The sequence below is a fragment of the Vulcaniibacterium thermophilum genome (assembly GCF_007923255.1).
Taxonomy (GTDB): Bacteria; Pseudomonadota; Gammaproteobacteria; order Xanthomonadales; family Xanthomonadaceae; genus Lysobacter_F; species Lysobacter_F thermophilum.
Genome location: NZ_VOHJ01000022.1, coordinates 1 through 50629, shown reverse-complemented (window position 1 = coordinate 50629; position 50629 = coordinate 1). Strand labels below are relative to the sequence as shown.

The 50629-nt window shown below is 71.2% G+C and carries 51 protein-coding genes; 36 read left to right on the top strand and 15 right to left on the bottom strand.

Annotated features, from left to right (window positions below):
* Both FQY64_RS10040 and FQY64_RS10035 read left to right on the top strand, forming a co-directional pair.
* Nucleotides 1-437: murein hydrolase activator EnvC family protein (locus FQY64_RS10040; protein ID WP_146474130.1), on the top strand; the 437-nt coding region annotated here is incomplete at its 5' end.
* A gap of 95 nt (nucleotides 438-532) precedes the next feature.
* Nucleotides 533-1828, top strand: a complete 1296-nt coding sequence (locus FQY64_RS10035; RefSeq protein WP_146474129.1) for a S41 family peptidase — start codon at nucleotides 533-535, stop codon at nucleotides 1826-1828.
* 16 nt (nucleotides 1829-1844) lie between these two features.
* On the opposite strand, the gene FQY64_RS10030 is transcribed toward FQY64_RS10035, so the two are convergent.
* Both FQY64_RS10030 and FQY64_RS10025 read right to left on the bottom strand, forming a co-directional pair.
* Nucleotides 1845-2162, bottom strand: coding sequence for a DUF1820 family protein (locus tag FQY64_RS10030; RefSeq protein ID WP_146474128.1), 318 nt, complete (start codon nucleotides 2160-2162; stop codon nucleotides 1845-1847).
* Nucleotides 2163-2269: 107 nt separating this feature from the next.
* On the bottom strand, nucleotides 2270-2962 hold the full coding sequence (locus FQY64_RS10025; RefSeq protein ID WP_146474133.1) for a rhomboid family intramembrane serine protease: 693 nt from the start codon (nucleotides 2960-2962) through the stop codon (nucleotides 2270-2272).
* A gap of 197 nt (nucleotides 2963-3159) precedes the next feature.
* Here FQY64_RS10025 and FQY64_RS10020 point away from each other — a divergent pair, with 197 nt between their 5' ends.
* A complete protein-coding gene (locus FQY64_RS10020) occupies nucleotides 3160-4554 on the top strand; it encodes an OmpP1/FadL family transporter (RefSeq protein ID WP_186760922.1) in 1395 nt (464 codons plus the stop codon).
* 407 nt (nucleotides 4555-4961) lie between these two features.
* On the opposite strand, the gene putA is transcribed toward FQY64_RS10020, so the two are convergent.
* Nucleotides 4962-8117 (bottom strand): bifunctional proline dehydrogenase/L-glutamate gamma-semialdehyde dehydrogenase PutA, encoded by a 3156-nt coding sequence (gene putA / locus FQY64_RS10015; RefSeq protein ID WP_229814943.1) that lies wholly within the window; start codon nucleotides 8115-8117, stop codon nucleotides 4962-4964.
* A 469-nt stretch (nucleotides 8118-8586) separates the two neighbouring features.
* Here putA and coxB point away from each other — a divergent pair, with 469 nt between their 5' ends.
* Genes coxB through FQY64_RS09995 form a run of 5 tightly spaced genes read left to right on the top strand, consistent with a single transcriptional unit; the run spans nucleotide 8587 to nucleotide 12794 of the window.
* Nucleotides 8587-9477 carry a cytochrome c oxidase subunit II gene (coxB, locus tag FQY64_RS10010; RefSeq protein ID WP_229814942.1) on the top strand — a complete coding sequence of 297 codons (891 nt, stop codon included), beginning with the start codon at nucleotides 8587-8589 and terminating at the stop codon, nucleotides 9475-9477.
* A gap of 28 nt (nucleotides 9478-9505) precedes the next feature.
* Nucleotides 9506-11131: a cytochrome c oxidase subunit I gene (ctaD, locus tag FQY64_RS10005; protein ID WP_146474124.1), complete on the top strand. Its 1626-nt coding sequence runs from the start codon at nucleotides 9506-9508 to the stop codon at nucleotides 11129-11131.
* A gap of 31 nt (nucleotides 11132-11162) precedes the next feature.
* Nucleotides 11163-11300, top strand: coding sequence for a hypothetical protein (locus FQY64_RS14765; RefSeq protein ID WP_186760921.1), 138 nt, complete (start codon nucleotides 11163-11165; stop codon nucleotides 11298-11300).
* Complete coding sequence (locus FQY64_RS10000; RefSeq protein ID WP_146474123.1) at nucleotides 11297-11887, top strand: cytochrome c oxidase assembly protein; 591 nt, start codon at nucleotides 11297-11299, stop codon at nucleotides 11885-11887. The genes FQY64_RS14765 and FQY64_RS10000 overlap by 4 nt, the downstream gene beginning before the upstream one ends.
* 28 nt (nucleotides 11888-11915) lie before the next feature.
* A complete protein-coding gene (locus tag FQY64_RS09995) occupies nucleotides 11916-12794 on the top strand; it encodes a cytochrome c oxidase subunit 3 (protein WP_146474122.1) in 879 nt (292 codons plus the stop codon).
* A 131-nt stretch (nucleotides 12795-12925) separates the two neighbouring features.
* On the opposite strand, the gene FQY64_RS09990 is transcribed toward FQY64_RS09995, so the two are convergent.
* A complete protein-coding gene (locus FQY64_RS09990) occupies nucleotides 12926-13156 on the bottom strand; it encodes a twin transmembrane helix small protein (protein WP_146474121.1) in 231 nt (76 codons plus the stop codon).
* Nucleotides 13157-13225: 69 nt separating this feature from the next.
* Here FQY64_RS09990 and FQY64_RS09985 point away from each other — a divergent pair, with 69 nt between their 5' ends.
* The 4 genes from FQY64_RS09985 to cyoE are packed head-to-tail and all read left to right on the top strand — an operon-like array spanning nucleotide 13226 to nucleotide 16596.
* Entirely contained in the window at nucleotides 13226-13945 is a 720-nt protein-coding gene (locus tag FQY64_RS09985) for an SURF1 family protein (protein ID WP_229814941.1), read from the top strand.
* A complete protein-coding gene (locus tag FQY64_RS09980; RefSeq protein WP_146474119.1) occupies nucleotides 13942-14508 on the top strand; it encodes an FAD-dependent oxidoreductase in 567 nt (188 codons plus the stop codon). Before FQY64_RS09985 ends, FQY64_RS09980 begins: the two co-directional genes overlap by 4 nt.
* 13 nt (nucleotides 14509-14521) lie before the next feature.
* Complete coding sequence (locus FQY64_RS09975; protein ID WP_146474118.1) at nucleotides 14522-15667, top strand: COX15/CtaA family protein; 1146 nt, start codon at nucleotides 14522-14524, stop codon at nucleotides 15665-15667.
* Nucleotides 15667-16596 carry a heme o synthase gene (gene cyoE / locus FQY64_RS09970; RefSeq protein WP_146474117.1) on the top strand — a complete coding sequence of 310 codons (930 nt, stop codon included), beginning with the start codon at nucleotides 15667-15669 and terminating at the stop codon, nucleotides 16594-16596. Before FQY64_RS09975 ends, cyoE begins: the two co-directional genes overlap by 1 nt.
* Before the next feature lie 69 nt (nucleotides 16597-16665).
* Here the strand turns inward: cyoE and FQY64_RS09965 are convergent, their stop codons facing one another.
* The gene (locus FQY64_RS09965) at nucleotides 16666-17730 is read right to left on the bottom strand and encodes a bifunctional transcriptional activator/DNA repair enzyme AdaA (RefSeq protein ID WP_146474116.1); all 1065 of its coding nucleotides are present in this window, start codon (nucleotides 17728-17730) and stop codon (nucleotides 16666-16668) included.
* Nucleotides 17731-17860: 130 nt separating this feature from the next.
* Between FQY64_RS09965 and FQY64_RS09960 the strand changes: the two genes are divergently transcribed.
* Nucleotides 17861-18673 (top strand): TraB/GumN family protein, encoded by an 813-nt coding sequence (locus tag FQY64_RS09960; protein WP_146474115.1) that lies wholly within the window; start codon nucleotides 17861-17863, stop codon nucleotides 18671-18673.
* Nucleotides 18674-18694: 21 nt separating this feature from the next.
* On the opposite strand, the gene FQY64_RS09955 is transcribed toward FQY64_RS09960, so the two are convergent.
* On the bottom strand, nucleotides 18695-19999 hold the full coding sequence (locus FQY64_RS09955) for a right-handed parallel beta-helix repeat-containing protein (protein WP_146474114.1): 1305 nt from the start codon (nucleotides 19997-19999) through the stop codon (nucleotides 18695-18697).
* Nucleotides 20000-20140: 141 nt separating this feature from the next.
* On the opposite strand from FQY64_RS09955, the gene FQY64_RS09950 reads away from it, so the two are divergent.
* From FQY64_RS09950 to FQY64_RS09930, 5 genes are all read left to right on the top strand, one after another.
* Nucleotides 20141-21421 carry a Xaa-Pro dipeptidase gene (locus FQY64_RS09950; protein WP_146474113.1) on the top strand — a complete coding sequence of 427 codons (1281 nt, stop codon included), beginning with the start codon at nucleotides 20141-20143 and terminating at the stop codon, nucleotides 21419-21421.
* A 283-nt stretch (nucleotides 21422-21704) separates the two neighbouring features.
* Entirely contained in the window at nucleotides 21705-22097 is a 393-nt protein-coding gene (locus FQY64_RS09945) for an ArsR/SmtB family transcription factor (protein ID WP_146474112.1), read from the top strand.
* A 28-nt stretch (nucleotides 22098-22125) separates the two neighbouring features.
* Entirely contained in the window at nucleotides 22126-22458 is a 333-nt protein-coding gene (locus FQY64_RS09940) for a VOC family protein (RefSeq protein ID WP_222431778.1), read from the top strand.
* Nucleotides 22455-23018: an SRPBCC family protein gene (locus tag FQY64_RS09935; protein WP_146474111.1), complete on the top strand. Its 564-nt coding sequence runs from the start codon at nucleotides 22455-22457 to the stop codon at nucleotides 23016-23018. Before FQY64_RS09940 ends, FQY64_RS09935 begins: the two co-directional genes overlap by 4 nt.
* Nucleotides 23015-23401, top strand: a complete 387-nt coding sequence (locus tag FQY64_RS09930; RefSeq protein ID WP_146474110.1) for a VOC family protein — start codon at nucleotides 23015-23017, stop codon at nucleotides 23399-23401. The genes FQY64_RS09935 and FQY64_RS09930 overlap by 4 nt, the downstream gene beginning before the upstream one ends.
* Nucleotides 23402-23455: 54 nt before the next feature.
* On the opposite strand, the gene FQY64_RS09925 is transcribed toward FQY64_RS09930, so the two are convergent.
* The 5 genes from FQY64_RS09925 to rpsU all read right to left on the bottom strand — a co-directional run bounded on the left by FQY64_RS09925 (nucleotide 23456) and on the right by rpsU (nucleotide 29035).
* Complete coding sequence (locus FQY64_RS09925; protein WP_146474109.1) at nucleotides 23456-25450, bottom strand: S9 family peptidase; 1995 nt, start codon at nucleotides 25448-25450, stop codon at nucleotides 23456-23458.
* 74 nt (nucleotides 25451-25524) lie between these two features.
* Entirely contained in the window at nucleotides 25525-27261 is a 1737-nt protein-coding gene (gene dnaG / locus FQY64_RS09920; protein WP_146474108.1) for a DNA primase, read from the bottom strand.
* Between the two features lie 391 nt (nucleotides 27262-27652).
* Complete coding sequence (locus FQY64_RS09915; protein ID WP_146474107.1) at nucleotides 27653-28141, bottom strand: GNAT family N-acetyltransferase; 489 nt, start codon at nucleotides 28139-28141, stop codon at nucleotides 27653-27655.
* A 5-nt stretch (nucleotides 28142-28146) separates the two neighbouring features.
* Nucleotides 28147-28593, bottom strand: coding sequence for a GatB/YqeY domain-containing protein (locus tag FQY64_RS09910; RefSeq protein WP_146474106.1), 447 nt, complete (start codon nucleotides 28591-28593; stop codon nucleotides 28147-28149).
* A gap of 226 nt (nucleotides 28594-28819) precedes the next feature.
* Entirely contained in the window at nucleotides 28820-29035 is a 216-nt protein-coding gene (gene rpsU / locus FQY64_RS09905; protein ID WP_146474105.1) for a 30S ribosomal protein S21, read from the bottom strand.
* Between the two features lie 90 nt (nucleotides 29036-29125).
* Here rpsU and tsaD point away from each other — a divergent pair, with 90 nt between their 5' ends.
* From tsaD to FQY64_RS09870, 5 genes are all read left to right on the top strand, one after another.
* A complete protein-coding gene (gene tsaD, locus FQY64_RS09900) occupies nucleotides 29126-30154 on the top strand; it encodes a tRNA (adenosine(37)-N6)-threonylcarbamoyltransferase complex transferase subunit TsaD (protein WP_146474104.1) in 1029 nt (342 codons plus the stop codon).
* Nucleotides 30155-30769: 615 nt separating this feature from the next.
* Entirely contained in the window at nucleotides 30770-31129 is a 360-nt protein-coding gene (gene folB / locus FQY64_RS09885; protein WP_146474101.1) for a dihydroneopterin aldolase, read from the top strand.
* A gap of 2 nt (nucleotides 31130-31131) precedes the next feature.
* On the top strand, nucleotides 31132-31623 hold the full coding sequence (gene folK, locus FQY64_RS09880) for a 2-amino-4-hydroxy-6-hydroxymethyldihydropteridine diphosphokinase (RefSeq protein ID WP_146474100.1): 492 nt from the start codon (nucleotides 31132-31134) through the stop codon (nucleotides 31621-31623).
* Nucleotides 31624-31693: 70 nt separating this feature from the next.
* On the top strand, nucleotides 31694-32524 hold the full coding sequence (locus FQY64_RS09875) for a DUF6159 family protein (protein ID WP_146474099.1): 831 nt from the start codon (nucleotides 31694-31696) through the stop codon (nucleotides 32522-32524).
* The gene (locus tag FQY64_RS09870) at nucleotides 32524-33156 is read left to right on the top strand and encodes an HAD-IB family hydrolase (RefSeq protein ID WP_146474098.1); all 633 of its coding nucleotides are present in this window, start codon (nucleotides 32524-32526) and stop codon (nucleotides 33154-33156) included. The genes FQY64_RS09875 and FQY64_RS09870 overlap by 1 nt, the downstream gene beginning before the upstream one ends.
* A gap of 49 nt (nucleotides 33157-33205) precedes the next feature.
* On the opposite strand, the gene FQY64_RS09865 is transcribed toward FQY64_RS09870, so the two are convergent.
* A complete protein-coding gene (locus FQY64_RS09865; RefSeq protein ID WP_146474097.1) occupies nucleotides 33206-33943 on the bottom strand; it encodes a pteridine reductase in 738 nt (245 codons plus the stop codon).
* 126 nt (nucleotides 33944-34069) lie between these two features.
* Here FQY64_RS09865 and FQY64_RS09860 point away from each other — a divergent pair, with 126 nt between their 5' ends.
* Together FQY64_RS09860 and FQY64_RS09855 are read left to right on the top strand one after the other, a co-directional pair.
* Nucleotides 34070-35257 carry a class I SAM-dependent methyltransferase gene (locus tag FQY64_RS09860; protein ID WP_146474096.1) on the top strand — a complete coding sequence of 396 codons (1188 nt, stop codon included), beginning with the start codon at nucleotides 34070-34072 and terminating at the stop codon, nucleotides 35255-35257.
* Nucleotides 35254-35670: a VanZ family protein gene (locus FQY64_RS09855; RefSeq protein ID WP_146474095.1), complete on the top strand. Its 417-nt coding sequence runs from the start codon at nucleotides 35254-35256 to the stop codon at nucleotides 35668-35670. Before FQY64_RS09860 ends, FQY64_RS09855 begins: the two co-directional genes overlap by 4 nt.
* Before the next feature lie 123 nt (nucleotides 35671-35793).
* Here the strand turns inward: FQY64_RS09855 and FQY64_RS09850 are convergent, their stop codons facing one another.
* Together FQY64_RS09850 and FQY64_RS09845 are read right to left on the bottom strand one after the other, a co-directional pair.
* Nucleotides 35794-37017 (bottom strand): multifunctional CCA addition/repair protein, encoded by a 1224-nt coding sequence (locus tag FQY64_RS09850; protein WP_146474094.1) that lies wholly within the window; start codon nucleotides 37015-37017, stop codon nucleotides 35794-35796.
* 3 nt (nucleotides 37018-37020) lie between these two features.
* Nucleotides 37021-37398, bottom strand: a complete 378-nt coding sequence (locus FQY64_RS09845) for a PH domain-containing protein (protein WP_146474093.1) — start codon at nucleotides 37396-37398, stop codon at nucleotides 37021-37023.
* A gap of 112 nt (nucleotides 37399-37510) precedes the next feature.
* Between FQY64_RS09845 and hslV the strand changes: the two genes are divergently transcribed.
* The 9 genes from hslV to FQY64_RS09795 all read left to right on the top strand — a co-directional run bounded on the left by hslV (nucleotide 37511) and on the right by FQY64_RS09795 (nucleotide 47139).
* Nucleotides 37511-38062 carry an ATP-dependent protease subunit HslV gene (gene hslV, locus FQY64_RS09840; protein ID WP_146474092.1) on the top strand — a complete coding sequence of 184 codons (552 nt, stop codon included), beginning with the start codon at nucleotides 37511-37513 and terminating at the stop codon, nucleotides 38060-38062.
* Between the two features lie 137 nt (nucleotides 38063-38199).
* Nucleotides 38200-39594, top strand: coding sequence for an ATP-dependent protease ATPase subunit HslU (gene hslU, locus FQY64_RS09830; protein ID WP_146474090.1), 1395 nt, complete (start codon nucleotides 38200-38202; stop codon nucleotides 39592-39594).
* 88 nt (nucleotides 39595-39682) lie between these two features.
* The gene (locus FQY64_RS09825) at nucleotides 39683-40801 is read left to right on the top strand and encodes an alpha/beta hydrolase (RefSeq protein WP_146474089.1); all 1119 of its coding nucleotides are present in this window, start codon (nucleotides 39683-39685) and stop codon (nucleotides 40799-40801) included.
* Nucleotides 40802-41091: 290 nt separating this feature from the next.
* A complete protein-coding gene (locus FQY64_RS09820; RefSeq protein WP_146474088.1) occupies nucleotides 41092-41595 on the top strand; it encodes a DUF2269 family protein in 504 nt (167 codons plus the stop codon).
* A gap of 4 nt (nucleotides 41596-41599) precedes the next feature.
* Complete coding sequence (locus tag FQY64_RS09815; protein ID WP_146474087.1) at nucleotides 41600-42397, top strand: MOSC domain-containing protein; 798 nt, start codon at nucleotides 41600-41602, stop codon at nucleotides 42395-42397.
* Between the two features lie 37 nt (nucleotides 42398-42434).
* Complete coding sequence (ubiE, locus tag FQY64_RS09810) at nucleotides 42435-43196, top strand: bifunctional demethylmenaquinone methyltransferase/2-methoxy-6-polyprenyl-1,4-benzoquinol methylase UbiE (protein WP_146474086.1); 762 nt, start codon at nucleotides 42435-42437, stop codon at nucleotides 43194-43196.
* Between the two features lie 274 nt (nucleotides 43197-43470).
* Entirely contained in the window at nucleotides 43471-45402 is a 1932-nt protein-coding gene (locus FQY64_RS09805) for a M1 family metallopeptidase (protein WP_146474085.1), read from the top strand.
* 55 nt (nucleotides 45403-45457) lie between these two features.
* Complete coding sequence (locus FQY64_RS09800) at nucleotides 45458-46429, top strand: alpha/beta fold hydrolase (RefSeq protein ID WP_146474084.1); 972 nt, start codon at nucleotides 45458-45460, stop codon at nucleotides 46427-46429.
* The gene (locus tag FQY64_RS09795; RefSeq protein ID WP_186760920.1) at nucleotides 46426-47139 is read left to right on the top strand and encodes a hypothetical protein; all 714 of its coding nucleotides are present in this window, start codon (nucleotides 46426-46428) and stop codon (nucleotides 47137-47139) included. Before FQY64_RS09800 ends, FQY64_RS09795 begins: the two co-directional genes overlap by 4 nt.
* Nucleotides 47140-47263: 124 nt before the next feature.
* Here the strand turns inward: FQY64_RS09795 and FQY64_RS09790 are convergent, their stop codons facing one another.
* Nucleotides 47264-48196, bottom strand: a complete 933-nt coding sequence (locus FQY64_RS09790; protein ID WP_146474083.1) for a carbohydrate kinase family protein — start codon at nucleotides 48194-48196, stop codon at nucleotides 47264-47266.
* A 244-nt stretch (nucleotides 48197-48440) separates the two neighbouring features.
* Here FQY64_RS09790 and FQY64_RS09785 point away from each other — a divergent pair, with 244 nt between their 5' ends.
* Both FQY64_RS09785 and mreC read left to right on the top strand, forming a co-directional pair.
* Nucleotides 48441-49487, top strand: a complete 1047-nt coding sequence (locus FQY64_RS09785) for a rod shape-determining protein (RefSeq protein WP_146474082.1) — start codon at nucleotides 48441-48443, stop codon at nucleotides 49485-49487.
* A gap of 161 nt (nucleotides 49488-49648) precedes the next feature.
* A partial coding sequence (mreC, locus tag FQY64_RS09780) for a rod shape-determining protein MreC (protein WP_146474081.1) occupies nucleotides 49649-50629 on the top strand: 981 nt, incomplete at its 3' end.

The window sequence follows — 50629 nt, the reverse complement described above, 5'->3', positions numbered from 1 at the left end:
GGGGCACGGCCCCGGCGCCGCGTGCGAGCCGGCCGGCCTCGCGCGCGCCCGCGCCGCAGGTCGGCGGACTCGGCTGGCCGGTGTCGGGCGCGCTGCTCGCCGGCTACCGCGCGGCGATGCCCGACGGGCGCAGCAGCGACGGCCTGCTGATCGCCGCGCCGGCGGGCACGCCGGTGAAGGCGGTCGCCGACGGCACGCTGGTGTTCGCGCAGTGGATGACCGGCTACGGCCTGCTCGCCATCGTCGACCACGGCAACGGCTACATGAGCCTGTACGCGCACAACGAGACGCTGCTGCGCGACGTCGGCGCGCAGGTCCGGCGCGGCGAGGCGATCGCCACCGTCGGCAGCTCCGGCGGCTTCGAGCGTCCGGCGCTGTACTTCGAACTGCGCCATCACGGCCGCACGGTCGATCCCGGCGTCTGGCTGAAGCGCTGAGCGCGCGGCACGCGCCGCCGCGCACGCGCCGCGCATAATCGGCGGAACCCCGGCCGCCCGCGCGCGGTCGAACGCCTCGCCACCCGGAGTTGCCGATGTCCCTGCGAGTCCTGCTTCCGCTGACCCTGCTGCTGGCCGCCGCGCCGCTCGCCGCGCAGACGCCCCCCAAGACCTCCGCGGCGCCGGCGGACGACGCCGCTCCGAAAGTGCCGCTCGACGAGATCCGCCGCTACGTCGCCATCTACAACGCGATCAAGCAGGCGTACGTCGAGCCGGTGGAGGACGCCCGGCTGATGCAGTCGGCGATCAAAGGGCTGCTGTTCGACCTCGACCCGCACAGCGTCTATCTGGAAAAGAGCGCCGCCGAGGATTTCACCGACGCCGCGCGCGGCGCCTACGACGGCATCGGCGTGGAGCTGCAGCGCCAGCCGGACGGCTCGCTGCGCATCATCGCCGCGATCGACGACACCCCGGCCGCGCGCGCCGGGCTGCGCGGCGGCGACGTCATCATCGCCATCGACGGCAAGCCGTTCGATCCCGGCGAAGGCGACACCTCCACCCCGCTGCGCGGACCGTCCGGCAGCAAGGTGACGCTGACCGTGGTGCGCGAGGGCCGCGACAAGCCGTTCGACGTCACCGTGACCCGCGAGACCATCCGCATCGCCAGCGTGCGCAGCCGGATGCTGGAGCCGGGCTACGGCTACGTCCGCGTCAGCGCGTTCCAGGCCGACACCGCGGCCGAGTTCGACCGCCAGCTCGATGCGCTGAAGGCGCAGGCCGGCGGCGCGCTGCGCGGGCTGGTGATCGACCTGCGCAGCAATCCCGGCGGCCTGCTGACCTCGGCGGTGCAGATCGCCGACAGCCTGCTGGAGAAGGGCCGCATCGTCAGCACGCGCGGCCGCATCCCGATCAGCGACGCCGAGTTCGGCGCGACCCCGGGCGACCGCCTCGGCGGCGCGCCGGTGGTGGTGCTGGTCGACGCCGGTTCGGCGAGCGCCTCGGAAGTGCTGGCCGGCGCGCTGCGCGACAACGGCCGCGCGCGCGTGGTCGGCAGCCGCACGTTCGGCAAGGGCTCGGTGCAGACCCTGCTGCCGCTGGACAACGGCGATTCGGTCAAGCTCACCACCGCGCGCTACTACACCCCGAGCGGCAAGTCGATCCAGGCGCTGGGGATCACCCCGGACGTGGTGCTGCGCGCCAACGGCGAAGCGCGCAACGGCAGCAGCGAGGCGCGCCTGCGCGGCCATCTGCGCGGCGACGGCGAGGACGCGCCCGGCGAGAACGCGGGCGAACTGCTGGAAGGCGAGGGCTACATCGCCTCGGCGCTGGCCGAGCTCAAGCGCATGGGCACGACGGCGACCGCTCCGGCGGCCGCGGCGACGCCTCGCTGAGCCGCGCGCGGCGCGCTCACTTCGGCCGCGCCGGCAACGGGAACGGCGTCACCACCTTCTCGCCGCTGGCGGCGTCGCGGATCGCCGAGGCGCCTTTGCGCTCGACCTCCTCGATGCGCACGATGCTCTGCATCGGCAGATGCAGCGCCTGGGTCTGGCCGAACTCGTCGCGCAGGCGCTCCTCGGTCGGATCGACCACGATCCCGTCGTGTACGTCGAACACCAGATCGCGCACCTCGGTGAACCCCCACAGGCCGCTGCTGGACACCTGGCGCGCGTAGAGCTCGTAGATCTTGCCGGCGTTGAAGAAGGTGACTTTGTAGAGAGCTTTCATGCGGCTGGCCGACGCGGCGGAAGGAGGCGGGACTGGTCCGGAACGCGCCGATGACGCCCCCGGTAATGCGGAAATGAGGTTCGCCCGCGCCGTTCTCAAGCGCGGGGCTACAGGCCCTGCCGCCGCCGCAGGCGGCGCGCGATGGCGCGCCTTGCCAGCAACGCGTAGGCCGCGCCGAACGCGAACCCCGCCAGATGCGCGGACCACGCCACCGCGCCGAACGCGGGGCCGATGAACGTGTACAGCAACTGCAGCAGCGCCCAGATGCCGATCAGCAGCGGCGCCGGCGCGCGCACGAACTGCAGGAACAGCCCCAGCGGCAGCACCACGCCGAGCTTGGCGGACGGGAACAGCGCGAGGTAAGCGCCGATCAGCGCCGACACCGCGCCGCTGGCGCCGATGATCAGCCGGTCCGGCTCGCCGATCGTCACCGCGGCGGCGAGATTGGCCACCGCGCCGCCGCCGAGAAACACCAGCAGCAGCCGCCAGGCGCCCATCACCCGCTCCGCCGGCAGGCCGAAGATCAGCAGGAAGATCAGGTTGCCGAGCAGGTGCGCCCAGTCCGCGTGCAGGAACAGCGCGGTCACCAGACGCAGCGCCGAACCGTCGCGCAGTGCCGCCCAGGCCGCTTGCGGCGAAGCCCAGCCGCCGCTCAGCGCACCCCATTGCAGGGTCAGACGCCGCTGCTCCGGGTCCGGCAGCAGCGCCCACACGATGAAGGCCAGCCACAGCAGCGCGAACACCGTCGGGGTGGCCCAGCGCAACCGAGGTTTCTCGCGGGTCGGGATGCGGACGAACACGTTCACGGCGGTCTCGGAGCGCCCGAGCGAGGCGGATGCCCCAGGCCGGACGGCCCGTTGTTGGCGGCGGGTTAATCGGTATAGTGCATACGGCGTCGTACGTCGGGAGGGGGTTCCGGCGTGCCGGGGACCGCGTCCCCCGCTTCAGCGGCCGAACACGCAGGACATACAACTCAAGAACAGTGGAGAGTACACGCATGCAGCATTCGCATCTCGCCCGTCTTTCCGCGCTCGCGCTCGGCGTTGCCGGCGTGCTGGCGTTCGGCCAGGCGCAGGCCACGGGCTTCCAGCTGCGCGAGAGCAGCGTCAAGAACCTGGGCCGCGGCCAGGCCGGCGTCGCGACCGCGCAGGACGACGCCAGCGTCGTCAGCAACAACCCCGCGGCGATGGTGAACCTCGCCGGCAACACCGTGCAGACCGACGTCACCGTGATCGACCTGACCGCCGACTTCGAGGGCGGCGGCACGACCGCCGCCGGCACCCCGCTGACGGGCGGCGACGGTGGCGACCCGGGCGATCCGACCCCGGTGCCGAATTTCGCCGCGGTGTTCCCGATGAAGGGCGCGCTGGAAGGCCTGACGCTCGGCGTTGCGGTCGGCGCGCCGTTCGGCCTGAAGACCGAATACGACCGCAACTGGGTCGGCCGCTACAACGCGGTCGAGTCCGACCTGAAGACCGTCGACCTGACGCTGTCGGCGGCGGTGAAGCTGCACGACCGCTTCTCGGTGGGCGTCGGCTTCATCTACGAGCGCGCGGACGTGACGCTCTCCAACGCGCTGGACCTCGGCACGATCATGGCCTCCACCGGCATCCCGGGCGCCGCGCCGCAGGGCGCGGACGGTTTCGCCAGCGTCGAAGGCGACTCCAACGGCATCGGCTGGATCCTCGGCGCGCAGTGGAAGCCGACCGACCGGCTTGCGATCGGCCTGGCGCACCGCTCCGAGGTCGACCACGACATCGAAGGCCGCGCCGATTTCACCACGCCGGCCAGCTTCCAGGCCGCGCAGACGCTGTACCGCACGCTGTCCGCCAACCCGATGCTGCCGCCGGCGCAGCGCGCGCAGCTCGCCGCGCTCGGCAACGGCTTCGTCGACACCGGCGCCACCGCCGAGCTGACCACGCCCAGCGTCACCACCCTGAGCGTGCAGTACGGCGTGACCGACGCGGTGCGCGTGATGGCCGACGTGCAGTGGACCGACTGGAGCTCGATGCGCGAGGTCAACATCGACTTCGCCAACCCGTTCCAGCCGAACTCGATCGAGGACTTCTCGTGGCGCGACACCACGATGTACGCGCTCGGCGCCGAGTGGGACATGAGCGACACGCTCACCCTGCGCGGCGGCATCACCCGCGACGAGACCCCGACCCACATCGAGACGCGCACCCCGCGCCTGCCGGACAACGACCGCATGCTGTACTCGATCGGTCTGACCTGGCGCCTGTCGGAGGCGCTCAGCATCGATGCGGCCTACCAGCGCATCGAGATCGACACCCCGCGGATCGATATCCGCTCGTCCAGCAACTCGCGCCTGGTCGGCGAGTTCGACGGCTACGCCAACCTGTTCGGCTTCGCCGCGCAGTACCGCTTCTGATCGCGGTCGCCTCCGGGTAACGACAGAGCCCCGCTTCGGCGGGGCTCTTTCTTTGCGGGATTCGTATTGGAGACGCCGGGAAGCGGGCAGCGCATCGCATGGGCTCGTCCCGCCACGCGGCGACGCGCGGCCCGCAGCCGTTGCGGGAGCTGCTTCGGCCGCGACCGGCCTCAGGCGTAGCCGCGCTCCGCGCCCAGGGGCTCCCGCTTGCGTGGAACGACGAAGAAGCGCCGCCCGGACGCCGAACCGCACACCGGGTGCCTGCGCGGCCGCTCCCGCGAAGGGGGCGATCCTCCTCCCCTGCAGTGCAGGGGTCAGAGGAGGTTCGCTCGGATCGAATCCACCCCTCCCCGGCCCTCCCCTGCATCCGCAGGGGAGGGAGCAATGCGAACGGATTCCCGCCCGCCTCAGTCCCCCAGCGTCAGCAGCGACGCGTTGCCGCCGGCGGCGGTGGTGTTGATCGTCACCGTCTTCTCGGTGGCGAAGCGTGGCAGGTAGTGCGGGCCGCCGGCCTTCGGGCCGGTGCCGGACAGGCCCTGGCCGCCGAACGGCTGCACGCCGACCACCGCGCCGATCTGGTTGCGGTTGACGTAGCAGTTGCCCACCCGCACGCGGCGGGCGATCTTCTCGATGGTCTCGTCGATGCGCGAATGCACGCCCAGCGTGAGCCCGTAGCCGGTGGCGTTGATCGCGTCGATCACCGCGTCGAGCTCGCTCGCCTTCCAGCGGATCACGTGCAGCACCGGGCCGAAGATCTCCTTGTGCAACAAGTCGAGCGAAGCGATCTCGTAGGCGCGCGGCGCGAAGAAGGTGCCGTGCGCGCACTGCGCGCCGAGCTCGACGCAGGCGATCTTCTTCGCCTCGCGGTCCATGCGCGCGGCGTGCTCCTCGAGCATCTTCAGCGCGTCGGCGTCGATCACCGGACCGACGTCGGTGGACAGCAGTGCCGGGTCGCCGACCGTGAGCTCGGCCATCGCGCCGGCCAGCATCGTCATCACCTTGTCGGCGATGTCCTCCTGCACGAACAGCACGCGCGCGGCCGAGCAGCGCTGGCCGGCGGAGGTGAACGCCGAGCCGATCGCGTCCTTCACGAGCTGCTCGGGCAGCGCCGAAGAATCGGCGATCAGTGCGTTCTGGCCGCCGGTCTCGGCGATCAGGGTGGCGATCGGCGCGTTGTCGCGCGCGGCGAGCGCGCGGTTGATCGCGCGCGCGGTGTCGGTGGAGCCGGTGAAGGCGACGCCGGCCACGCGCGGATCGCGGGTGAGCGCGGCGCCGACGGTGGCGCCGTCGCCGGGCAGGAACTGCAGCGCCGCTTCCGGCACGCCGGCCTCGTGCAGCAGCTTCACCGCGGCATAACCGATCAGGTTGGTCTGCTCGGCGGGCTTGGCGATCACGCTGTTGCCGGCGGCGAGCGCGGCGCTGATCTGGCCGATGAAGATGGCGAGCGGGAAGTTCCACGGGCTGATGCAGACGAACACGCCGCGGCCGCACAGCTGCAGCGTGTTGGATTCGCCGGTCGGACCGGGCAGCGCTTCCGGCGCGAACAGCGTGCGCGCCTGGCCGGCGTAGTAGCGCAGGAAATCGACCGCCTCGCGCACTTCGGCGACGCTGTCGGCGATCGTCTTGCCGGCCTCCTTGACGCACATCGCCATGAACGCCGGCATGCGCGCTTCCAGCAGGTCGGCGGCGTGCTCGAGAATCGCCGCGCGGCTGGCGGCAGGCGTCATGTCCCATGCCGGCTGCGCATCCACCGCGTTCGAGAGCGCGCGCTCGACCAGTGCGGCATCGGCCGGCTGCCAGTGGCCGACGACCTCGCGGCGATCGGCCGGATTGGTCACCGGCAGGCGCTCGGCGGTCGCCGACCCGCCCGGCACCAGCGGCGCGGCATGCCAGTCGCCGCGGATCGCGGCGTTCATCTCGGCGGCGAGGCGGTGCAGGTGCTGGTCGTTGGCGAGGTTGATGCCCATGGAATTGGTCCGATCGAGGCCGTGGCTGCGGTACAGGTCCACCGGCAGCGGAATGCGGGGGTGGGGGATGGAGGCGAAGTTCGACACCGTCTCGACCGGATCGCGCACCAGCTCGGCGACCGGCACGCGCGCATCGGTGATGCGGTTGACGAAGCTGGAGTTGGCGCCGTTCTCGAGCAGGCGGCGCACCAGGTAGGGCAGCAGGTCCTCGTGACTGCCGACCGGCGCGTACACGCGGCACGGCACGTTGAGGCGGTCGGCGGGAATCACCTCGGCGTACAGGTCGTCGCCCATGCCGTGCAGCTTCTGGAACTCGAACGCGCGCCCGGCCGCCATCCGGTGCACCGCCGCGATCGTGTGCGCGTTGTGGGTGGCGAACATCGGATAGATCGCATCCGACGCGTCCAGCAGCCGGCGCGCGCAGGCCAGGTACGACACGTCGGTGTTCGGCTTACGGGTGAACACCGGGTAGCCCGCCTGGCCGTCGACCTGCGCGCGCTTGATCTCGCTGTCCCAGTACGCGCCCTTGACCAGCCGCACCGGGATGCGGCGACGGTGGCGGCGCGCCAGGTCGGCGATGAAGTCGATCACGTACGGCGCGCGCTTCTGGTAGGCCTGCACGGCGAGCCCGTAGCCCTCCCAGCCGTCGAGCGAGGGATCGGCGTAGGCGGCGGCGATCACGTCGAGCGACAGTTCCAGCCGGTCGGCCTCCTCGGCGTCGATGGTGAAGCCGATGCCGTAGGACTTGGCGAGCTGGGCGAGCTCCAGCACGCGCGGGGTCAGCTCGGCCAGCACGCGCGCGCGCTTGGCGTGCTCGTAGCGCGGGTGCAGCGCGGACAGCTTGACCGAGATGGAGGGCGCCGCGAAGACGTCGGTGGGCGCGCCGCCGACGCTGCGGCCGATCGCGTGGATCGCCATGCGGTACGCGTCGAGATAGCGCTGCGCGTCCTTCGCCGTCAGCGCCGCCTCGCCGAGCATGTCGAACGAATAGCGGTAGGCCGCGTTGCCGCCTTTGCGCGAGCGCGCCAGCGCCTCCTCGATCGTGCGCCCCATGACGAACTGGTGGCCCATGATCTTCATCGCCTGGCGCACCGCCAGCCGCACCACCGGTTCGCCGATGCGGCCGATCAGGCGCTTGAGGGCGCCGTGCACGTCGCGCTTGGTCTCGTCGGCCAGATCGACCAGCTTGCCGGTCAGCATCAGGCCCCAGGTCGAGGCGTTGACCAGGATCGAATCCGACTGGCCCATGTGGCGCTTCCAGTCGGCCTCGCCCAGCTTGTCGCGGATCAGGCGGTCGGCGGTGTCCTCGTCGGGGATGCGCAGCAGCGCCTCGGCCACGCACATCAGCAGCACACCTTCCTCGCTGCCGAGGTCGTACTGGCGCATGAACGCCTCGATCGCGCCCTGGTCCTGGGCGCGCGCGCGGACCCGGGCGACCAGGTCGGCGGCGGTGGCCTGCACCGCGAGGCGGTCGGCCTCGGGCAGACGCGCCTGTTCCAGCAGCATGCGCACGTGCGCGGTCTCGTCGCGCACCCAGGCGTCGGTGATCGCCGCGCGCGGACCGGCGGGCGGCGGCGGAAGTTCGGGCGCGAGCACGGCGGAGGGGGCCGGCGCGGACGTCGGCAGGGCCGCGGGGGCGGCCGGGGAGAGGCTGGTCATCGGAAAATGCGACTGCGCAGCGCGACGGGGTCGAGCCCGTTAGTGTAAGCCGCCGCCTCCACCCTCCGCTGCCGCATGGCGCGCAGCGCGCAGGCGATGGAAGCGCCGCGCGCCCGTGCGCGGCGGTTGCCCGCACCCCGCCCCGGGGCTACCATTTCACGGTTTCCCCAGCGCCACCGTTTCGCCGAGCGGACCCGCCCGGCGCCGGACGGCGCGAAGGGGCCCACCGCCGGGCCCGCCAGCCACCTGGGTATCGCGCGCAGGGCACGAGGCCGGCGCGCGGATCGCACGCTCCGCGCGCGGTCGCAGGGTCGCCAGCGGAACGCACACCTATCCGAAAAGATTGTCGGGGCTCGAAGTGATGAAAGCCGGTCGTTTCAATCAGTGGGCAGCGGGCGCGTTGGCGATGGCGCTGCCGGTCCTGGCGTTCGCGCAGGCGGACGATCCGCACCGCTGGCAGCTCAACATGCGCGAGGGCGTCACCGCCTCCTCGCAGCACGCCTACGACGCCCACATGCTGGCGCTGTGGATCTGCGTCGCCATCGGCCTGGTGGTGTTCGGCGCGATGGCGGTGGCGATGTTCAAGTTCCGCAAGTCCAAGGGCGCGGTGCCCGACCGCGATTTCACCCACAGCACCAAGCTCGAGGTGCTGTGGACGGTGATCCCGATCGTGCTGCTGCTGGTGATGGCGTTCCCGGCCACCAGCAAGCTGATCCAGATGTACGACACCCGCAATTCCGAGATGACCGTCAAGGTCACCGGCTACCAGTGGATGTGGAAGTACGACTATCTGGACGAGGGCGTCAGCTTCACCAGTCGCCTGGACCGCAGGAGCGAGCAGATCCGGCAGAGCGGCGTGAACGCCACCGAGGCCGGCCATCCGTACTACCTGCTCGACGTCGACAACGTCCTGGTGCTGCCGACCGACACCAAGATCCGCTTCGTCATCACCGCCGACGACGTCATCCACGCCTGGTGGGTGCCCTCGCTGGGCTGGAAGCAGGACGCGATCCCGGGCCTGATCAACGAGGCCTGGACCGAGATCAAGAAGCCGGGCATCTACCGCGGCCAGTGCGCGGAACTGTGCGGCAAGGATCACGGCTTCATGCCGATCGTGGTCAAGGCGGTGCCGCCGGCGGAATACCGCCAGTGGCTGGCCGCGCAGAAGGCGAAGGGCGTGACCGCGCCCGAGACGCCGGCCGAGCCGGGCATGCCCGACGTGCAGGCCCCCGGACAGACGACCGCTCCGCACACCGAGCCGGTCGAAGAAACGCCGATCCCGGCCGCCGCCGGCTGATCGCGGACCGCATCAGTAAGAGGTATCCATGGCCACGCATCCCGCAGCGATCGACACCCACGCCGGTCACGACGATCACGCTCACCAGCAGGGCTTCTTCGAGCGCTGGTTCTATTCGACCAACCACAAGGACATCGGCACGCTGTACCTCGTGTTCAGCTTCCTGATGTTCATCATCGGCGCGGCGATGTCGGTGGTGATCCGTCTGGAGCTGATGACGCCGGGTCTGCAGTACGTCGATCCGATGTTCTTCAACCAGATGACCACGATGCACGCGCTGGTCATGATCTTCGGCGGCGTCATGCCCGCGTTCGTGGGCCTTGCGAACTGGATGATCCCGCTGCAGATCGGCGCGCCGGACATGGCGCTGCCGCGCATGAACAACTGGTCCTTCTGGATCATGCCGTTCGCGTTCACGCTGCTGCTGATGACGCTGCTGCTGCCGGGCGGCGCGCCGGCCGGCGGCTGGACGCTGTATCCGCCGCTGTCGCTGCAGGGCGGTCTGAACGTCGCTTTCAGCATCTTCGCCATCCACATGATGGGCGTGAGCTCGATCATGGGCGCGATCAACGTGATCGCGACCATCCTCAACATGCGCGCGCCGGGCGTGGACCTGCTGAAGATGCCGATCTTCTGCTGGACCTGGCTGATCACCGCGTTCCTGCTGATCGCGGTGATGCCGGTGCTGGCCGGCGCGGTGACCATGCTGCTGACCGACCGCTTCTTCGGCACCAGCTTCTTCAACGCCGCCGGCGGCGGTGACCCGGTGATGTACCAGCACATCTTCTGGTTCTTCGGGCACCCCGAGGTCTACATCATGATCCTGCCGGCGTTCGGCGTGGTGTCGGAGATCATCCCCACCTTCAGCCGCAAGCCGCTGTTCGGCTACCAGGCGATGGTGTACGCGACCGCCTCGATCGCGTTCCTGTCGTTCATCGTGTGGGCGCACCACATGTTCACCGTCGGCATGCCGCTCGGTGGCGAGATCTACTTCATGTTCGCCACCATGCTGATCGCGGTGCCGACCGGGGTGAAGGTGTTCAACTGGGTCACCACGATGTGGCGCGGCGCGCTGACGTTCGAAGCGCCGATGCTGTGGGCGATCGCGTTCGTGATCCTGTTCACCATCGGCGGCTTCTCCGGCCTGATGCTCGCGATCGTGCCGGCCGACTTCCAGTACCACGACACCTACTTCGTGGTCGCGCACTTCCACTACGTGCTGGTGACCGGCGCGCTGTTCTCGATCATCGCCGCGGTGTACTACTGGTGGCCGAAGTGGACCGGCCGGATGTACAGCCAGAAGCTGGCGGCGTTCCACTTCTGGTGGAGCGTGGTGTTCGTCAACCTGCTGTTCTTCCCGCAGCACTTCCTGGGCCTGGCCGGCATGCCGCGCCGCATCCCGGACTACAACGTCGTGTTCGCGGACTGGAACCTGGTCAGCTCGATCGGCGCGTTCGGCATGTTCGCCACTCCGTTCATCATGGCGTTCGTGCTGTGGCATTCGCTGAAGCACGGCGCCAAGGCCGAGGCCCGCGTCTGGGAAGGCGCGCGCGGCCTGGAGTGGACGGTGCCGAGCCCGGCCCCGCACCACACGTTCAGCACGCCGCCGGTGGTGCGCGACACCGATCTCGCGCACGGCGACATCACGCACTGACCCTGCACGCGGCCACGCGCACACTGCCGGCATGAGCCCCGCACCCGACCTGCGTCCCGATGAGTTCGCCGCCCGCCGCAAGGCGGCGCGGCGGACCGCGCTCGTGGTCGCGCTGATCGCGGTCGGGGTGTACGTCGCGTTCATCCTCAGCGGAGTGCTCGGGCGATGAGCGCGCCCACCGCTTCCCGCCGCGGCCGGATCGGCCTGCTCAAGCTCGTCGGCATCGCGCTCGGCGCGTTCGCGTTCACCTTCTCGCTGGTGCCGCTGTACCGGATCGCCTGCGAGAAGATCTTCGGCATCCGGCTCGAGCAGGGTCCGGTCGACGGCGAAGCGGCCGCGGCGCTGCGGGCGAAGACCGACCGCTGGGTCACCGTGCAGTTCGACGGCACGGTGAACTCGAAGCTGCCGTGGACGTTCGCGCCCAACCGGCTGCAGATGAAGGTGCGTCCGGGCGAGCTCTACGAGACCACCTACCGCGCGCAGAACACCAGCGACCGGGTGATCGTCGGCAGCGCCACGCCCTCGGTGGCGCCCTCGCGCGCCTCCGCCTACTTCGTCAAGACCGAATGCTTCTGCTTCACCGCGCAGACGCTGCAGCCGGGCGAGGCGCGCGACATGCCGGTGAAGTTCATCGTCGATCCGGATCTGCCGGACGACGTGCAGACGCTGACGCTGTCCTACGCCTTCTTCAAGAACGACGCGCTCACCGCGCAGGCGGCGGCCTCCGGCCCGACCGCTCCGCGCGCGGCGCCCTGATCTCCACGCAGTCACGGGACCTCACACCATGGCCCAAGCGCATTCGCACGACGCCAACCTCTACTACGTGCCGCATGGCAGCCGCTGGCCGTTCCTCGGCTCGATCGCCATGTTCGTCACCATGGTCGGGCTGGCCGGCTGGTTCAACGATCTGACCTGGGGCATGTGGACGTTCTACACCGGCATCGCGCTGCTGCTGGCGGTGCTGACCGGCTGGTTCGGCGACGTGGTGCGGGAATCGGTGAGCGGGCGCTACAACCGCCAGGTCGACGTGTCGTTCCGGATGGGGATGATCTGGTTCATCTTCTCCGAGGTGATGTTCTTCGCCGCGTTCTTCGGCGCGCTGTTCTACGCGCGCCAGTTCGCGCTGCCGTGGCTGTCGGGCGAGGGCGACGGCGCGCTGACCAACTGGCTGCTGTGGGAAGGCTACAGCGCCGGCTGGCCGACCAACGGCCCGCAGCAGGTCGGCGGCAGCTTCCAGACCATTCCGGCGTGGGGCCTGCCGCTGCTCAACACGCTGATCCTGCTCAGCTCGGGCGTCACCGTCACCGCCGCGCACCACGCGCTGAAGGCCGGGCACCGCAAGGCGCTGCTGGTGTGGCTGGGCGCGACCATCCTGCTGGGCGCGCTGTTCCTGTTCTTCCAGGCGGAGGAGTACATCCACGCCTACAAGGAGCTGAACCTGACGCTCGGCTCGGGCATCTACGGCTCGACCTTCTTCATGCTCACCGGATTCCACGGCGCGCACGTCACCCTCGGCACGATCATGCTGGCGGTGATCTGGTTCCGCTGCCTGAAGGGCCACTTCAGCCGCGACAACCACTTCGCGTTCGAGGCGGTCGCCTGGTACTGGCACTTCGTCGACGTGGTGTGGCTGGGGCTGTTCCTGTTCGTGTACGTGCTGTAACGCCGATGCGGGAATCGGGAATGGGGAATCGGGACTCGTAGAAGCGGGTCCTGGTTCCGGGAGCGGGGAGCGACACGCGTGTCGCTCTTTGCTTTTGACGACTCCCGATTGCCGATTCCCGAATGCCGGCATCACCGGCCCGGATTCGACCCGACGCCGTGGAAGTCGATCCAGCCCATCCAGGCGGCGAACACGACGCCGAGGATGAGCGCGACCGAGAGCGCGATCCGGCGCGTCAGCGCGTTGACGGTGCGTTTGCTCTCGCCCTTGTCCACCAGCATGTAGTAAAGGCCGGCGCCGAGGTTCCACAGGATCAGGATCAGGAACGCGATGATCAGCAGGGTCTTCAGCGAGTCGCTCATGGGGATGTCCTGCCGTCGTCGGCGTGGCGTATGCGGAATCGCATTATCGCAAGCCGTGGCAGGACGAACGTGAGCCGCGGGGCAACGCTCTGGATCGGCTGGACGCTGGCGTTGCTGGCGATCGCCGGCTTCGCGCGGCTAGGGTGGTGGCAGTCGCAGCGCGCGCTGGAGAAGCAGCGGATGCTCGACGAAGCGGCGCGGGTGCTGTCCGAGCGCGCGCCGCGTCCGCTGGCGATCGCCTCCGATGCGACCCGCGCGCGGGCCTACGACTGGGCCGAGGGCCGCGGCCGCTTCGATGCGCGCGGGCCGCTGCTGCTGGACAACCAGCAGCGCGGCGGACGCGTCGGCGTGCGCGCCTACCGGATCTTCGTGCCCGAGGCCGGCGCGCCGCTGCTGGTCGACCTCGGCTGGCTCCCCTTGGCCGGCGAGCGCAGCCTGCCTGCGGTGGCCCGGCTCGAAGGCGAGCGCACGCTGCGCGGTCTGCTCGCGCCGCCGCCGTCGGCCGGTCTCGCGCTCGGCGCGCCGCTGGCGCGGCAGGGCGAGGGCTGGCTGATGACCCGGGTCGACCTCGCGGCGATCGCCGGCGCCACCGGCCTGTCGGTGCCGCTCGCGCCGCGCGTGCTGCGGCTGGATCCGGCGCTGCCGATCGGATACGAACGCGACCTCGCGCTGCTGGCCAACACCCTGCCGCCGGAAAAGCATCGCGGCTATGCCGTGCAGTGGTTCGCGCTCGCCGCCGCCGTGCTCGTCACCGCCGTGCTGCTCACCGTCCGGAGTCTTCGCCGATGAATGCCGTCGATCCCGCCGTCCGCAGGCGCAACCGCATCGCGCTGGTGCTGATCGCGCTGGTGTTCCTGGGCAGCTTCGGGCTGGCGGGGGTGCTGCGCTTCACGGGCTGGCGTCCAGCCGGGCTGAAGAGCCACGGCGAGCTGCTGCAGCCGCCGGGCGATGCGCGCCGCGCCGAGCCGCCGCTCGCGGCCGGCGGCGTCTACCGCTGGCAGCCGGAGCTGCGGCTGTGGCGCATCGCGGTGGTCGCGCCCGCGCGCTGCGGCGCGCCGTGCGCGCGGCTGGCGGCGGACCTCGAGAAGGCGCGCCTGCTGCAGTCGCGCGAAGCGGCGCGCGTGCACGTGCTGTGGATGGGCGAGTATCCGGCGCAGGCGCCGCGTTCGCCCGCACTTCGGCTGCTGCGCGAGGACGCGGCGTTCCGCGCCGCGCTGCCGCGCGTGGACGATGCGCGCGGCGTGCCGGTGTACGTGATCGATCCGAACGGGTTCGTGGTTCTGCGGTACGCTCCGGGCGCCGATCCGGCCGGGCTGCGCGCGGACCTGGCGAAGCTGCTCAAGCTGAGGTGAGGTACCCACGCCCATGACGCCTGCGAAGGCCGCCCTCTACAAGCATTTCCATCGGCTCGCCTGGCTGGCGGTGGCGCTGGCGTTCGGCGTGATCGTGTTCGGCGCGTTCGTGCGGCTGTCGAACGCGGGCCTGAGCTGCCCCGACTGGCCGACCTGCTACGGCCGCGCCACTTGGCCCCGGGTGGCGCACGCCGAAGCCGACGCCGCGCTCACCGCGGTGCGCCCGGTCGAACCCCACAAGGCGTGGCGCGAGCAGGTGCACCGCCACATCGCGGCGCTGCTGGGCGTGCTGGTGCTGGCCTTGGCGCTGCTGGCGGCGCGCCGGCGGCGGCACGGCCTCGCGCAGATCCTCGGCGCGGTGCTGCCGGTGGCGGCGGCGATCCCGCTGTACATGCAGGGCCACGCGGCGGCGGCGCTGGCGCTCGCCGCGGTGGGCGAGGCGATCCTGCTGGTGGCGGCGTTCCGCTGGAGCAACGCCGATCTGGCGCGCGCCAGCACGATCACGCTGGCGGTGATCATCTTCCAGGCGCTGCTCGGCAAATGGACGGTGACGTGGCTGCTGAAGCCGATCGTGGTGATGGGCCATCTGCTCGGCGGGCTGACGACGTTCTCGCTGCTGTTGTGGATCGCCTGGCGCGCGACCGGCTATCCGATCCGGCTGGCCGACGCGGCGCGTCTGCGCAGGTGGCTGATCGTCGCCATCGCGGTGCTCGGCGTGCAGATCGCGCTCGGCGGCTGGACCAGCGCCAACTACGCCGCGCTCGCCTGCGGCACCGATTTCCCGACCTGCGTCGGCCGCTGGTGGCCGCCCGCCGATTTCCGCGAGGGCTTCGTGCTGTGGCGCGGCATCGGGGTCGATTACGAAGGCGGCGTGCTCGACGGCGCGTCGCGCATCGCGATCCAGCTCGCGCACCGGGCGATGGCGGTGGTCGCATTCGCGACGTTGCTGGCGCTGGCCGCGAAACTGTGGCGCACGCCGGGCATGCGCGGCTGGAGCGTCTCGCTCGGCGCGCTGGCGGTGGCGCAGGTCGCGCTCGGCATCGCCAACGTCAAGCTCAACCTGCCGCTCGCGGTGGCGGTGGCGCACAACGCCGGCGCGGCGCTGCTGCTGTTCGTGCTGGTCTCGCTGCTGGCCCGCCTGCGCCCGCCCGCCGCCTGATGGCCGCCACGTTCCGCCAGTACTGGGACCTGACCAAGCCCCGGGTGGTGGCGCTGATCGTGTTCACCGCGCTGGTCGGCATGCTGCTGGCGGTGGACGGCGTGCCGAGCGCGGCGCAGGCCGCGCGCGGCGCGGTGGCGTTCGTCGGCATCTGGCTGGCGGCCTCGAGCGCGGCGGCGATCAACCAGATCCTGGACGCGCGCATCGACGCCAAGATGGCGCGCACGTCGTGGCGGCCGATCGTGGTCGGGCAGATCACGCCGCGGCAGGCGTTGCTGTTCGCGCTGGCGCTGGCGGCGCTGTCGATGCTGGTGCTGGTGCTGTGGGTGAACCCGTTGACGGCGGCGCTGACGTTCCTGTCGCTGATCGGCTACGCGGTCGTGTACACGGTGTTCCTCAAACGCGCCACGCCGCAGAACATCGTCATCGGTGGCATCGCCGGCGCCGCGCCGCCGCTGCTCGGCTGGGCGGCGATCACGGGCATGCAGGGGGAGTGGGACTGGGCGCACGCGCTGCTGCTGGTGCTGATCATCTTCCTGTGGACGCCGCCGCACTTCTGGGCGCTCGCCATCTTCCGCCGCGAGGACTACGCGCGGGCGATGGTGCCGATGCTGCCGGTCACCCACGGCGTGGAGTACACGCGCTGGCAGATCCTGATCTACACCGCGCTGCTGGTGCTGGCGACGCTGCTGCCGTTCGCGGTGGCGATGAGCGGCTGGTTCTACCTCGGCGGCGCGCTGGTGCTCGGCGGCGTGTTCCTGTACTACGCGTGGCGGCTGATGGACCCGCCCGACGAGTTCTACGCGATGCGGGTGTTCAACTACTCGATCGTGTACCTGATGGCGCTGTTCGCGTTCCTGCTGCTCGACCACTGGCTGATGCCGTGGCTGCAGCCGGCGCCGACGCTGGAGTTCCACGCGGTCGGGTGAGGCGGTGACCCGGGCGCCGCGCGGTTGCACGGGGCCACCGGCCGCGCACGGGCGATGCGCTCGCTCGGCTCATGCGCCGCGCCGACGCGCGCGTTCGTCGTCGAGCAGCGCGCGTTTGCGCGCCAGCCCCCAGCGGTAGCCGCCCAGCGCACCGTCGCCGCGCAGCACGCGGTGGCAGGGCACCAGCACCGCGACGCGGTTGGCGCCGCACGCCGCCGCCACCGCGCGCTGGGCGCTCGGGGCGTCCAGTGCGCGCGCCAGTTCCCCGTAGCTGATCACCTGGCCCTCCTCCAGCCCCAGCAGGAACCGCCAGACGCGCATCTGGAACGCGGTGCCGCGCAGGTCGAGCGGCACGTCGGGCCGCGGCATGCCGCGCGAGACGTGCGCATCCAGCGCCGCGATCCAGGCGTCGAGCGCGGGCGAATGTTCGGCATCGCTACGCACGAGTTCGGCGTTCGGGAACTCGGCGCGCAGTTGGGCGTGCAGCGGTTCGATGCCGTCGCCGAACTGCGCGAAGCACACGCCGCGGTCGGTCGCCGCCATCAGCAGCGACCCGAGCGCCGTCTGGCGTACGGCCCAGACGATGCGCTCGCCCGCGCCGCCTTCGCGGTACGCCTTCGGCGTCATGCCGAGGTGACGGGCGGCTTCGCCGTACACGCGGCTGGGCGAGCCGTAACCAGCGGCGTAGATCGCGTCGGTGACCGCTGCGCCCTGCCGCAATGCCGACTTCAGTGTGCGCATCCGCACCGCGTCCTGCATCTGCCGCGGCGAGACGCCGAACCGCGCCCGGAACCGGCGCTGGAAGTGCGTCGGCGACAGCCCGGCCTGCGCCGCCAGTTCCGCCAGCGGCAGCGGCCGGTCCGCGTGCCGCTCGATGAAGCGCGCAGTCGCCTCCAGGCGCTCGTGTTCTGCGGCCTGCTCGGGTCGGCAGCGCTTGCATGGCCGGAAACCCGCAGCCCGCGCCGCCTCGCCATCGGCGAAGTAGCGCAGGTGTTCCTCGCGCGGCGGCCGCGCACCGCAGGACGGCCGGCAGAACACGCCGGTGGTGATCACGCCGTATACGAACCGCCCGTCGTACGCGCGGTCGCGGGCACGCAGGGCGGCGAGGCACTCGGCGGGCGGGGGCAGGGCCATGGCGGTCTCCTTGCGGATGGTACGCGCATCCTCCGCCGCCCCCGCGCGGCGGACACTCCGATTCCTGCGCGTGATCGTTGAAGAAGGCCGAACCACCCCAACCTCTGCAGCCGAGCCGTAGGAGGGCATGATGAAGGCATGGCAGGGATGGATGTTGGCGGCGATGTTGCCGTGCAGCGCGCTGGCGACTGCGGTTGAGCCGCCCGAGGCGTCGGCGGCGACGCTGCAGGCGGCAGTGGGTGGGCACCGCCTGATCGTGCTGGGCGAGCTGCACGGCACGCGCGAGGTGCCTGCGCTCGCGGGCGCGCTCGCGCAGCGTTACACCGCCGCGGGAGAGCCGGTGGTGATCGCGCTGGAACTGCCGCGCGACGGCAACGCCGCCGTCCGCCGGTACCTCGCCACCGACGGCAGCGCGCAGGCACGTCGGCAGTTGCTGGCGGAGCGGTTCCTGCGCCCGCCGGCACCGGCGCACGACGGACGCCGCAACCAGGCGGTGGTCGAGCTGATCGAGCAGGTGCGCGTCCTGCGACGCCACGGACGCGACGTCGCGGTGGTGCTGATCGATGTGGAGCAGTCGCGTGGCGATGCCGCGTGGCGCGACCGCCGGATGGCCAGGACCCTGCGTGCGGTGGCGGCGGCGCTGCCGCGCGGGCGGGTGATCGCGGTGGTCGGCAACGTGCACGCGATGCGCGTGCGGCCCGAAGGGCCCCGCTGGCCGAAGGCACTGCAGACGCCGATGGCGGCGCATCTTGCCGACCTCATGCCGTACACCGTCGAGGTCACCGCACGGCAGGGTGCGTTCTGGGCGTGCGCGTCGGCCGGTCGCTGCGGCGTGCAGGCGATTCCGGCCAGCGCAGCGCGCTCCCGGCCGCTGGACGACCACCAGCCATGGCATTACCGCCTGGTGCTGCCGCAGTTGACGCCCGCCGCGGTGCTGCGCTGAGCCGACGCCGCCGCGGCCTGCTCAGCGGGACTGCAGCTCGTAGGCGCCGATGTCCGCATAACCCCTGACGCGCCGTTGGAAGCCCGGTCCACGCTGGTCGTAGGGTCCGACCTCGGCGGAGGAGCCCCGATCCAGCGCCGGGCTGTCCGGACGCAGCGCGTGCGTCAGCGTCGGGCCGCCGTTGTCGGCGAGCGGCAACAGGCGTGGGTCCGCGGTGAGCGTATCGGGTGGCAGCGACTCGCTGCCGGCTTCCAGCCTCGAGTACATGACCAGGTTTCGCGAGGTCGGGCTGTAGGTCTGCATGTACCACGCGCGCAAGTCGAGCGGGATGCCATCGCAGGTGTTGTACGCCGACAGATTGCCGCGCAACTGGATGTAGGCGTTCTGCACGTCGATGCCGCCACGGCAGACACCGTCGACACGCGGAATCACGTTGTAGGCGACCGTGTTCTGCCAGAAGGCTCCGCCTTGAACGATCAAGCCCGGACCGCGGTTGCTCGAGAACGTCGAGTTCATCACCACACCGCCGCTGACGAGCAGGCCATAGCCGGTGTTGTGCGAGAACGTCGACGTCTCGACCCGGCCGCTGGTCATCGTCATCCCGCCGCCGGTGTTGTGGCTGACCGTGGAGTAGCGCGAGGTCAGTTCGGCGGTGGCGCCGCCGCCGCCCTCCTGCGCCTGGTTGCCGCATACCCGGCTGTGGTCGAGCAGCAGGCGCCAGCCGCCGTACGCCCCGCCGCCGTAGGAGACCGCGCTGGGCGAGAGGTGCACGGCGCGGTTGGCGTACACCTCGCTGCGGATCAGGCGCAGGTTGCGGCGGGCCGCCACGCCGGCGCCGGCGATGTACCGGGCGCCGCTGGCCGTGCAGTGATGGACGTGCACGCGCTCCAGCTCGACGCTGCCGCCGGAGTAGATGCAGGCGCCGTAGACCTCCGGTCCGGTGGTCTCGAGCCGGCCCCAGCGCACGGTGAGGTCGCGGATCCGGATGAGGCGTCCGCTGCCGCCGGTGCCGGTGATGTGATGCCGCAGCACGGCGCTGCGGTTGCCGCCGTCGATGGCCAGCCGCGCGTGGCCCGGGCCCTGCAGGGTGACCGTGAACTGGTCGAAGATCACCGGGCCGCTGGTGAGCAGGATCCGCGAGCAGGCGAGCCCGCGCAGGTCGATCACGTCGCCGTCCTGGGCGACCGCGGCGGCGTTTCGCAGGCTGCCGGGTCCGCTGTCGGCGCAGGTGGTCACGGGGATGGTGGCGCCGTAGGCCGGAGCGGCGAGCGCGAGCAGGACGAGCGTCGGCGCGAGCGGCGCGCGGGACGGGAGCGTTGGGGACATGGCGACCTCTCGAGGCCGGGCCTTCAAGCGTGCGATCCGACCGGTGTAAGGCGCGCGATAACGTCCCTGCACGGTTGCCGGACGGCACTGGGCGCCGGCCCGCGGCCGGGTATCCTCGACCGCTCCCTTCCTGGAGCCGCCATGTTCCGTCTACGCGCCACCTGTCTTGCCCTGCTGGGGCTCGCGCTGTCGCCGCTCGCCTCGGCGCAGCCCGGCGATGTCGTCGTCACCGCCGACCGCATGCTCGACGTGCGCAGCGGGCGCATGGTCGAGCGTCCGCAACTGCTGATCCGCGACGGCCGCATCGCCGCGGTCGGTCGCGCGGGCGATCCGGTGCCGGCCGACGCGCGCCGCGTCGAGCTGCCCGGCATGACCGTGCTGCCCGGCCTGATCGACATGCACGTGCACCTGGACAGCGACCCGAGCTACGGCGGCTATACCGGCCTGCAGTTCAACGACCGCTTCTGGTCGGTGCTGGCCGTGCCGCACGCGGAGCGGACGCTGATGGCCGGCTTCACCACCGTGCGCAACGTCGGCGCGGACGCATGGAACGACGTCGGCCTGCGCCAGGCGATCGACGAGGGCAAGCTGCGCGGCCCGCGCATCGTCACCGCCGCGTACTCGTTCGGCGCCACCGGCGGGCATTGCGATTCGACCTACTACCCGCCGTCGATGGACCAGAAGAGCCCGTTCAACGCCGACAGCCCGGACGAGGCGCGCAAGGTGGTGCGCACGCTGCGCAAGTACGGCGCGCAGGTCATCAAGATCTGCGCCACCGGCGGCGTGTTCTCGCGCAACACCGAGCCGGGTCAGCAGCAGCTCGGCTACGAGGAGATGAAGGCGATCGTCGACGAGGCCCACATGCAGGGCCTGAAGGTGGCCGCGCATGCGCACGGCGCCGCCGGCATCCGCGACGCGATCCGCGCCGGCGTGGACACCATCGAGCACGCCAGCCTGATCGACGCCGAAGGCATCCGGCTTGCGAAGCAGCACGGCGCCTGGCTGTCGATGGACATCTACAACACCGACTACACGCAGGCCGAGGGGCGCCGGAACGGCGTGCTGGAGGACAACCTGCGCAAGGATCGCGAGGTCGCCGACATCCAGCGCGAGAACTTCCGCCGCGCGCATCGCGCCGGAGTGAAGATGGTGTACGGCACCGACGCCGGCATCTATCCGCACGGCGACAACGCCAGGCAGTTCGCGGTGATGGTGCGCTACGGGATGACGCCGCTGGAAGCGATCCGCAGCGCCACGCTCAACGCCGCCGAGGCGCTCGGCCGCGACGACGTCGGCGTGCTCGAAGCCGGCCGCTGGGCCGATCTGATCGCGGTGCCGGCCGATCCGACGCAGGACGTGCGCGTGCTGGAAAACGTGCCGTTCGTGATGAAGGGGGGCGAGGTGGTGAAGGACGCGCGCTGACGCGGCGGCGCCTGCAGCCGATCGCGCCTGCGCAACGGCCCGCCACGCCTCACCCCGTCACCCGCCGCAAGCGCGTAGGGCGGGACTCGTCCCGCATCCCATGCCGCGCGACCGCGGGCGTGTGGAGGAGCGGCTTCGGCCGCGACCGGTACCCGCACGCACCGCGGTTGCTCGAACGGGACCGTCAGGGCGGCCGCTGAACCGCCGCCGGTTTTTTCCGCGCTACCGCCAATATTCAACCACGAGGTTGACATTGCTCCGGTGCGGATCTACATTCAACCTCATGGTTGAAGATAACCCGCTCGACGATCTGTTCCAGGCGCTCGCCGATCCCACCCGCCGCGCCATGCTCGGCCGTCTCGCGCGCGGTCCGCTCAGCGTCGGCGAGCTGGCCGCGCCGCTGGCGATGTCGCTGGCCGCCGCCTCCAAGCACATCCGCATGCTGGAGCGCGCGGGGCTGGTGCAGCGCGAGGTGCAGGGCCGCACCCATCTGTGCCGGCTCGACGCGCGCCCGCTGCACGCCGGCATGGAGTGGCTGCGTCACTACGAACGCTTCTGGAATGCGCGGCTGGACCAGCTCGAGGCCGTGCTGCGCGAGCAGGACGCGGCCGCCCGCAACGCGACGACGCGCCGTACCGGCGTCGCGCGCACCCGGGGAGGACGCCGTGGACGTTGAGCATCCCCGCTTCGTCGCCGGAGACAACGTGGCGATGAAGGTGCCGTTGCATCGGTTCGACGCAACGGTGCGCTTCTATCGCGATACGGTCGGGCTGCCGCCGATCGAGGTCGCACCGCCCTCGGCCTGTTTCGCGTTCGGTGCGCTCCGGCTGTGGATCGACCCGGTGCCGCAGATCGGTCACGCCGAGCTCTGGCTCGAACTGCGGACACCGGACCTGGCGCGTGCCGCGGCGCGCCTGCAGAGCGCAGGCGTGGTGCGGTGCGACGCCATCGAAGCGCTGCCGCCGGACCTGTCCGCCTGCTGGATCAGCAACCCGGCCGGCATCGTCCACCTCCTGCGAGAGGAGCCCGTGTCATGACCGTATCCCCCGAACCCGCCTACGGCACGCCGGTCGATACGGACGGCGTGCGCCTCGAGCGCCTGCTGCCCGGCCCGATCGAGCGCGTATGGCATTACCTGACCGACCCGGACGCGCGCGCCACCTGGCTTGCGGCCGGCGCGATGGAGCTGCGCGTCGGCGGCCGCGTCGAGCACGTGTTCCGCAACAACACGCTCACGCAGGACGACGACCCGCCACCGGCGAAGTACGCCGACATCGCCGACGAGTGCCGATTCGAGGGGCGCGTCACCGCCTGCGATCCGCCGCGCCTGCTCGCCTACACCTGGCCGGAAGCGGACGGCGACGAATCCGAAGTGCGCTTCGAGCTGGCGTCGGTCGGTGCGAAGGTGCGGCTGGTGGTGACGCATCGGCGGCTGCTCTCGGCCGCGACGCGGCTCAGCGTCGCCGCAGGCTGGCACGCGCATCTGGGCGTGCTCCGGGCACGGCTTGAAGGGCGCGAGCCGGAAGGCTTCTGGCGGTCGTTCGTCCGCCTCGAAGCCGAGTACGCGCGCCGTCTGGACGGCGAGGTGGCGCGATGAGCCGTGCCGCGACCGTGCTGATGTTCGAAGGCCGTGCCGAAGAGGCGCTCGCGCTGTACGCGCAGGTGTTCGAGGACCTGACCATCGAGCGGATCGAACGCTGGCCGGATGGCGACGTCGCAGGGCGCATCAAGCGGGCCGATTGGCGGCTCGGCGGGCATCGCCTGATCGCCTTCGACAGCCCGGTCGCGCACGCGTTCGGCTTCACGCCGGCGCTGTCGGTGTGGGTGGACTGGGAAAGCGCGCAGGCGCTGGAGCGCGCGTTCGCCCGGCTCTCGGAGGGCGGCCAGGTGCTGATGCCGCTGGACGCCTACGACTTCAGCGCGCGCTTCGGCTGGTGCAACGACCGCTTCGGCGTGTCCTGGCAGCTCGGTCTGCGCTGACCGTCTTGAACGCGAAGGCCGGAGCGGGCCCGGCCTTCGCGGAAGAACGGCCTTTCAGCGCGCCGCCGCGCCCGCTTCGCCGATCAGATGCTGCTGCCAGAACAGCATCGTCGCCGCGGTGAAGTAGTCGTTGTTGCGCTTCTTGCGGAAACCGTGGCCCTCGTCGGCGAACAGCAGGTACCACACCGGTTGCCCGTTGCCGCGCACCGCCTTCACGATCTGCTCCGCTTCCGTGTACGGCACGCGCGGGTCGTTCCTGCCCTGCGCGACGAACAGCGGCGCGCGGATGCGGCCGGCGTTGTTCAGCGGCGAGATGCGCTCGAACACCGCGGCCATCGTCGGATCGCGCTCGTCGCCGTATTCGGCGCGGCGCAGGTCGCGGCGGTAGCTTTCGGTGTTCTTCAGGAACGTGCCGAAGTGCGAGATGCCGACGATGTCCACGCCGGCCTTGATCCGATCGGGGAAGCGGGTGAGGCTGGCCAGCACCATGTAGCCGCCGTAGCTGCCGCCGTACACGCCGACGCGCCCGGCGTCGAGCTCCGGCTGGTCCGCGATCCAGTCCAGCAGCGCGCCGATGTCGCGGACGGAATCCTCGCGCCTGGCGCCGTTGTCGAGGCCAAGATAGGTCTTGCCGTAGCCCGACGAGCCGCGCACGTTGGGCACCAGCACCGCCACGCCCATCTCGTTGACCAGGTACTGGATGGTCGGGTTGAACGTCGGCAGCGCCTGCGCTTCCGGACCGCCGTGGATCTGGATGACGACCGGCACCTTTTTCCCGGCAGGCACCTGCGCCGGGCGGTAGTGGAACGCCGGGATGCTGCGCCCGTCGAAGCTGCGGTAGCGGATCAGCGTGGGCGAGACGAACTTCGACGCATCCAGCCCGCCGACCTCGCTGCGCGTCCAGCGCGTCAGCGTGCGCGCGTCGAGCTCGATCACGTACACGTCGCTCGGCGAGGTCGCCGAGTTCAGGCTGAAGGCCAGCCGCCTGCCGTCGGGCGAGAAGCCGAGCTCGCCGATCACCCCGAGCGGAATCGCGGGCAGCGGCACCGCGCGGTGCTCGGGCACGGTCAGCACGTGCAACTTGCCGATGCCGTCCTCGTTGGTGACGAAGGCGAGATGGCGGCCGTCGTCGGAGAGCGCGAAGCGCTCGACGTCCCAGGGGATGTCGCGGCTGAGCACGGTCACCCGGCCGCTGGCGGGATCGTGGTGACGCAGGCGCCTGAACTCGCTCGGCTTGCCGTCCACCGGCTCGTCGGAGACGAAGTACACGCCGCGGCCGTCGGGCGCGAAGCGGAAGCCTTCGAACGCCGCCTTGCCGCCTTCGACCGGGAACAGCCGCAGCGCGCCGGTGGCCAGATCGACCACGCCCGGATACGACTCGCTCGCCGAGACGTACTTCGACACCAGCAGGCGCGTGCCGTCGGGCGAGAAATCGAGCGCGGTCCACTGGCCGCCCTCGGTCACCACCGGTTTGGCCCGGCGGGAGGCGAAGTCCATCACCCAGACGTCGGTGTCGGTGCCATTGCGCGCGGTGCTGCTGAACGCGAAGCGCGCGCCGTCGCGCGAGAACAGCGGCGAGGAATTGCGCGCCTTGCCGTCGGTGAGCAGCACCGTCTCGCGCGAGCCGAGGTCGAACCAGTGCAATTGCCAGAACTCGTTGCCGCCGACGTCCTTGCCGAACACGAAACCGTCCAGCCTGGAGGTGGCCGGCGCGGTTTCCAGCGCATCGAGCGGCTCGGGGTAGTAGGTGAGCTGCTCGCGCATCCCCAGCGGCTGGCAGACGCGGTGCGCCTGCACGGTTTCGGCGAAGCGCGTGCCGATCAGGATGCAGCCTTCGCGGGTCCAGCCGGCGAAGCTGGCGCCGCGCGTGTTCTGGTAACGGTCCAGGCGTTCCAGCAGCTCCGCCGGTATCGGCGGAATGTTCTCGCTGATGCGGTTGCCGGCGTGCTCGCGCTGGACGGGCGCCGCGGCGGCGCTCTGCGCCTGCGCCGGCAGCGCGCAGGCCAAGGCGAGGGTGGTGGTGAGGGCGAGGGGCAGCGGACGGATCATGCGCAACGTGGCCTCGGCGGACGGAACGCCGAGCTTAGCGCCGGGCGGCCTTGCCGGGGGTCGGGAACTGCCGCTCAGCGCCGCTGCACGCGTGCGGCGAGCAGCGCGCGCAACTCGGATTTCTCCGCATCGTCCAGTTCGGCGATCCGCGCCTGCAGTTCCTCGATGCGCTGCTCGAGGGTCTGGCGCTCCAGCCGGGCCACCGTATCCCGCCATTCCGCCCGCCAGGCCGTCTCGTCGCCCGGAACCTCCTGCAGCGCGAGCTTCTGCAGCGCGGCGTGCTCCTCGCGGCCGGCGAAGTGCTCGATCAGCACGCCGGTGGTGATCTCCGGGCGCGCGTGGACCAGTTGGACGATCTCGACCAGCAGCGGCACGCCGGGCTGACGCAGCGGCGCGAAGGCGAGCGGCAGTGCGAGATCCAGCGCCAGCGCCGGCTTCTGCAGCAGCAGCGCGATCGCGCTGCGCACCAGGCTGCGTTTGGGCGCAGGCAGGGCGGCCGGTCGCGCGCCACGCGCCGGCTGCGCGGGCACGTGCGTCTGCGGCGACGCGGTGCGTGCGCCCACGCCGGTGAGCTCGGTCAGGCGTTGCTGCATCAGGTCGCGGAACGCGCCATCGGGAATCTGCGCCAGCAGCGGCTTGGCGCGCTCGGCGAGCCGGCCCTTGCCTTCCAGCGTGGCGAGATTGACGTCGTGGGCGAGCGTGTCGAAGAAGAACTGCGACAGCGGCGTGGCCTGCGCCAGCCGCGCCTCGAAGCCGGCGCGGCCCTCGTTGCGCACGAGGGTGTCCGGATCCTCGCCCTCCGGCAGGAACAGGAAGAACGCCTGGCGGCCGTCCTTCATGCGCGGCAGCACCGACTCGACCGCCTTCCATGCCGCCGCACGTCCGGCGCGGTCGCCGTCGAAACAGAAGTAGACATCCGGTGCGTTGCGGAACAGCAGCTCGGCGTGGTCCGGCGTGGTCGCGGTGCCGAGCGTCGCCACCGCGGTGTCGATGCCGTGCTGGAACAGCGCGACCACGTCCATGTAGCCCTCGACCACGATCAGCCGCGGGATGCGCGCGTGCGCCTGCCGCACCTGCCACAGGCCGTACAGCTCGCGGCCTTTGTGGAACAGCGCGGTCTCCGGCGAATTGAGATATTTCGGCGCGTCGTCCTTCTTCTCCAGGATGCGGCCGCCGAACGCGATCACCCGGCCGCGGCGGTCGTGGATCGGGAACATCACCCGGTCGCGGAACTTGTCGTACACGCGGCCGGCATCGTTCTTCGAGAACAGCCCGGCGCGTTCGAGCAGCGCCATCCGGCGCGCGTCGGTGCCGAGCGCATCGCGCAGCGCGTTGAAGCCGTCGGGCGCGTAGCCGATCGCGAAGCGCGCGCGGGTGGCCTCGTCGACGCCGCGCGCATCGAGATAGCGCCGCGCGCGTTCGGTGGCGGCCAACTGCTTCTGGAAGAATTTCGATGCCGCCTCCAGCGCCGCGTACAGGTCGCGCGTGTCCGGATTCTCGTTGCGGCTGCGCGTGTCGCGCGGCACGTCCATGCCCACCCGGCGCGCGAGTTCCTCGACCGCATCGAGGAATTCGAGGCGGTCGTAGTTCATCAGGAAGCTCAGCGCGGTGCCGTGCGCGCCGCAGCCGAAGCAGTGGTAGAACTGCTTGGTCGGCGAGACGTAGAACGACGGCGAGCGTTCGTCGTGGAACGGGCAGCGCGCCGAATACTCGCGCCCCTGCCGCTTCAACGGCACGCGCGCGCCGACCACCTCGACGATGTCGGTGCGCGCCAGCAGCTCGTCGATGAAGGCGTCGGGGATGCGGGCCATCGGCACATGATCGCATTCGCGGGGGTGGCCGGCGGGCTGCGGGGTGTCAGCGCAGGCGGTAGGCGCCACGCCGCACGTGCGATCCGCGGCGCCGGACTTGACCTCTTGTCGAAGCGGCGCCGGACTCACCTGTTGCCGAATTGGCAGCGCGCCGCCCCGGCGCAGGTTGGAACCTATTGTTGAGTGGCCGTGGACAATGGGCCCCGGCGTCCGCCGGGGCGACGGGGGGAGGCCTTGGCGCGTGAGTTCGATGGTGCTGCGGATCAACGGCTCGTCGTCCCGGCGCAGGCCGGGACCCCTTGTTTGGGTGCTCAGGGAAATTGGGCCCCGGCGTTCGCCGGGGCGACGGGATGGGGCTTGGCGCGCACTTCGACGTGCGTGCCGGCCCGCGTCAGCCCTCGGCCGCCAGCCGCCGCAGCGCCTCGCCGCTGAGGCGCTGGACTGTCCAGTCCTCCAGGCCGACCGCGCCGAGGCGGCGATAGAAGGCGATCGCCGGCATGTTCCAGTCGAGCACCGACCACTCGAAGCGGCCGCAGCCGCGTTCGACCGCCAGCCGCGCCAGATGCCGCATCAGCGCCAGGCCCAGGCCGCGGCCGCGGAACGCCGGGCGCACGTACAGGTCCTCGAGGTACAGCCCGCGGCGGCCGAGGAAGGTCGAGAAATTGTGGAAGAACAACGCGAAGCCGGCCGGCTGGCCGTCCGCCTCGGCGATCACCACTTCGGCGGCCGGGCGCTCGCCGAAGAGCTGCCCGGCCAGACCCGCCTCGTCGGCGACCACCTCGTGCGCGAGCTTCTCGTACTCGGCCAATTCGCGGATGAAGGCGAGGATCAGCGGCACGTCCGCGCGGACGGCGGGGCGCAGCACGATGCCGGCGTCCATCGCGCTCAGCCCGCCAGCGCCTTCTTCACCAGCGCGGAGACCTGGCCCATGTCGGCCTGGCCGGCGAGCCGGGGCTTCAGCACGCCCATCACCTTGCCCATGTCGGCGGGGCCGCTGGCGCCGGTTTCGGCGATCGCCGCCTGCACCGCGGCCTGCAGCTCGGCCTCGCCCAGCTTGGCCGGCAGGTAGCGTTCGATCACCGCGATCTCGGCCTGCTCGGCCTCGGCCAGATCGGCGCGGCCGGCGGCCTGGTACTGCGCGATCGAGTCGCGGCGCTGCTTGACCATCTTGTCGAGCACGGCGATCACCGCCGCATCGTCCAGCTCGATGCGTTCGTCGACCTCCTTCTGCTTGATCGCGGCGTTGATCAGCCGGATCGCGCCGAGGCTGGCCTTGTCGCCGCTCTTCATCGCGGCCTTCATGTCGTCGGTCAGGCGCTGTTTGAGGGTCATAGGCGTCGGGATTCGATTGGTGGGACTGGGGATAGGAGCTCGAGCCGGGAGCCTGGCGGGAAGCAGACAGGCCGGAGGTGGGTCGGGAGGGATCCGCTTCACGAATCCCCGATCGCGCATCCCGGCCCTCCGGGCCCAACGCAAAAAGCCGGCGCGCCTGGGGCGCAGCCGGCTTCACGCGTCGTCCGTCACCCGGCGGGCACCCGAAGGCGCCCGGCGAGCCGGCTCAGTACAGGCGCTGGCGCTTGGTGGCGTCGCGCGACTGGCGGCGCATCTGGCGCTTCACCGCGGCCGCGGCCTTGCGCTTGCGCTCCTGCGTCGGCTTCTCGTAGAACTCGCGCTTGCGGGTCTCGGCCAGCACGCCGGCCTTTTCGCAGGTGCGCTTGAAGCGGCGCAGGGCAAACTCGAACGGCTCGTTTTCGCGGACTTTGACGCTGGGCATAAGGGTCTCGGGGAACGGGTGCCCGGCCGCTCGGGCCGGGGGAGCCGCGCATTATAGCGACGCGCGTTCCAGCGGTGCAACATAGCGCCCATGAACGTGCTCGGCATCGAAACCAGTTGCGACGAGACCGGGGTGGCGGTGTACGCCACCGACGCCGGGCTGCGCGCGCACGCGCTCTACAGCCAGGTGGCGCTGCATGCCGAGTACGGCGGCGTGGTGCCCGAGCTGGCCAGCCGCGACCACGTGCGCAAGCTGCTGCCGCTGATCCGGCAGACGCTGGGCGAGGCCGGGCTGCGGGTGGAGGACCTCGACGGGGTGGCCTACACCGCCGGCCCCGGGCTGGTCGGCGCGCTGCTGGTCGGCGCCGGGGTGGCGCGCGCGCTCGCCTGGGCGCTGCAGGTGCCGGCGATCGGCGTGCACCACATGGAAGGCCACCTGCTGGCGCCGCTGCTGGAGGATCCGGCGCTGCGGCCGCCGTTCGTGGCGCTGCTGGTGTCCGGCGGCCACACCCAGCTCGTCGCGGTGGAGGCGATCGGCCGCTACCGCCTGCTCGGCGAGACGCTCGACGATGCCGCCGGCGAGGCGTTCGACAAGACCGCCAAGCTGATGGGCCTGCCGTACCCGGGCGGACCGCAGCTCGCCGCGCTGGCGGAGCAGGGCCGCCCCGGCGCGTTCCGGTTCGCGCGGCCGATGACCGACCGCCCGGGGCTCGACTTCAGCTTCAGCGGGCTCAAGACCCAGGTGCTGCTGGCCTGGCAGGGCAGCGACCAGGGCGAGCAGACCCGCGCCGACATCGCGCGGGCGTTCGAGGAGGCGGTGGTGGAGACGCTGGCGATCAAGTGCGAGCGCGCGCTGGAGGCCACCGGCCACGACACCCTGATCGTCGCCGGCGGGGTCGGCGCCAACCGCCGCCTGCGCGCCGCGCTGGAGGCGATGACCGCCCGCCGCGGCGCCCGCGTGCGCTTCCCGCGGCCGGCGTTCTGCACCGACAACGGCGCGATGATCGCCTTCGCCGGCGCGCTGCGGCTGGCCGCCGGCCTGCACGACGACGCCGCGGTGCGAGTGCATGCGCGGTGGGACATGGCGGGGTTGCCGGAGGTGCGTGGGGGGCGGGGATAGGGAACGGGGAACGGGGAACGGGGAGCGGGGAGCGGGGAGCGGGGAGCGGGGAGCGGGGAATCGGGAATCGGGAATCGGGAGTCGGGAGTCGGGAGTCGGAGTCGGAGTCGGAGTCGGGAGTCGGGAGTCGGAGTCGGAGTCGGGTGTGCCATGTTCGCTGCGTCGCGCTGCCTGCTCCGTCCCCGGAGCCCTCCCCTTCAAGGGGAGGGTTTGGGAGGGGATGGTGTTGCGATGAGGCGGAAGTCGGGAGGGCGTGCGAAGGAACACCATCCCCACCCCGGCCCTCCCCTTGAAGGGGAGGGGGAAAGGCGTTGCGGCCTCCCTTGAAGGGGAGGGGGAAAGGCGTTGCGGCCTCCCTTGAAGGGGAGGGGGAAAGGCGTTGCGGCCTCCCCTTGAAGCGGGCGCGTGCGGCTTGGCGAGCAGCCGCGCCGGGATAGGTTCGGCGCCGTCGGAACGCATCGCTTTTCTTTACGATTCCCGACTCCTGGTTCCCGATTCCCCGTTCCCGTTCCCGTTCCCGTTCCCGTTCCCGTTCCCCGTTCCCCGTTCCCCGTTCCCGATTCCCCATTCCCGATTCCCGATTCCCGATTCCCCATTCCCGATTCCCGCCCCCCCATGGACCGCGTCTTCATCGAAGGCCTCGAGATCGAGGCGCTGATCGGCATCTACGACTGGGAACGGCGGGTGCGGCAGCCGCTGGTGTTCGACATCGAGATGGCGTTCGACAACCGGCGGCCGGCGGCGAGCGACCGCATCGAGGACACGCTGGACTACAAGGCGGTGAGCAAGCGCGTGATCGCCTATGTCGAGCAGTCGGGGTTCGGGCTGGTGGAGACGCTGGCCGAGCGCGTGGCCGAGCTGATCCTGCGCGAGTTCGCGGTGAGCTGGCTGCGGCTGAAGCTGAGCAAGCCCGGCGCGGTGCGCGGCGCGCGCGCGGTCGGGGTGGTGATCGAACGTTCCCGTCCGGCGTCGTGACGATGGCGAAGGCGTACCTCAGTCTCGGCAGCAATCTGGAGCCCGAACGCCATCTGCGCGAGGCGATCCGCGCGCTGCGTGCGCGCTTCGGCGAGGTGGTGGTGTCGCCGGTCTACCGCACGCGCGCGGTCGGGTTCGACGGGCCGGATTTCCTCAATGCCGCCGCGCTGATCGACAGCGACCTCGACCCGTACGCGCTCGACCGCTGGCTGCACGACCTCGAGGACGCGCACGGCCGCGACCGCAGCGGCCCGCGCTTCGGCAACCGCACGCTCGACGTCGACCTGGTGCTGTACGGCAACCTGACGCTGCAGGGGCCGGGCCGCCTGCAGATCCCGCGGCCCGAGCTGCAGCATGCGTTCGTGCTGCGCCCGCTGGCCGAGATCGCGCCCGACGCGGTGGTGCCCGGCGTGGAGCGCACGCTGGCGGAGCTGTGGGAAGCGCATCCGGAGCGGCACGAACCGGCGCGGGTGGTGACCTTGCCGTCGGCGTGATGCGACGAACGGGGCTTGCGCCGGTGTCGCTCCCATTCGAGGATGCGAGCGGCTTCCGGGGAGACGGCCCATGTTCGACAGGTTCTCGCGCAGTTGGACGCTGGTGAAGGCATCGGCGGCGGTGTTGCGTTCCGACAAGGAACTGATGTGGCTGCCGGTGCTGTCCGGCCTGGCCACGCTGCTGGTGCTGGCGACGTTCGCGATCCCGACCTTCGCGCTGCGCGTGTTCGAGAACGGCTTCGGCGTGGGCGGCGCGCTGCTGGCCTTCGCGTTCTACTTCTGCCAGTACAGCGTGATCATCTTCTTCAACTCCGCGCTGGTGGCCGCCGCGATGATCCGGCTGGAGGGCGGTGACCCGACGGTGTCCGACGGCCTGCGCGCGGCGCGCGCGCGGCTGCCGGCGATCCTCGGCTACGCGGCGATCGCCGCCACCGTCGGCATGCTGTTGCAGGCGCTGAAGAACAAGGACAACAACTTCGTCGTGCGGCTGATCGGCAGCGGGCTCGGCGCGGCGTGGACGCTGGCGACCTTCCTGGTGGTGCCGGTGCTGGTCGCGCAGAACGTCGGCCCGATCGAGGCGCTCAAGCGCAGCATCGAACTGCTCAAACGCACCTGGGGCGAGAACGCGATCGGCCAGGTCGGCATCGGCGCGGCGTTCGGCCTGATCACCGCCGCGGTGGTGGCGGTCGGCATCGGCGCCGCGATCCTCGCCGCGCAGGTCTCGGGCGTGCTGGCGGTCGGCGTGGCGATCGCGTTCGTGCTGGCGGTGCTGCTGCTGGGCATCTACCAGGCGGCGCTGAGCGGCATCTACTCCGCCGCGCTGTACCGCTACGCGCAGGACGGCCGCGCGCCGGCCGGCTTCGAGGCGCGTGCGCTGGAAGGCGCGTTCGCCCCGCGCTGATGGCCGATCTCGCGCTGTTCGACTTCGACGGCACCCTCACCCGCTGCGAGACCTTCCCGCCGTTCGTGCGGGCGGCGGTCTCGCCGCTGCGACGGCGACTGGGCGTGCCATGCCTGGCGCCCGTGGTGGCGGGCTACCGGCTGGGCTGGGTGTCGGGCGTGACGGTGCGCGCGGCGGTGGTGCGCGTGGCGCTCACCGGCATGCCGGTGGCGACGTTCGAGGCGCGCGCGCGCCGCTTCGTCGGGCAGGCGCTGCCGACGCTGTTGCGGCCGCAGGCGGCAGCGCGGCTCGACTGGCATCGTGCGCGCGGCGACACGGTCGCCGTGGTGTCCGGCAACTTCGAGGGGCTGCTGCGGCCGTGGTGCGAAACACAGGGCATCGCCTGCCTCGCTTCCGCGCTGGAGGCGCGCGACGGCCGCCTGACCGGCCGCTACCTCGGCGCGCAGTGCGTCGGCGAGGAGAAGGCGCGGCGCGTGCGTGCGGCGTATGCGCTGGACGCGTTCGACCGCATCCACGCCTACGGCGATTCGGTCGAGGACTTCGCCCTGCTGGCGCTGGCGCACGAGCGCCACTACCGCGGCCGGCCGCTGCCGGCGGGCCTGCCGGTCGAAGCGCTGCGAACGGCAGCCTAGCTCCTCGGGTTCGCCCGTGGCGCAGGTTGGGCCGGGCCGGCGTCGCGACTCACCCCAGCAGCGTGCGCCCGCCGTCGAGCAGCAGCGTCTGGCCGGTGCTGTAGTGCGCGTCCTGCAGCAGCCAGCGCACCGCCTCGGCGACTTCCTCCGGCGTGCCGGTGCGGCCGAGCGGAGTGCGCGCGAGCATCGCCTTCTGCGCTTCGGTGTTGTCCTCGTCCTCCGGCCAGAGGATGGCGCCGGGCGCGACCGCGTTGACCCGCACCTCGGGTGCCAGTTCCACCGCCAGCGACCGGGTCAGCATCGCCAGCGCCGCCTTCGCCATGCAGTACACGGTGTGCTGGCGCAACGGGCGTTCGGCGTAGAGGTCGGTGAGGTTGACGATCGCGCCGCGCGCGGCGCGCAGATGCGGCGCGGCGGCCTGGGCGAGGAAGAACGGCGCGCGCGCGTTGCTGGCGAACAGCTCGTCCCATTGCGCGGGCGTGGTGGTGCCGAGCGGCGTCGGGTAGAACGCGGAGGCGTTGTTGATGAGCGCATCCAGCCGGCCGAAGCGGCCGAGGGTGTGCGCGACCAGCTCCGGCAGGCGGTCGAACTCGGCCAGATCGGCCTGCAGCGTGAGCACGCTGCCGGGACGGCCACGCTCGAGCTCGTCGGCGAGCGCGGCCAGCTCGTCCCGCGAGCGGCGGCAGTGCAGCGCGAGGTCGTAGCCGGCGGCGTGCAGCCGGCGCGCGATCGCCGCGCCGATGCGACGGGCGGCGCCGGTGACCAGGGCGACGGGAGCGTGGGCCATTGGGCGGCTGCGGTGACGGAACGGGCGGCTAGTGTCCCATGCATGCGGGCCGCATCGCCTGCCGCCGCCTGCACCGTCGCGCAGGCACAATGCGCTCCCCGATCCGACGACCGCGCGCGACGCCGCATGACGCATCCGTCCGACCTGCCCCCGCCCGAGCCCGAGGCGCTCGCCCACAGCGCGCGTCTGGCGGGCCACATCCGCGAGGAGATCCGCGCCGCCGGCGGCGCGATCCCGTTCTCGCGCTTCATGGAGCTGGCGCTGTACGCGCCGGGGCTGGGCTATTACAGCGCGGGCGCCACCAAGTTCGGCGCGGCCGGCGATTTCGTCACCGCGCCGGAGCTCGGGCCGGTGTTCGCCGCCTGCGTGGCCGAGGCGCTGGCGATCGTGCTGCGGCAGATCGGCCCGCGCGCGCGCGTGCTGGAGCTGGGCGGCGGCAGCGGCGCGTTCGCCGAGGTCGCGCTGAAGCGGCTGATGGAACTGGACGCGCTGCCGGACCGCTACGCCATCCTCGAACCCAGCGCGACGCTGCGCCAGCGCCAGCGCGAGCGGCTGCAGCAGCGCCTGTCGCCGCCGCTGTTCGAGCTGGTCGAATGGGTCGACGGCCCGTTCCCGGACGACTGGCACGGCGTGCTGTTCGCCAACGAGGTGATCGACGCGCTGCCGACGCCGCGCTTCGCCATCCGCGACGGCGAGGTGTACGAGGAGCACGTCGTGCTCGACGGCGAGGCGTTCGCGATCGAGCTGCGCGCGGCCGACGAGTTCCTGCGCAACGCGGTGCGCTTCGTCGAGCGCCGCCTCGGTCGCGCGCTGCCGGACGGGTACCGCTCCGAAGTGCTGCCGCAACTGCCGTACTGGGTGCAGGCGGTGGCCGGCGGCATGAAGCGCGGCGCGATGCTGTTCGTCGATTACGGCTACGTGCGCGGCGAGTACTACAGCGACGAGCGCCGCGACGGCACGCTGCGCGCGTTCTACCGCCACCGCATGCACGCGCAGCCGCTGCTGTGGCCGGGGCTGCAGGACATCACCGCGTCGGTGGACTTCACCGCGCTGGCGGAGGCCGGCGTGGCCGCCGGATTCGACTTCGCCGGCTACTGCACGCAGGCGAGCTTCCTGCTCGGCAACGGCCTGGCCGACGTGCTGGCGCGGATCGAGAAGATCGACGACGAGGTCGAGCGCCTGCGCCGCACGCAGGAGGTGAAGCGGCTCACCTTGCCTTCGGAGATGGGCGAGCGCTTCCAGGTGATGGGCTTCGAGAAGGACGTCGCGTTCGGCGCCGCGTTCCTGGCCGGCGACCTGAGCTTCCGGCTGTGAGCGCGCTGCGCGGGTTCCGCCGCCCGGCGGTGTGGGTGTTGCTGTGGGCGGCGATGATCGCCGCGGTCACCACCGGTTCGCTGCTGCCGGCTCAGGACGTGCCGCGGTTTTCACTCCCCGGCGGCGACAAGCTGCAGCACGCGATCGGCTATGCGTGGCTCGCCTCAGGTGCGGTGATGCTGTTCGCGACGGCGCGCGCGCGGGCCGTGGCGGCGGTGGGATTGTGGCTGCTGGGCGGTGCGATCGAGCTCGCGCAGGGCGCGCTGACGGCATCGCGCGCGGCCGATCCGTGGGATCTACTCGCCAACGCGGCCGGCATCCTCGCCGGCCTGCCGCTCGCGCGCACGCGCTTGGCGACGTGGTGGCTGCGGCTCGACCAGAGGTGGTTCCGCGCGGCCGCGAATCCCCTGTAGGCGCGGCTTCAGCCGCGATCAGCGCCTGCGTGTCCGGTCGCTGACGTTGGCGTAGGCAGCACGATGGGGCTGCCATAGACGGGTGGCGTGTGTGGCGAGCGGGAGTCGCGGCTGAAGCCGCTCCTACCCCTTGCCGGTCGCCGCCGCGATCGCCGCGATCCGCGCGCGCCGGATCGCCTCGCCGACTTCGGGGCCGCTGAGCCCCTGCGCGATCTCGGCGGCGCGTACCGCGAGCGCGGCCTCGAGCGCTGCGACCAGTCGCGCCCCCTGCGGATAGGGCCGGTCCTGCAGGCCGGCGCGACCGCGCTTGTCGCATTCGCACACGATCGCGAGCTGGCGGATGCGCTGCGGCCTGCGGAAGCCGTCGCAGCGCGCGATCAGCTCGTGCACGGTGCGCGCGCGCAGCTCGTCGAAGCGGTGCACGTTGAGATGCTCGCGGCAGGCCGCGACCGCCAGTTCGCGATGCTCGTTGGGCACCCGCAGACGCGCGCACAGCGCCTGCACCGGCGCCACCCCGGCGTGTTCGTGGCCGAGGTGTTTCGGCAGCACGTGCGCGGGCGTCAGCGCCTTGCCGAGGTCGTGCACCAACGCGGCGAAGCCGATCACGTCATCGCCCGGCGCAAGCAGCGCCGCCACGTCGCACACCATCTCCACGTGCACGCCGGTGTCGACTTCCGGGTGATAGTCGGCGCGCTGCGGCACGCCATACAGCGCCTCGACCTCCGGCAGTACCGCGCCGAGCGCGCCGCAGTCGTGCAGCGTGCGCAGGAACGCCGACGGCCGCGCGCTCGCCAGCGCGCGCCGCAGTTCCTGCCAGACCCGCTCCGGCGTCAGCTCGGCGAGCTCGCCGCTTGCGGCCATCTGCCGCATCAGCGCCATCGTCTCCGGCGCCACGCTGAAGCCGAGCGGCGCCAGCCGCGCCATGAAGCGCGCCGCGCGCAGCACGCGCAGCGGGTCCTCGACGAACGCCTCGCTGACGTGGCGCAGCACGCGCGCCTGGAGATCGCGCGCGCCGCCGAACGGATCGACCAGCGCGCCGTGCTCGTCCTGCGCGATCGCGTTGATCGTGAAGTCGCGCCGGCGCAGGTCGTCCTCCAGCGTCACCGACGGATCGGCATGCACCACGAAGCCGCGGTAGCCGCGGCCGCTCTTGCGTTCGGTGCGCGCCAGCGCGTACTCCTCGCCGGTCTGCGGATGCAGGAACACCGGGAAGTCGCGGCCGACCGCGCGGAAGCCGGCTTCGATCATCGCCTCCGGCGTGGCGCCGACCACCACGAAATCGCGATCGCCCGGCGGCAGGCCGAGCAACGCGTCGCGCACCGCGCCGCCGACCAGATACGTCCGCATCGTTCAGCGTGGCGCGTGCTGGGCCAGCAGCGCGACGATCGCATCGGCGCCGGCGTTGCGCCCGAGCGCGCGCACGATCGGCTGCGGCTGCCCGCTCACCCACAGCCGCAGTTCGGCCTCCAGGTCGAAATGGCCCGCGGTCTCCAGCGCGAACATCGCAATGCTGCGGTAGGACAGGCTGACGAATTCGGTCTTGCGGCCGGTGACGCCCTGCCTGTCGATCAGCAGCAGGCGGCGGTCGGTGAACACGATCAGGTCGCGCACCTGGCCGAATGCGCGCTGCACGGTCTCGCCCGGCGCCAGCAGCGGGGCGAGCTCCTCGGCGATGCGGTCGGCGGATTTCTCGCCGAAGTGACCCAGCAGGGTATCGAGCAGGTTCATGGCCATCTCCTCGTCGCGTGTGCGCACTATGCCCGATGCGCGTCCGCGCCGCCGTCGCCTTGAACGCCGCGGCGGCGGCCCCACCTAGGCTGGACATCGCCCGGAGCCGCCCATGGACCCGCATCGCCAGCCGCCCGTCTTCCATGCCACCACCATCGTCTCGGTCCGCCGCAACGGTCGCGTCGCGGTCGCCGGCGACGGCCAGGTCACGCTCGGCCACACGGTGATGAAGGCGAACGCGCGCAAGGTGCGCCGGCTCGGGCGCGACGGTCAGGTGCTGGCCGGCTTCGCCGGCGCCGCGGCGGACGCCTTCACCCTGTTCGAGCTGTTCGAGGCCAAGCTGGAGAAGCACGGCCAGCTCACGCGCGCGGCGGTCGAGCTGGCGAAGGACTGGCGTACCGAACGCCGGCTCGGGAAGCTCGAGGCGCTGCTGGCGGTGGCCGACAAGGACACCTCGCTGATCATCGGCGGCACCGGCGATGTGATCGAGCCGGAGGACGGCATCATCGCGATCGGCTCCGGCGGCCCCTACGCGCTGTCCGCCGCGCGCGCGCTCGCCGCGCATACCGCGCTCGACGCCCGCGCGATCGCGGTCGAGGCGCTCAACATCGCCGGCGACGTGTGCATCTACACGAATCGCAACATCGTGGTCGAGGAGCTTTGAGGCCGGGATTCGGGATTGCGGATCCGGAATCCGTTCGTCGCGGTCCCGATCCGTCGTTTCCCGCATCCCCGACCGCGCCTCCCGAGCTCCGAAGCCGAACCGCCAATTCCCAATCCCGAATCCCCAATCCCCCACCCATGAAACCCGACACCAGCCACGCCACGATGACTCCGCGCGAGATCGTGCAGGAGCTCGACCGCCACATCGTCGGCCAGGCCGCCGCCAAGCGCGCGGTCGCGATCGCGCTGCGCAACCGCTGGCGGCGCATGCAGCTCGCGCCGGAGCTGCGCAACGAGGTGATGCCGAAGAACATCCTGATGATCGGCCCGACCGGCGTCGGCAAGACCGAGATCGCGCGCCGCCTGGCCACGCTCGCCAACGCGCCGTTCGTGAAGGTGGAAGCCACGCGCTTCACCGAAGTCGGCTACGTCGGCAAGGACGTCGAGCAGATCGTGCGCGACCTCGCCGACACCGCGGTCAAGATGTACCGCGAACAGGCGAAGCTGCGCGTGCGCACGCAGGCCGAGGAGCGCGCCGAGGAGCGCATCCTCGATGCGCTGCTGCCGCGCCGCGCGCCGGTGCAGCCGATGTTCGGCTTCAGCCCGCGCGAGGCGGCGGCCGACGAGCCGTCGGCCTACGAGAATTCGCCGGAAGCGCAGGAGACGCGCGCCAAGCTGCGCCGGCAGTTGCGCAGCGGCGCGTTCGACGAGCGCGAGATCGAGATCGAGACCGCGGTCAACGTCGGCGTCGACATCATGGCGCCGCCCGGCATGGAGGAGATGGGCCAGCAACTGCGGCAGATGTTCTCGCAGTTCGCCGGCAGCCGGACCCACAAGCGCACCCTGCCGATCAAGGCCGCGCGCACGCTGCTGGTCGAGGAGGAAGCGGCCAAGCTGGTGAACGAGGAGGAAGTGCGCCAGGCGGCGATCGAGGCCTGCGAACAGCACGGCATCGTGTTCATCGACGAGATCGACAAGGTCGCGCGCCGCAGCGACACCCTGGTGGGCGGCGACGTCAGCCGCGAGGGCGTGCAGCGCGACCTGCTGCCGCTGGTGGAAGGCTCCACGGTCAGCACCAAGTACGGCCCGGTGAAGACCGACCACATCCTGTTCATCGCCTCCGGCGCGTTCCACCTCGCCAAGCCGAGCGACCTCATTCCCGAGCTGCAGGGCCGCTTCCCGATCCGCGTCGAGCTGTCGGCGCTGAGCAAGGACGACTTCGTGCGCATCCTCACCGAGCCGAAGGCGGCGCTGACCACGCAGTACGTCGAGCTGCTGCGCACCGAGGGCGTGACGCTGCGCTTCACCGACGACGCGGTCGAGCGCATCGCCGAGATCGCCGCGTTCGTCAACGAGCGCCAGGAGAACATCGGCGCGCGCAGGCTGCACACCGTGCTGGAGAAGCTGCTCGACGCGCTGAGCTACGAGGCGCCGGACCGCGACGGCCAGGCGTTGACGATCGACCGCGCCTACGTCGACGCCCAGCTCGGCGAGCTGGTGCAGGATCCGGATCTCAGCCGCTACATCCTCTGAAGCCCGGCCATGACTTCCGGCGCTGCGTGCGGCGCCGGCACGGCCGCTAGCATCGGCGCAGGCGGACATCACGAGCGATGGAGGCGGAATGAGATCGACCTTGCTTGGCGCCCTGTTGGCGATCGCCGGCATCGCAAGTGCGCACGCGCAGGACTGTCCGGATACCGCCGCCCGTTATGGCGAGGCGCGCGAGATCGTGCGCGATCTGCATCGCATCGTCGCGCCCAACGGCGTGCAGGAAAGCTATGCGGCCCGCATCGGCGGCATCGAACAGTGGCTGACGGTGCGCGGCCAGGATCGCGCCAACCCGATCCTGCTGTTCGTGCACGGCGGGCCGGCCTCGCCAGCGGCGCCGACGCTCTGGCAGTTCCAGCGTCCGCTGGAGGAGTACTTCACCGTCGTGCACTGGGACCAGCGCGGCGCAGGCATGACCATCGCGCGTACGCCGCACGAGGGGCTCGGCGAAACCGTGCGCATCCAGCGCTACGTCGACGACGCCATCGAAGTCGCCGAGTACGTGCGCCGGCGCTACGGCAAGGACAAGGTGATCCTGGTCGGACACAGCTGGGGCACCGTGGTCGGCATGCACGCGGCGTTGCGGCGGCCCGATCTGTTCCATGCCTACGTCGGCATCGGCCAGGTGATCGACACGCGCGAGAACGAGCGGATCAGCTTCGAGTACGGCCTGCGCCAGGCGAAGGCGCACGGCAACGCCGAAGCCGTGCGCGAGATGGAATCGATCGCGCCGTACCCGGGCGATCAGCCGATCACCCGCGAGCGCATCATCATCGCCCGCAAATGGCCGCAGTACTACGGCGGCCTGACCGCGTTCCGCGACGAATCCACCTACTACTACCGTGGCCCGCGGTTGTCGCCCGACTACGAGGATCGCGACCGCTGCGCGATCAATCAGGGCAGCCTGTTCACGCTGGAGCGCTTGCTCCCCGAGTTCCTCCAGGTCGATTTCGACCACGTCGCGTCGTTCCCGATCCCGGTGGTGATGTTCATGGGCCGGCACGACTACACGACGCCGTCGCAGCCGACCGCGAACTGGCTCGAGCGGGTCAAGTCGCCCTACAAGCGCGCGGTGTGGTTCGAGCGCTCCGCGCACATGATCCCGTGGGAGGAGCCGGGCAAGACGCTGGTGAGCCTGCTCGAACACGTGCGGCCGCTGGCCGTATCCGGCGCAGGAGCACCGCGCGAGTGACGGTTTACGGCGTGGCGGCGGGGCGCCCGCGCCGCGTCGCGCGCTGGCGGCCAGCAGCTCCGCGCGTGCCGCCTGCTGAAGAGCATCGATGCCCCCCCCGCGCCGGCGGATGCCCGGGTCGCGCCGCGAGCGCGGCTACGACGCGCTTGTTGGCGTAGGTGTGCGGAGACTGCATGTCGTCGCTCTGCGCGCTGGTCATGCTGCGCAGTAGGCGGGCGCAGACGTCGCGCGGGTAGGTGAGTTCGGCGAGCTTGGCGCGTCTCGTAGCTCGAGCCCGGGTCCATGGCGGCATGCTAGCGTGGCCGTGCTCGGCGGCGGAGGCGAGGGTGGGATACCTGACGGTCAAGTGGCTGCATGTGATGAGCTCGACGCTGCTGTTCGGCACCGGGCTCGGCATCGCGTTCTTCATGTGGAAGGCGCACCGCACCGGCGATGCGCGGGTGATCGCGGCCACCGCGCGCACGGTGGTGCGCGCCGATGCCTGCTTCACCGCGCCGGCGGTGCTGGTGCAGTTCGCCAGCGGGCTGTGGCTGGCGCACCGGCTGTCGATGCCGCTGTCGGTGTTCTGGCTGAAGTGGGCGCTGGTGCTGTTCTTCTTCGTCGGCGCCTGCTGGCTGCCGGTGCTGTGGTTGCAGGTGAGGGCGCACCGGCTTGCGCGCGCCGCCGCGGAGCGGGGTGCGCCGCTGCCGGCGGGCTACCACCGCGCGATGGGCTGGTGGTACGCACTCGCCTGGCCGGCGTTCGCCGGCGTGGCGGCGATCTTCTGGCTGATGGTGGTCAAGCCGGCAGGCTGAGCGCATGCACCTGGCCGCCCTCTACCGCTATCCGCTGAAGTCCTGCGCGCCGCTTCCCTGCGAAGCGGCCGAGGTGGAGCCGCGCGGCCTGGCGCACGACCGGCGCTGGATGGTGGTCGACGCCGACGGCCGGTTCCTCACCGGGCGCCAGCTCGCGACGATGACGCTGATCCGCGCGCAACCCGCACCGGAGGGCGCGCTCGTGCTGTCCGCACCGGGCCACGGCGCTCTGCACGTGGCGCCGCCGGCGGACGGCGCGCGCCTGCGCGTTCGCGTGTGGGACAGCACGGTCGATGCCCGCCCGGCCGGCCGCGAGGCCGATGACTGGCTGAGCGCGGTGCTCGGCCGCCCGCTGCGGCTGGTGCACATGGACGAGGGTGCGCGCCGTCCGGTCGACGCGCGATACGCACAGCCGGGCGACGAAGTCAGCTTCGCCGACGGCTTCCCGCTGCTGCTGATCTCGCAAGCGGCGCTCGACCACCTCAACACGAGGCTGGCGCGGCCGGTGGCGATCACGCGCTTCCGGCCCAACCTGGTCGCCGACGGCTGCGCGCCGCATGCGGAAGACGGCTGGCGCCGCATCCGCATCGGCACGGTCGAGTTCGACGTGGTCAAGCCGTGCGTGCGCTGCGTGTTCACCACGGTGGACCCCGAACGCGGCGAGCGCGATCCGGACGGCGAGCCGCTGCGCACCCTGCTGACCTACCGGCGCACGCCGAAGGGCGTCACCTTCGGCCAGAACCTGATCCCGCGCGGCACCGGCACGTTGCGCATCGGCGATCCGGTGACCGTGCTGGCCTGACGCGGCGCCGCGCAGGGCCTTGGGCGATAATCGCCGCATGAACGAATCCCCCCGCAAGTCCGGCACCACCCACTTCGGCTTCCGCGAAGTGCCGGCGGCCGAGAAGCAGAAGCTGGTCGGCCAGGTGTTCAGCTCGGTCGCGCGCCGCTACGACCTGATGAACGACCTGATGTCGCTCGGCATCCACCGCGTGTGGAAGCGCTACTTCGTCGCCACCGCGCAGGTGAAGCGCGGCGACCGCGTGCTCGACCTGGCCGGCGGCACCGGCGACATCGCGCTGCTGCTGCACGAGCGCGTCGGCCGCGACGGCAGCATCGTGCTGGGCGACATCAACGGCGACATGCTGCGGGTGGGGCGCGACCGGCTGACCGACCTCGGCCGCGTCGCCGGGCTCGAGTACGTGCAGTGCAACGCCGAGGCGCTGCCGTTCCCCGATCACAGCTTCGACCTGGTGACGATCGCCTTCGGTCTGCGCAACGTCACCGACAAGGACGCCGCGCTGCGCGAGATGCACCGCGTGCTCAAGGTCGGCGGCCAGGCGCGCGTGCTGGAGTTCTCCGAGGTGAAGGCGGACTGGTTCAAGCCGCTGTACGACTTCCACTCGTTCCAGGTGCTGCCGCGCCTGGGGCGGCTGTTCGCCGACGACGAGGACAGCTACCGCTATCTCGCCGAAAGCATCCGCAAGCATCCGCCGCAGGACGAACTGAAGGCGATGATGGAAGCCGCCGGCTTCGCCCGCTGCGGCTACCGCAACCTTTCCGCCGGCATCGTCGCCATCCACACCGGCTACAAGGTGTAGGGCGGGACTTGTCCCGCGGCCGTGGCGGGATGGGTCCGCCACCAATCGACACGGATCGAAAAGACGCTGCGCCGATCATTCCCGTAGGGCGGGGGCTTGCCCCGCCGCCGACGTCGTCGGCAGGCCGTCGGTCGCCGACGGCGGGACAAGTCCCGCCCTATTCGATCCGTGTCCATCGCGCGAATCCGTGGCTCGCGACGCCGGCCCTCCGGCACCTGCGCGGCCCGGACGGGGCGGCTACACTCGGGCCCCTCCTGGTTCCGGTTGCCGTCCGATGCGTCCGACTCTCCTCGCCCTCTGTGTCGCTTCCGCGCTGATGCTCGGCTGCCAGCGCGATGCCACGCCCAACGCCGCGCCCGACACGCCCGCCACCGCCGCCGAAAAGCCGGCGCAGCCAGCCGCCGCGCTCGATCCGTACAGCTATGCCGAGCCCGACAAGGTCGGCGTGACCGATCTGGCGCTGCACCTGACGGTCGATTTCGACAAGAAGACGTTGTCCGGCAGCGCCACCTACACGCTCGACTGGCGCGATCCCAAGGCCGGGCGGCTGGTGCTCGACACCCGCGATCTGACGATCGAGAAGGTGGTCGGCGAACGCGAGAACGAGCGCTGGGTCGAGCTGCCGTTCCAGCTCGCGCCGGAGGACGAGGTGCTCGGCAGCAAGCTGACGATCATGACGCCCGAGCCGTTCAAGCGCGTGCGCGTGACCTACAGCACCTCGCCGGAAGCGTCGGGCCTGCAGTGGCTCACGCCGGAGATGACGCAGGGCAAGAAGACGCCCTTCATGTTCAGCCAGTCGCAGCAGATCCACGCGCGCTCGTGGGTGCCGCTGCAGGACACGCCGCAGGTGCGCTTCACCTACAGCGCGAAGGTGCTGGCGCCGAAGGATGCGATGGTGCTGATGAGCGCCGACAACGATCCGAAGGCGGCGCGCGACGGCGACTACGACTTCCGCATGCCGCAGCCGATTCCGTCGTACCTGCTGGCGATCGCGGCCGGCGACCTGGTGTTCAAGCCGATCTCGGCGCGCAGCGGCGTGTGGGCGGAACCGGCGACGGTCGACAAGGCGGTGGCCGAGTTCGCCGACACCGAGAAGATGATGCAAACCGCCGAGAAGCTGTACGGGCCGTACCGCTGGGAGCGCTACGACATCCTCGTGCTGCCGCCCTCGTTCCCCTACGGCGGCATGGAGAACCCGCGGCTGACGTTCGCCACGCCGACCGTGATCACCGGCGACAAGTCGCTGGTGGCGCTGATCGCGCACGAGCTGGCGCATAGCTGGTCGGGCAACCTGGTGACGTTCGCCACCCCGAACGATTCCTGGCTCAACGAGGGCTTCACCAGCTACGTCGAGAACCGCATCGTCGAGGCGCTGTACGGCAAGGAGCGCGCCGACATGGAAAACGTCATCGAGCGCAACGAGCTGCGCGAGGAGTACAGGACGCTCGACCCGGCGCTGCAGGTGCTCGCGCTCAAGCCCGGCACGCTGAAAAACCCGGACGACAGCAGCAGCGCCACCGTCTACACCAAGGGCGCGTGGTTCCTGCAGTTCCTCGAGCAGCGCTTCGGCCGCGAGGTGTTCGATCCTTTCCTGCGCGGCTACTTCGACCACTTCGCGTTCAAGAGCATCACCACGCAGGACTTCCTCGCTTACGCCCGGGCCAACCTGCTGGCCAGGCACCCGGGCAAGGTCACCGAGGCCGAACTCGAGCAGTGGGTGCATCAGCCGGGCATTCCCGACGGCGCGCCGCAGATCGCCTCGCCGCGTTTCGACGCGGTCGACGCCGCGCGCAAGGCATGGCTGGACACCGGCACGCTGCCGGCCAAGGACCTCACCGCGAAGTGGACCACGCAGGAGTGGGTGCACTTCATCGAGGGCATGCCGAAGACGCTGCCGGTGGAGAAGCTGGCCGCGCTGGATGCCGCCTACCGCTTCACCGGCACCGGCAACGGCGAGATCGCGCAGCGCTGGTATCCGCTCGCGGTGCGCAGCGGCTACACCCGGGCCAACGAGGACATCGCGCGGTTCCTGCAGACGATCGGCCGCCGCAAGCTGATCATGCCGACCTACGAGGCGCTGGTGCAGACCCCGGAGGGCCTGAAGCTCGCCAAGGAAGTGTTCGCCAAGGCGCGGCCGGGCTATCACCCGATCACCACCGCATCGGTCGAGGCCACCATCGCCCGCGCCGAAGGGAAGAAGGGCTGAGGCCCGATCGCCACGCGCTCCCGCCGCCGGCGGGAGAGCGGCCGAACCCGAACCCATGCGCACGTCACGCCGTATCCTCGTCGCCGTCGCGGCCCTGCTGCTCGCGCTGGGCGCGCTCGCGATCGCCGCGGTCGCGAGCGATCCTTACCGGCTGGTGCGTCTCGAGTTCGCGCGCCAGCGGCTCGCCGCGCACCTGGAGCGGCGCAGCGTCGCGGTCGACGATCACACCTGGGTCTACGCCGCGTCCGACGCGGCCCCGCCGGATGCGCCGACGCTGGTCCTGGTGCATGGCTTCACCGGCAGCAAGGAGAACTGGTATCCGCTCGCGCGCCTGCTGCGCGGCCGCTACCGGCTGCTGATCCCGGACCTGCCGGGCTGGGGCGAGAGCACGCGCCGCGCCGGCGCCGACTACGGCTATGCGGCGCAGGCGCAGCGACTGGCGCGCTTCATCGAAACCGTGGCCGGCGATCGCCCGGTGGTGCTGGTCGGGCACTCGATGGGCGGCGGCATCGCCGCGCTCGCCGCCGCACGCTTTCCCGGGCACGTGCGCCGGCTCGCACTGATCGACGCCGCCGGCGTGCCGTTCCGCGACAACGCGTTCGGCCGCGCCGTGCTCGCCGGCCGCAACCCGTTCGAGGTGCGCGATGTCGCCTCGCTGCAGGCCTACCTCGACATCGTGTTCGGCGATCCGGCCGCGCGTCCGCGCATTCCGTGGCCGGCGCGCGAGGGCTTCATCGCCTTCCGTCGCGCGCAGGCGCCGTTCGAGCAGCGCGTGCTCGACCGCATCGGTCGCGGCGAGGGCCGCTTCCTGCCGGGCGAGGCCGCCACGGACATCCGCCAGCCCACGCTCCTGCTGTGGTGCGAGCGCGACCGCGTGATCGACCCGAGCGCGATGGCGCTGTACGCCGAACGCATTCCGCAGTCGCGACGCGTCCTGCTCGGCGGCTGCGGTCACATGGCGATGATGGAACGGCCGGCGGACGTCGCCGCCGCCCTCGACATGCTCATCCGGGAGTCCGCACCATGATCCGAACCCTGCCGACGGCGGCGCTGATCGCCGTATTCGCGCTCGTCGCCTGCCAGCCGCGTCAGGATCGCGAGGCCGCGCAGGCCGCCGCGCGCGAGGCGCAGGCGGAGGCGATCGCGCGCCAGTTCGAGGCCGAAGCCGCGAAGGGCAACTGGGAGCTCGCCGCCGCGCACGGCACCGTGCTGCTGGCCGACCATCCCGGCAGCGCCGCGGCCGCGCGCGTGAAGGCGCGCGTCGACGAAGCGAAGACGAAGGCGCAGGCCGCGCGGGAACAACGCCGCCTCGCCGGCCTGTGGGCCTACGGCGCCGAGCCGGTCGCCAAGGGCACCCAGCTTTCGGCGGCGATCTACTCGAAGGACGTGGTCGATACCGGCGGCGACCGCCCCGCGCGCGTGCGGCTGATCTTCCGCGACCATCCCGAGTGGGGCCGGAGCAGCTATCTCACGCTCGAGGGCGGCGACTTCGATTGCTACGGCGGCTGCAAGGTGAACGTGACCGTCGACGACGGCGCCGCCCGGCCGATGGCGGCCTCGCGACCGAAGACCGACGAGGCGATCGCGATGTTCATCGAGGACGAACGCGCGCTGTGGCGGATGACGAAGTCGGCGAAGACCGTCGCGGTCGAATTCCCGGTCAAGGCCGGCGGCACCCGCACCGCGGTGTTCGAAGTCGGCGGACTCGATCCGGCCAGGCTGCCGGCCTGGAATTGAGACGCCGCGAAGCACGCACGTAGGCTGGGCTGAGCGCAGCGAAGCCCAACGGCACCACGGTGGATCGTGAGACGCACGGATGTCGGGCTTCGCCTTCGGCTCAGCCCAACCTACGGGGGCGGCGTTACAGCGCGTAGCCGAACTGCTGCTTGAACTGCTCGGCGAACTCGTCGTAGTCGAAGCGCTGGTTCTGGGTGCCGGGGTGTTCGACCTTGAGCGCGCCCATCAGGTTGCCGATGCGGCCGATCGTCATCCAGTCGTAGCCGCGCTGGATGCCGAAGATCAGGCCGGCGCGGAACGCGTCGCCGCAGCCGGTCGGGTCGGTGACGCGACGCTCGTGCGCGGGCGGCACCTGGTAGGTCCTCTCCGGCGTGTGGATCACCGAGCCGTGCGGTCCGCGCGTGGTGATGTAGGCCTTCACCTTCTTGACGATGTCCGCCTCGCTCCAGCCGGTACGCTCCTGCAGCAGGTTCGACTCGTAGTCGTTGACGGTGACGTAGTCGGCCAGATCGATGAAGCGGCGCAGCTCCTCGCCGTTGAACAGCGGCATCGCCTGGCCCGGATCGAAGATGAAGGGGATGCCGAGCTCGTGGAATTCCTGCGCGTTCTGCAGCATCGCCTCGCGCCCGTCGGGGCTGACGATGCCGAACGTCACGCCGGCGACGTCGCGCACGTGGTTCTCGTAGGACCGCATCATCGCGCCGGGGTGGAACGCGGTGATCTGGTTGTTGTCCAGGTCGGTGGTGATGAACGCCTGCGGGGTGAACAGCTCGTCGATCACCTTGACGTGGTCGAGGCGGATGCCGCAGGTTTCGAAGTGCTCGCGGTAGGGGCCGAAGTCGGAGCCGACGGTGGCCATCGGAATCGGGTCGCCGCCCAGCAGCTTGAGGTTGTAGGCGATGTTGCCGGCGCAGCCGCCGAACTCGCGCCGCATGCGCGGGACCAGGAACGAGACGTTCAGGATGTGGACCTTGTCCGGCAGGATGTGGTTCTTGAACTGGTCGGGGAACACCATGATGGTGTCGTAAGCCAGCGAACCGCAGATCAGCGCAGACATCGATCGGAACACCTGAGGAAGGCGGCCGGGGGCCGCGCGGGCGGGTAAGGGTAGCGGCTGAGCCTGCGAGCGGCCAGCCGAATCCGTGATCCAGGTGTCGCGGCTGCTGAAGAAGCGGTCTTTCGGTGGGGCCCAAACCCTTGTCCGGCCGGGATTTTTCCTTGCCCGGCGCTGTGCGCGGTTGCTAGGCTAGCTCATTCGTTCTCGCCCCCGCCGGCGCCCACCTCCTGACGGCCATCCCCCGATGTTCAAGAAGTTCCGCGGCATGTTCTCCAACGACCTGTCCATCGACCTGGGCACGGCGAACACCCTCATCTACGTGCGCGGGCAGGGGATCGTGCTGAACGAACCGTCGGTGGTGGCGGTGCGCCAGGACCGGCTGGTCGGCGGCAGCCGCTCGGTGGCGGCGGTCGGCACCGAAGCCAAGCAGATGCTGGGCCGCACTCCGGGCCACATCACCACCATCCGGCCGATGAAGGACGGGGTGATCGCGGACTTCACCTACACCGAGGAGATGCTCAAGCACTTCATCCGCAAGGTGCACCGCTCGCGTTTCCTGCGCCCGAGCCCGCGCGTGCTGGTGTGCGTGCCGTGCGGCTCGACCCAGGTCGAGCGCCGCGCGATCAAGGAATCGGCCGAGGAGGCCGGCGCGCGCGAGGTCTACCTGATCGAGGAACCGATGGCCGCCGCGATCGGCGCTGGCATGCCGGTGACCGAGGCGCGCGGCTCGATGGTGGTGGACATCGGCGGCGGCACCACCGAGGTGGCGGTGATCGCGCTCAACGGCATCGTCTACTCGCAGTCGGTGCGCATCGGCGGCGACCGCTTCGACGAGGCGATCATCAGCTACGTCCGCCGCACCCACGGCATGCTGATCGGCGATGCCACCGCCGAGCGGATCAAGCTGGAGATCGGCTGCGCCTATCCGCAGAAGGAGATCCGCACCATCGAGGTGTCCGGCCGCCATCTGGCCGAGGGCGTGCCGAAGATGATCACCATCAGCTCCAACGAGGTGCTGGACGCACTGCGCGAGCCGCTGTCGGGCATCGTCGCCGCGGTCAAGCAGGCGCTCGAGCAGACCCCGCCGGAGCTGTGCGCCGACGTCGCCGAGCGCGGCATCGTGCTGACCGGCGGCGGCGCGCTGCTGCGCGACCTCGACCGCCTGCTCTCCGAGGAGACCGGCCTGCACGTGCAGGTCGCCGACGACCCGCTGACCTGCGTCGCCCGCGGCGGCGGCCGCGCGCTCGAACTGGTGGACATGCACGGCAACGAGTTCTTCGCGCCCGAGTGATCAGGCCGGGAATCGGGAATCGGGAATTGCCGCCGCGGGAAGCACGCGCGCGATGACCGCTCCAGTCCCCCGCCCGGTTCGTCCTTGCCTCCCTGCTGCAGGCGTCGCGGGTGCGGCGCCCGATACCGATTCCCGATTCCTGATTTCCGATTCCCGCCGACGTGCCGACCTACCCCGGCCCTTCCGTAGCCCGCCCCGGTGACGTCGTCGGTACCCTGCGCCTGCTGGGCTACCTGGGGCTCGCGCTGGTGCTGATCGTGCTCGACCAGCGCGGCGGCTGGCTGACGCAGGCGCGCACGCAGGCCAACGCGCTGGTGCAGCCGTTGTGGGCGGTGGCCGGGCTGCCGGGGCGGCTGATGGAGCGGCTCAACGAGGACGCCGGCACCCTCGCCCAGCTCACCGAGCGCAACCGCGAACTGCGCCGCCAGTTGCTGCTCAACCAGGCGCGCATGGCCCGCCTGCAGGCGCTGGCGGCCGACAACGCGCGCCTGCGCGGCCTGCTGGATGCCGCCGAGCGCGGCAACCTCGACGTGCTGCTGGTGCCGATCCTCGACGTCGATCTGGATCCGAGCCGGCAGCGGCTGGTGCTGGACGCCGGCAGCCGGGTCGGGCTGCGCGTGGGGCAGAGCGTGATCGACGCCGGCGGCCTGCTCGGGCAGATCACCGGCACCACGCCGATGCACGCCGAGGTGCTGCTGGTGACCGACCCGGACCACGCGGTGCCGGTGGTGGTGGTGCGCACCGGCGTGCGGCTGGTGGCCTACGGCACCGGCCGCAGCGACCGCCTCGCGCTGCGCCACGTGCCGATGTCCAGCGATCTGAAGGTCGGCGACGTGCTGGTGACCTCCGGCCTCGGCAACCGTTTCCCGCCCGGCTTTCCGGTGGGCACGGTGGTCGCGCTGCGGCCGGACGAGAGCCGCGCGTTCCTGGTCGGCGACGTGCGGCCGGCGGCGCAGCTCGACCGCGGGCGCGACGTGCTGGTGCAACTCTCGGTGCCGGATGCGCCGCCGGTGCGCGCGCTGACGTTCGATCCCGCGCTGCCGCCGGTCGCGACCCCGCCGGCCACCGCCGCGGTCCCCGCGTCGCCCGTTGCGCCCGCGCAGGCCGGCGCCCCCGCAGGCGCGTCCCCGGCCGCGCCCGCC

Excerpts from the sequence above, each read along its gene's own strand:
- FQY64_RS09875 (WP_146474099.1), top strand. The coding sequence starts at position 31,694 with ATGTTCGACAGGTTCTCGCGCAGTTGGACGCTGGTGAAGGCATCGGCG.
- ctaD (WP_146474124.1), top strand. The coding sequence starts at position 9,506 with ATGGCCACGCATCCCGCAGCGATCGACACCCACGCCGGTCACGACGAT.
- FQY64_RS10035 (WP_146474129.1), top strand. The coding sequence starts at position 533 with ATGTCCCTGCGAGTCCTGCTTCCGCTGACCCTGCTGCTGGCCGCCGCG.
- dnaG (WP_146474108.1), bottom strand. The coding sequence starts at position 27,261 with ATGGCCCGCATCCCCGACGCCTTCATCGACGAGCTGCTGGCGCGCACC.
- FQY64_RS09950 (WP_146474113.1), top strand. The coding sequence starts at position 20,141 with ATGTTCCGTCTACGCGCCACCTGTCTTGCCCTGCTGGGGCTCGCGCTG.
- cyoE (WP_146474117.1), top strand. The coding sequence starts at position 15,667 with ATGGCCGCCACGTTCCGCCAGTACTGGGACCTGACCAAGCCCCGGGTG.
- FQY64_RS09785 (WP_146474082.1), top strand. The coding sequence starts at position 48,441 with ATGTTCAAGAAGTTCCGCGGCATGTTCTCCAACGACCTGTCCATCGAC.
- FQY64_RS10020 (WP_186760922.1), top strand. The coding sequence starts at position 3,160 with ATGCAGCATTCGCATCTCGCCCGTCTTTCCGCGCTCGCGCTCGGCGTT.
- hslU (WP_146474090.1), top strand. The coding sequence starts at position 38,200 with ATGAAACCCGACACCAGCCACGCCACGATGACTCCGCGCGAGATCGTG.
- ubiE (WP_146474086.1), top strand. The coding sequence starts at position 42,435 with ATGAACGAATCCCCCCGCAAGTCCGGCACCACCCACTTCGGCTTCCGC.
- FQY64_RS09910 (WP_146474106.1), bottom strand. The coding sequence starts at position 28,593 with ATGACCCTCAAACAGCGCCTGACCGACGACATGAAGGCCGCGATGAAG.
- FQY64_RS09930 (WP_146474110.1), top strand. The coding sequence starts at position 23,015 with ATGAGCCGTGCCGCGACCGTGCTGATGTTCGAAGGCCGTGCCGAAGAG.
- hslV (WP_146474092.1), top strand. The coding sequence starts at position 37,511 with ATGGACCCGCATCGCCAGCCGCCCGTCTTCCATGCCACCACCATCGTC.
- FQY64_RS09870 (WP_146474098.1), top strand. The coding sequence starts at position 32,524 with ATGGCCGATCTCGCGCTGTTCGACTTCGACGGCACCCTCACCCGCTGC.
- FQY64_RS14765 (WP_186760921.1), top strand. The coding sequence starts at position 11,163 with ATGAGCCCCGCACCCGACCTGCGTCCCGATGAGTTCGCCGCCCGCCGC.
- FQY64_RS09865 (WP_146474097.1), bottom strand. The coding sequence starts at position 33,943 with ATGGCCCACGCTCCCGTCGCCCTGGTCACCGGCGCCGCCCGTCGCATC.
- FQY64_RS09955 (WP_146474114.1), bottom strand. The coding sequence starts at position 19,999 with ATGTCCCCAACGCTCCCGTCCCGCGCGCCGCTCGCGCCGACGCTCGTC.
- FQY64_RS10030 (WP_146474128.1), bottom strand. The coding sequence starts at position 2,162 with ATGAAAGCTCTCTACAAAGTCACCTTCTTCAACGCCGGCAAGATCTAC.
- FQY64_RS09925 (WP_146474109.1), bottom strand. The coding sequence starts at position 25,450 with ATGATCCGTCCGCTGCCCCTCGCCCTCACCACCACCCTCGCCTTGGCC.
- tsaD (WP_146474104.1), top strand. The coding sequence starts at position 29,126 with ATGAACGTGCTCGGCATCGAAACCAGTTGCGACGAGACCGGGGTGGCG.
- FQY64_RS09860 (WP_146474096.1), top strand. The coding sequence starts at position 34,070 with ATGACGCATCCGTCCGACCTGCCCCCGCCCGAGCCCGAGGCGCTCGCC.
- rpsU (WP_146474105.1), bottom strand. The coding sequence starts at position 29,035 with ATGCCCAGCGTCAAAGTCCGCGAAAACGAGCCGTTCGAGTTTGCCCTG.
- FQY64_RS09820 (WP_146474088.1), top strand. The coding sequence starts at position 41,092 with ATGCTAGCGTGGCCGTGCTCGGCGGCGGAGGCGAGGGTGGGATACCTG.
- FQY64_RS09960 (WP_146474115.1), top strand. The coding sequence starts at position 17,861 with ATGAAGGCATGGCAGGGATGGATGTTGGCGGCGATGTTGCCGTGCAGC.
- FQY64_RS09795 (WP_186760920.1), top strand. The coding sequence starts at position 46,426 with ATGATCCGAACCCTGCCGACGGCGGCGCTGATCGCCGTATTCGCGCTC.
- FQY64_RS09975 (WP_146474118.1), top strand. The coding sequence starts at position 14,522 with ATGACGCCTGCGAAGGCCGCCCTCTACAAGCATTTCCATCGGCTCGCC.
- FQY64_RS09850 (WP_146474094.1), bottom strand. The coding sequence starts at position 37,017 with ATGCGGACGTATCTGGTCGGCGGCGCGGTGCGCGACGCGTTGCTCGGC.
- FQY64_RS09945 (WP_146474112.1), top strand. The coding sequence starts at position 21,705 with ATGGTTGAAGATAACCCGCTCGACGATCTGTTCCAGGCGCTCGCCGAT.
- FQY64_RS09800 (WP_146474084.1), top strand. The coding sequence starts at position 45,458 with ATGCGCACGTCACGCCGTATCCTCGTCGCCGTCGCGGCCCTGCTGCTC.
- FQY64_RS09990 (WP_146474121.1), bottom strand. The coding sequence starts at position 13,156 with ATGAGCGACTCGCTGAAGACCCTGCTGATCATCGCGTTCCTGATCCTG.
- FQY64_RS09980 (WP_146474119.1), top strand. The coding sequence starts at position 13,942 with ATGAATGCCGTCGATCCCGCCGTCCGCAGGCGCAACCGCATCGCGCTG.
- FQY64_RS10000 (WP_146474123.1), top strand. The coding sequence starts at position 11,297 with ATGAGCGCGCCCACCGCTTCCCGCCGCGGCCGGATCGGCCTGCTCAAG.
- FQY64_RS09845 (WP_146474093.1), bottom strand. The coding sequence starts at position 37,398 with ATGAACCTGCTCGATACCCTGCTGGGTCACTTCGGCGAGAAATCCGCC.
- FQY64_RS09915 (WP_146474107.1), bottom strand. The coding sequence starts at position 28,141 with ATGGACGCCGGCATCGTGCTGCGCCCCGCCGTCCGCGCGGACGTGCCG.
- FQY64_RS09965 (WP_146474116.1), bottom strand. The coding sequence starts at position 17,730 with ATGGCCCTGCCCCCGCCCGCCGAGTGCCTCGCCGCCCTGCGTGCCCGC.
- folK (WP_146474100.1), top strand. The coding sequence starts at position 31,132 with ATGGCGAAGGCGTACCTCAGTCTCGGCAGCAATCTGGAGCCCGAACGC.
- folB (WP_146474101.1), top strand. The coding sequence starts at position 30,770 with ATGGACCGCGTCTTCATCGAAGGCCTCGAGATCGAGGCGCTGATCGGC.
- FQY64_RS09935 (WP_146474111.1), top strand. The coding sequence starts at position 22,455 with ATGACCGTATCCCCCGAACCCGCCTACGGCACGCCGGTCGATACGGAC.
- FQY64_RS09815 (WP_146474087.1), top strand. The coding sequence starts at position 41,600 with ATGCACCTGGCCGCCCTCTACCGCTATCCGCTGAAGTCCTGCGCGCCG.
- coxB (WP_229814942.1), top strand. The coding sequence starts at position 8,587 with ATGGCGCTGCCGGTCCTGGCGTTCGCGCAGGCGGACGATCCGCACCGC.
- FQY64_RS09995 (WP_146474122.1), top strand. The coding sequence starts at position 11,916 with ATGGCCCAAGCGCATTCGCACGACGCCAACCTCTACTACGTGCCGCAT.
- FQY64_RS09805 (WP_146474085.1), top strand. The coding sequence starts at position 43,471 with ATGCGTCCGACTCTCCTCGCCCTCTGTGTCGCTTCCGCGCTGATGCTC.
- FQY64_RS09825 (WP_146474089.1), top strand. The coding sequence starts at position 39,683 with ATGAGATCGACCTTGCTTGGCGCCCTGTTGGCGATCGCCGGCATCGCA.
- FQY64_RS09790 (WP_146474083.1), bottom strand. The coding sequence starts at position 48,196 with ATGTCTGCGCTGATCTGCGGTTCGCTGGCTTACGACACCATCATGGTG.